The sequence below is a fragment of the Aquicoccus sp. genome (genome assembly GCF_041686535.1).
Taxonomy (GTDB): Bacteria; Pseudomonadota; Alphaproteobacteria; order Rhodobacterales; family Rhodobacteraceae; genus Aquicoccus.
In genome coordinates this window covers 1-56,157 of sequence record NZ_JAWLDS010000008.1, presented here as the reverse complement: position 1 = coordinate 56,157, position 56,157 = coordinate 1, and the positions used below count along the sequence as shown (strand labels likewise).

56 protein-coding genes and 1 tRNA gene are annotated in these 56,157 nt (G+C 63.4%); 29 read left to right on the top strand and 28 right to left on the bottom strand.

Annotated features, from left to right (window positions below):
* Positions 1–35: 35 nt before the first annotated feature.
* On the top strand, positions 36–917 hold the full coding sequence (locus ACESL9_RS03550; RefSeq protein ID WP_372612956.1) for a glucokinase: 882 nt from the start codon (positions 36–38) through the stop codon (positions 915–917).
* A gap of 3 nt (positions 918–920) precedes the next feature.
* Here the strand turns inward: ACESL9_RS03550 and ACESL9_RS03545 are convergent, their stop codons facing one another.
* From ACESL9_RS03545 to pdxH, 3 genes are all read right to left on the bottom strand, one after another.
* Positions 921–1,394 (bottom strand): DUF192 domain-containing protein, encoded by a 474-nt coding sequence (locus ACESL9_RS03545; RefSeq protein ID WP_372674516.1) that lies wholly within the window; start codon positions 1,392–1,394, stop codon positions 921–923.
* 13 nt (positions 1,395–1,407) lie between these two features.
* Positions 1,408–1,944, bottom strand: a complete 537-nt coding sequence (locus ACESL9_RS03540; RefSeq protein WP_372612958.1) for a cold-shock protein — start codon at positions 1,942–1,944, stop codon at positions 1,408–1,410.
* A gap of 121 nt (positions 1,945–2,065) precedes the next feature.
* Positions 2,066–2,671, bottom strand: a complete 606-nt coding sequence (gene pdxH / locus ACESL9_RS03535) for a pyridoxamine 5'-phosphate oxidase (RefSeq protein ID WP_372674511.1) — start codon at positions 2,669–2,671, stop codon at positions 2,066–2,068.
* Positions 2,672–2,810: 139 nt separating this feature from the next.
* On the opposite strand from pdxH, the gene fabI reads away from it, so the two are divergent.
* From fabI to ACESL9_RS03445, 18 genes are all read left to right on the top strand, one after another.
* Positions 2,811–3,632: an enoyl-ACP reductase FabI gene (gene fabI / locus ACESL9_RS03530; RefSeq protein WP_372612962.1), complete on the top strand. Its 822-nt coding sequence runs from the start codon at positions 2,811–2,813 to the stop codon at positions 3,630–3,632.
* A gap of 6 nt (positions 3,633–3,638) precedes the next feature.
* The gene (locus ACESL9_RS03525) at positions 3,639–4,247 is read left to right on the top strand and encodes a LysE family translocator (RefSeq protein ID WP_372612964.1); all 609 of its coding nucleotides are present in this window, start codon (positions 3,639–3,641) and stop codon (positions 4,245–4,247) included.
* Between the two features lie 12 nt (positions 4,248–4,259).
* Entirely contained in the window at positions 4,260–4,763 is a 504-nt protein-coding gene (gene gpt, locus ACESL9_RS03520) for a xanthine phosphoribosyltransferase (protein ID WP_372612966.1), read from the top strand.
* A 121-nt stretch (positions 4,764–4,884) separates the two neighbouring features.
* Positions 4,885–6,057 carry an aminotransferase gene (locus tag ACESL9_RS03515; protein WP_372612968.1) on the top strand — a complete coding sequence of 391 codons (1,173 nt, stop codon included), beginning with the start codon at positions 4,885–4,887 and terminating at the stop codon, positions 6,055–6,057.
* Positions 6,058–6,189: 132 nt separating this feature from the next.
* Complete coding sequence (locus ACESL9_RS03510) at positions 6,190–8,031, top strand: peptidyl-prolyl cis-trans isomerase (RefSeq protein WP_372612970.1); 1,842 nt, start codon at positions 6,190–6,192, stop codon at positions 8,029–8,031.
* An 8-nt stretch (positions 8,032–8,039) separates the two neighbouring features.
* Positions 8,040–9,551, top strand: coding sequence for an anthranilate synthase component I (trpE, locus tag ACESL9_RS03505; protein WP_372612972.1), 1,512 nt, complete (start codon positions 8,040–8,042; stop codon positions 9,549–9,551).
* Positions 9,552–9,630: 79 nt separating this feature from the next.
* Positions 9,631–10,227 (top strand): pseudouridine synthase, encoded by a 597-nt coding sequence (locus ACESL9_RS03500; protein ID WP_372612974.1) that lies wholly within the window; start codon positions 9,631–9,633, stop codon positions 10,225–10,227.
* Positions 10,228–10,625: 398 nt separating this feature from the next.
* The gene (locus ACESL9_RS03495; RefSeq protein ID WP_372674510.1) at positions 10,626–11,783 is read left to right on the top strand and encodes an acyl-CoA dehydrogenase family protein; all 1,158 of its coding nucleotides are present in this window, start codon (positions 10,626–10,628) and stop codon (positions 11,781–11,783) included.
* A gap of 12 nt (positions 11,784–11,795) precedes the next feature.
* Positions 11,796–12,854 (top strand): acyl-CoA dehydrogenase family protein, encoded by a 1,059-nt coding sequence (locus tag ACESL9_RS03490; protein WP_372612978.1) that lies wholly within the window; start codon positions 11,796–11,798, stop codon positions 12,852–12,854.
* A gap of 22 nt (positions 12,855–12,876) precedes the next feature.
* Complete coding sequence (locus tag ACESL9_RS03485; RefSeq protein ID WP_372612980.1) at positions 12,877–13,674, top strand: enoyl-CoA hydratase/isomerase family protein; 798 nt, start codon at positions 12,877–12,879, stop codon at positions 13,672–13,674.
* Positions 13,675–13,718: 44 nt separating this feature from the next.
* On the top strand, positions 13,719–14,984 hold the full coding sequence (locus ACESL9_RS03480; protein WP_372612982.1) for an ABC transporter substrate-binding protein: 1,266 nt from the start codon (positions 13,719–13,721) through the stop codon (positions 14,982–14,984).
* Between the two features lie 64 nt (positions 14,985–15,048).
* A complete protein-coding gene (locus tag ACESL9_RS03475) occupies positions 15,049–15,936 on the top strand; it encodes a branched-chain amino acid ABC transporter permease (RefSeq protein ID WP_372612984.1) in 888 nt (295 codons plus the stop codon).
* The gene (locus ACESL9_RS03470) at positions 15,933–16,961 is read left to right on the top strand and encodes a branched-chain amino acid ABC transporter permease (RefSeq protein WP_372612986.1); all 1,029 of its coding nucleotides are present in this window, start codon (positions 15,933–15,935) and stop codon (positions 16,959–16,961) included. The genes ACESL9_RS03475 and ACESL9_RS03470 overlap by 4 nt, the downstream gene beginning before the upstream one ends.
* Entirely contained in the window at positions 16,958–17,716 is a 759-nt protein-coding gene (locus tag ACESL9_RS03465; protein ID WP_372612987.1) for an ABC transporter ATP-binding protein, read from the top strand. The genes ACESL9_RS03470 and ACESL9_RS03465 overlap by 4 nt, the downstream gene beginning before the upstream one ends.
* On the top strand, positions 17,703–18,422 hold the full coding sequence (locus tag ACESL9_RS03460; RefSeq protein ID WP_372612989.1) for an ABC transporter ATP-binding protein: 720 nt from the start codon (positions 17,703–17,705) through the stop codon (positions 18,420–18,422). Before ACESL9_RS03465 ends, ACESL9_RS03460 begins: the two co-directional genes overlap by 14 nt.
* Positions 18,382–20,070 carry an AMP-binding protein gene (locus tag ACESL9_RS03455; RefSeq protein ID WP_372612991.1) on the top strand — a complete coding sequence of 563 codons (1,689 nt, stop codon included), beginning with the start codon at positions 18,382–18,384 and terminating at the stop codon, positions 20,068–20,070. The genes ACESL9_RS03460 and ACESL9_RS03455 overlap by 41 nt, the downstream gene beginning before the upstream one ends.
* 86 nt (positions 20,071–20,156) lie before the next feature.
* Positions 20,157–20,795 (top strand): TetR/AcrR family transcriptional regulator, encoded by a 639-nt coding sequence (locus tag ACESL9_RS03450; RefSeq protein WP_372612993.1) that lies wholly within the window; start codon positions 20,157–20,159, stop codon positions 20,793–20,795.
* Between the two features lie 10 nt (positions 20,796–20,805).
* Positions 20,806–22,449 (top strand): class I adenylate-forming enzyme family protein, encoded by a 1,644-nt coding sequence (locus tag ACESL9_RS03445; RefSeq protein WP_372674509.1) that lies wholly within the window; start codon positions 20,806–20,808, stop codon positions 22,447–22,449.
* Positions 22,450–22,574: 125 nt separating this feature from the next.
* Here the strand turns inward: ACESL9_RS03445 and ACESL9_RS03440 are convergent, their stop codons facing one another.
* From ACESL9_RS03440 to ACESL9_RS03430, 3 genes are all read right to left on the bottom strand, one after another.
* A complete protein-coding gene (locus tag ACESL9_RS03440) occupies positions 22,575–23,222 on the bottom strand; it encodes a class I SAM-dependent DNA methyltransferase (RefSeq protein ID WP_372674507.1) in 648 nt (215 codons plus the stop codon).
* A gap of 62 nt (positions 23,223–23,284) precedes the next feature.
* Positions 23,285–23,713, bottom strand: coding sequence for a hypothetical protein (locus tag ACESL9_RS03435; RefSeq protein WP_372674506.1), 429 nt, complete (start codon positions 23,711–23,713; stop codon positions 23,285–23,287).
* The gene (locus ACESL9_RS03430; protein ID WP_372613001.1) at positions 23,706–24,320 is read right to left on the bottom strand and encodes a TetR/AcrR family transcriptional regulator; all 615 of its coding nucleotides are present in this window, start codon (positions 24,318–24,320) and stop codon (positions 23,706–23,708) included. The genes ACESL9_RS03435 and ACESL9_RS03430 overlap by 8 nt, the downstream gene beginning before the upstream one ends.
* Before the next feature lie 177 nt (positions 24,321–24,497).
* Here ACESL9_RS03430 and ACESL9_RS03425 point away from each other — a divergent pair, with 177 nt between their 5' ends.
* Genes ACESL9_RS03425 through ACESL9_RS03415 form a run of 3 tightly spaced genes read left to right on the top strand, consistent with a single transcriptional unit; the run spans position 24,498 to position 29,021 of the window.
* Positions 24,498–24,644 carry a hypothetical protein gene (locus tag ACESL9_RS03425; RefSeq protein WP_372613003.1) on the top strand — a complete coding sequence of 49 codons (147 nt, stop codon included), beginning with the start codon at positions 24,498–24,500 and terminating at the stop codon, positions 24,642–24,644.
* 4 nt (positions 24,645–24,648) lie between these two features.
* The gene (locus ACESL9_RS03420; RefSeq protein WP_372613005.1) at positions 24,649–25,947 is read left to right on the top strand and encodes an efflux RND transporter periplasmic adaptor subunit; all 1,299 of its coding nucleotides are present in this window, start codon (positions 24,649–24,651) and stop codon (positions 25,945–25,947) included.
* Complete coding sequence (locus tag ACESL9_RS03415) at positions 25,944–29,021, top strand: efflux RND transporter permease subunit (protein ID WP_372674505.1); 3,078 nt, start codon at positions 25,944–25,946, stop codon at positions 29,019–29,021. Before ACESL9_RS03420 ends, ACESL9_RS03415 begins: the two co-directional genes overlap by 4 nt.
* A gap of 201 nt (positions 29,022–29,222) precedes the next feature.
* Here the strand turns inward: ACESL9_RS03415 and ACESL9_RS03410 are convergent.
* From ACESL9_RS03410 to ACESL9_RS03350, 13 genes are all read right to left on the bottom strand, one after another.
* Positions 29,223–29,299: transfer RNA gene (locus tag ACESL9_RS03410), tRNA-Arg, on the bottom strand.
* A 279-nt stretch (positions 29,300–29,578) separates the two neighbouring features.
* Positions 29,579–29,713: a hypothetical protein gene (locus ACESL9_RS03405; protein ID WP_372613009.1), complete on the bottom strand. Its 135-nt coding sequence runs from the start codon at positions 29,711–29,713 to the stop codon at positions 29,579–29,581.
* 134 nt (positions 29,714–29,847) lie between these two features.
* Positions 29,848–31,068, bottom strand: a complete 1,221-nt coding sequence (locus ACESL9_RS03400; protein ID WP_372674504.1) for a cysteine desulfurase — start codon at positions 31,066–31,068, stop codon at positions 29,848–29,850.
* 1 nt (position 31,069) lies between these two features.
* Positions 31,070–31,666 (bottom strand): Yip1 family protein, encoded by a 597-nt coding sequence (locus tag ACESL9_RS03395; RefSeq protein WP_372613013.1) that lies wholly within the window; start codon positions 31,664–31,666, stop codon positions 31,070–31,072.
* Positions 31,663–32,145: a YIP1 family protein gene (locus ACESL9_RS03390; RefSeq protein ID WP_372613015.1), complete on the bottom strand. Its 483-nt coding sequence runs from the start codon at positions 32,143–32,145 to the stop codon at positions 31,663–31,665. Before ACESL9_RS03390 ends, ACESL9_RS03395 begins: the two co-directional genes overlap by 4 nt.
* Complete coding sequence (locus ACESL9_RS03385; protein WP_372613017.1) at positions 32,145–33,458, bottom strand: SufB/SufD family protein; 1,314 nt, start codon at positions 33,456–33,458, stop codon at positions 32,145–32,147. The genes ACESL9_RS03390 and ACESL9_RS03385 overlap by 1 nt, the downstream gene beginning before the upstream one ends.
* Complete coding sequence (sufC, locus tag ACESL9_RS03380) at positions 33,455–34,213, bottom strand: Fe-S cluster assembly ATPase SufC (RefSeq protein ID WP_372613019.1); 759 nt, start codon at positions 34,211–34,213, stop codon at positions 33,455–33,457. The genes ACESL9_RS03385 and sufC overlap by 4 nt, the downstream gene beginning before the upstream one ends.
* 83 nt (positions 34,214–34,296) lie before the next feature.
* The gene (locus ACESL9_RS03375; protein WP_372613021.1) at positions 34,297–34,809 is read right to left on the bottom strand and encodes a hypothetical protein; all 513 of its coding nucleotides are present in this window, start codon (positions 34,807–34,809) and stop codon (positions 34,297–34,299) included.
* Positions 34,810–34,935: 126 nt separating this feature from the next.
* Positions 34,936–35,142 (bottom strand): hypothetical protein, encoded by a 207-nt coding sequence (locus tag ACESL9_RS03370; RefSeq protein WP_372613023.1) that lies wholly within the window; start codon positions 35,140–35,142, stop codon positions 34,936–34,938.
* A 34-nt stretch (positions 35,143–35,176) separates the two neighbouring features.
* Positions 35,177–35,353, bottom strand: a complete 177-nt coding sequence (locus ACESL9_RS03365; RefSeq protein ID WP_372613025.1) for a hypothetical protein — start codon at positions 35,351–35,353, stop codon at positions 35,177–35,179.
* Positions 35,354–35,370: 17 nt separating this feature from the next.
* The gene (sufB, locus tag ACESL9_RS03360) at positions 35,371–36,894 is read right to left on the bottom strand and encodes a Fe-S cluster assembly protein SufB (protein ID WP_372613027.1); all 1,524 of its coding nucleotides are present in this window, start codon (positions 36,892–36,894) and stop codon (positions 35,371–35,373) included.
* Positions 36,895–36,922: 28 nt separating this feature from the next.
* Positions 36,923–37,966 carry a cysteine desulfurase family protein gene (locus ACESL9_RS03355; RefSeq protein ID WP_372613029.1) on the bottom strand — a complete coding sequence of 348 codons (1,044 nt, stop codon included), beginning with the start codon at positions 37,964–37,966 and terminating at the stop codon, positions 36,923–36,925.
* Positions 37,963–38,451, bottom strand: a complete 489-nt coding sequence (locus tag ACESL9_RS03350) for an Rrf2 family transcriptional regulator (protein WP_372613031.1) — start codon at positions 38,449–38,451, stop codon at positions 37,963–37,965. The genes ACESL9_RS03355 and ACESL9_RS03350 overlap by 4 nt, the downstream gene beginning before the upstream one ends.
* Positions 38,452–38,646: 195 nt before the next feature.
* On the opposite strand from ACESL9_RS03350, the gene ACESL9_RS03345 reads away from it, so the two are divergent.
* Positions 38,647–39,300 carry an alpha/beta hydrolase gene (locus ACESL9_RS03345; protein WP_372613033.1) on the top strand — a complete coding sequence of 218 codons (654 nt, stop codon included), beginning with the start codon at positions 38,647–38,649 and terminating at the stop codon, positions 39,298–39,300.
* Positions 39,300–39,545, top strand: a complete 246-nt coding sequence (locus tag ACESL9_RS03340) for a hypothetical protein (protein ID WP_372613035.1) — start codon at positions 39,300–39,302, stop codon at positions 39,543–39,545. The genes ACESL9_RS03345 and ACESL9_RS03340 overlap by 1 nt, the downstream gene beginning before the upstream one ends.
* A gap of 85 nt (positions 39,546–39,630) precedes the next feature.
* On the opposite strand, the gene ACESL9_RS03335 is transcribed toward ACESL9_RS03340, so the two are convergent.
* The 3 genes from ACESL9_RS03335 to ACESL9_RS03325 are packed head-to-tail and all read right to left on the bottom strand — an operon-like array spanning position 39,631 to position 44,222.
* Positions 39,631–40,227 carry a GNAT family N-acetyltransferase gene (locus ACESL9_RS03335; RefSeq protein WP_372613037.1) on the bottom strand — a complete coding sequence of 199 codons (597 nt, stop codon included), beginning with the start codon at positions 40,225–40,227 and terminating at the stop codon, positions 39,631–39,633.
* Positions 40,224–43,691 carry a transcription-repair coupling factor gene (gene mfd / locus ACESL9_RS03330; RefSeq protein WP_372674503.1) on the bottom strand — a complete coding sequence of 1,156 codons (3,468 nt, stop codon included), beginning with the start codon at positions 43,689–43,691 and terminating at the stop codon, positions 40,224–40,226. The genes ACESL9_RS03335 and mfd overlap by 4 nt, the downstream gene beginning before the upstream one ends.
* Before the next feature lie 6 nt (positions 43,692–43,697).
* Positions 43,698–44,222, bottom strand: a complete 525-nt coding sequence (locus ACESL9_RS03325; protein WP_372613041.1) for a component of SufBCD complex — start codon at positions 44,220–44,222, stop codon at positions 43,698–43,700.
* Between the two features lie 187 nt (positions 44,223–44,409).
* Between ACESL9_RS03325 and hemB the strand changes: the two genes are divergently transcribed.
* The gene (hemB, locus tag ACESL9_RS03320; protein WP_372613043.1) at positions 44,410–45,405 is read left to right on the top strand and encodes a porphobilinogen synthase; all 996 of its coding nucleotides are present in this window, start codon (positions 44,410–44,412) and stop codon (positions 45,403–45,405) included.
* Positions 45,406–45,548: 143 nt separating this feature from the next.
* Positions 45,549–46,109 (top strand): YSC84-related protein, encoded by a 561-nt coding sequence (locus tag ACESL9_RS03315; protein ID WP_372613045.1) that lies wholly within the window; start codon positions 45,549–45,551, stop codon positions 46,107–46,109.
* A 263-nt stretch (positions 46,110–46,372) separates the two neighbouring features.
* On the opposite strand, the gene ACESL9_RS03310 is transcribed toward ACESL9_RS03315, so the two are convergent.
* A complete protein-coding gene (locus tag ACESL9_RS03310; protein ID WP_111361979.1) occupies positions 46,373–46,636 on the bottom strand; it encodes an usg protein in 264 nt (87 codons plus the stop codon).
* Between the two features lie 194 nt (positions 46,637–46,830).
* Between ACESL9_RS03310 and gyrA the strand changes: the two genes are divergently transcribed.
* Together gyrA and ACESL9_RS03300 are read left to right on the top strand one after the other, a co-directional pair.
* The gene (gyrA, locus tag ACESL9_RS03305; protein ID WP_372674502.1) at positions 46,831–49,581 is read left to right on the top strand and encodes a DNA gyrase subunit A; all 2,751 of its coding nucleotides are present in this window, start codon (positions 46,831–46,833) and stop codon (positions 49,579–49,581) included.
* A gap of 67 nt (positions 49,582–49,648) precedes the next feature.
* On the top strand, positions 49,649–49,999 hold the full coding sequence (locus tag ACESL9_RS03300) for a DUF6614 family protein (RefSeq protein ID WP_372613049.1): 351 nt from the start codon (positions 49,649–49,651) through the stop codon (positions 49,997–49,999).
* A gap of 26 nt (positions 50,000–50,025) precedes the next feature.
* Here the strand turns inward: ACESL9_RS03300 and ACESL9_RS03295 are convergent, their stop codons facing one another.
* The 3 genes from ACESL9_RS03295 to ACESL9_RS03285 are packed head-to-tail and all read right to left on the bottom strand — an operon-like array spanning position 50,026 to position 53,434.
* A complete protein-coding gene (locus ACESL9_RS03295) occupies positions 50,026–51,501 on the bottom strand; it encodes a carboxypeptidase M32 (protein WP_372613051.1) in 1,476 nt (491 codons plus the stop codon).
* 4 nt (positions 51,502–51,505) lie between these two features.
* A complete protein-coding gene (gene ctaA / locus ACESL9_RS03290) occupies positions 51,506–52,645 on the bottom strand; it encodes a heme A synthase (RefSeq protein ID WP_372613053.1) in 1,140 nt (379 codons plus the stop codon).
* Positions 52,646–52,696: 51 nt separating this feature from the next.
* Positions 52,697–53,434, bottom strand: coding sequence for an RNA methyltransferase (locus tag ACESL9_RS03285; protein WP_372613055.1), 738 nt, complete (start codon positions 53,432–53,434; stop codon positions 52,697–52,699).
* Positions 53,435–53,629: 195 nt separating this feature from the next.
* On the opposite strand from ACESL9_RS03285, the gene ACESL9_RS03280 reads away from it, so the two are divergent.
* Positions 53,630–54,256 carry a thiamine phosphate synthase gene (locus ACESL9_RS03280; RefSeq protein WP_372613057.1) on the top strand — a complete coding sequence of 209 codons (627 nt, stop codon included), beginning with the start codon at positions 53,630–53,632 and terminating at the stop codon, positions 54,254–54,256.
* A 168-nt stretch (positions 54,257–54,424) separates the two neighbouring features.
* Here ACESL9_RS03280 and ACESL9_RS03275 read toward each other — a convergent pair whose 3' ends face one another.
* Positions 54,425–55,198 (bottom strand): lysophospholipid acyltransferase family protein, encoded by a 774-nt coding sequence (locus ACESL9_RS03275; protein WP_372613059.1) that lies wholly within the window; start codon positions 55,196–55,198, stop codon positions 54,425–54,427.
* Positions 55,199–55,251: 53 nt separating this feature from the next.
* Positions 55,252–56,013, bottom strand: a complete 762-nt coding sequence (locus ACESL9_RS03270; RefSeq protein ID WP_372613061.1) for a GNAT family N-acetyltransferase — start codon at positions 56,011–56,013, stop codon at positions 55,252–55,254.
* Positions 56,014–56,157: the final 144 nt, after the last annotated feature.

The following is a 56,157-nucleotide window of genomic DNA, read 5'->3' as shown; positions in this document are numbered from 1 at the left end:
CTTTGCTTGCACCGTGGCTCGGGTAGACTTGGCCCATGACAACGCTTCTTGCGGATATCGGCGGCACCAAAAGCCGCCTTGCTTTGGCCCGCAACGGCCGGCTTGACGGCACGACCATCTGCAGTTTGGACAATGACCAAAGCTCCGGTCTCATCCCGATGCTGGCAGACTACGCTGCCGCGCAACCCGTACGACCCAGGTGCCTGATCCTTGCCGCCGCCGGGCCGGTGCGCGATGGCCATGTGCGCCTGACGAACCGCCCGGATTGGTCCTGCTCCGCCTCCGCGCTCAGCGCCGCCACGGGAATTGGGCAGATCACTCTGCTCAACGATCTCCAGGCGATGGGTCATGCTCTTGCCGTGCCCGAGATTGCCGGTGACCGGCTGCTTGACACCCGCCTCGTGCTGGCCATCGGCACCGGCCTGAACGTTGCGCTGGCTTATCCGTTATCGGGACATGTCTTCGTGCCTCCCGGTGAAAGCGGCTATCAATCCCTGCCCTTCACCAGCGAAAGCGACGCACCGATCCTGGCCGCGCTTGCCCGCGATTTCGGCTCCAACAGTGCCGAAGCACTTGTCTCCGGCCCCGGGTTGACCCGCGCGCATCGTCTGATGACCGGTGCGGATCGCAGCCCTGACGACATCATCACTTCCCACCCGGACACCCGTGACCTTGTCTTGCGCACACTCGGCGCGATGCTGGGCTCTCTTGCCTTGATGCACCTGCCCTATGGCGGGATCTATCTTGCCGGCAGCGTCGGCCGCGCATTGCATGCACAACTCGACAGTCCTCATTTTCGACACCATTTCGCGGCCCGCGGGGCCTATAGCGACATCATGGGTCACTTTGTCCTGCGCTGCATCGACGACGATCTTGCTCCGCTCCACGGTCTTGCGCATCTTTCACGAAAGACCTGACAGTCACTCACAAGGCCAGGCCGCCTCCGCGCCGAATGCGGGATGCCGCAATTCGCTGTCTGCAAAGATACCCAACCGCTTGGCCAGACCACCATTGATCTCAAGCACCGCCTTCACTTCGCCTCCGCCCCGGATCACCGTTTCATCATGCGGCTGCGCCTCGTGATGCACCTTCACCACGCGACCGGCCTCATCTAGAAAAATCATGTCGAGCGGGATAAGCGTGTTCTTCATCCAGAAACCGACAGGGGCCGGACGCGGATAAACGAAAAGCATCCCCTGGCTTTGTGGCAGGCTTTCGCGATGCATCAGGCCCCGGGCCCGCTCCTGCGCCGAAACCGCCAGTTCGACACCGAACCGTGCCTGCCCCCATGGCCCGCGCAGTGTAACCTCGTCGTCCGGGCACTCTGCCGCGGCCACCCCACTCCAGACATTCGCGGCAACAATCGCAAGGGTCCAGAGCATGTGGCGCAACATACGGCTCACCCGATCATTCCTCCTGCGCCTTCAAACCGGCTTCCCATGCGCAGACCTCGGTCGCCATGCGTCCGCGCTTGCCGTCAATCACGCGCAAGGCCAGCGCCTCGCCCGGCTGCAGATCGGCCAGCCCGGACCGGCGCAGAACCTCGATGTGCAGGAACACATCCTCGGATCTTCCGAAAACATTGGCAAAACCGAACCCCTTGGCCTTGTCGAACCACTTGACCCGCGCCGGTTCCAGCGGTGCACTTCGGATCACCTCCGGGTCGATCTGCTCGAAATCGGCCAGCGGCACCCCTTCAGTTCTCGCGGGCGGCTCGATATTGATGATCTCGACCGCCTGAACCCCGCGTTCTGTGTCCTGCACGCAGATTTCAACCAATGCCCCATCCGCGACGGAACTCTGCCCGTAGTTCCGAAGGACATTCGCATGCAGCAGAATGTCTGGCCCACCTTCATCTGCCACAACGAACCCGAACCCCTTGACGGGGTCAAACCACTTCACATGGCCGCTTACGTTGCGGGTGTTGTTTCCATCTTCAATCAACTTGCGAGTTCCGTCAGTTCTATCATCCCCACATCACACTGTGATGCGCAATGGTGGCCACGGTTGCAAGCATAAAAAGTTACCCGATTTCGAGGATTTGGCATTTCACGTAACGTGAAATTCACGGGCTCAACCTTTGAATCAACCAGTTTCCTGCCTCTTCGTCGCGGCTCCATTTGAACCTGTCATGCAGACGAAACGCTCCGTCTGCCCAGAATTCAATTTCCACAGGGTTGATCCGAAAACCACCCCAGAATGGGGGGCGTACAGGGTTCGTGCCATGTTTCGCGGTCACCCGGCCAACCTCGGCCATCAACGCCGCGCGCGACGAAAGCGGCTGCGACTGCTGCGATGCCCAGGCCCCCAGCCGACTCTTGAGCGAGCGGCTGGCATAATATTCATCCGCCTTGGAGCCGTCCTCGCGGGTGATCGTGCCGCGCACCCGGATCTGGCGGCGCAGGCTCTTCCAATGCATCACGAAGGCGGCGTTGCCCGCCTGCTCAAGCTCCTGTGCCTTCACGCTGCCGTAGTTTGTGTAAAAGACAAAGCCATCCGCCTCAATCTCCTTGAGCAGCACCATCCGCACATTGGGCAGACCATCCGCATCCACGGTAGCCAGCGCGATGGCGTTCGGATCGTTGACCTCGCTGTCCTCGGCCTCGGCCAACCAGCTGCGGGCAATGGCGAACGGATCGTCGCCTGCGAAAATTCCACTTCTGTCACTCATCTGCAGCCCTATTTGCGCGCCGTATCCCCGAGCACCCTTGCCCTTGATGCAACCTAGTTGTTCGCCTAAAGAATTCAATCATCTGCAAACGCCGGTTCAGGGTTCTCCGGATCCGGGCAAGGGATCACGAGGAAAACGCATGTCGAACAATCTGATGGTGGGCAAACGCGGCCTGATCATGGGGCTTGCCAATGACAAGTCCATCGCCTGGGGCATTGCCCGCGCCTGCGCGGATGCGGGCGCCGAAATGGCCTTTACCTACATGGGTGAGTCGTTTCGCAAGCGCGTGGCCCCACTGGCCGAGCAGATCGGGGTCGAGACGCTGGTCGACTGCGATGTGTCAAACCCGGAATCGATTGACAGTGCCTTCGCCGAGATCGAGGCGAAATGGGGCCGGCTCGATTTCATCGTGCACGCGATCGGCTTTTCCGACAAGAGCGAGTTGCGCGGCCGCTATGTCGATACCAGCCGTGACAATTTCCTGATGACCATGGATATCAGCTGTTACAGCTTCACCGCCGTGATGCAGCGCGCCGAAAAACTGATGACCGATGGCGGCAGCGCCCTCACGCTTACCTACTACGGCGCAGAACAGGTGATGCCGCATTACAACGTCATGGGTCTCGCCAAGGCGGCGCTGGAAGCGTCGGTCAAGTATATCGCCGAGGATCTTGGCAAGGACGGGATTCGCGTCAATGCCATTTCCGCCGGCCCGATCAAGACACTGGCCGCCTCCGGCATCGGCGATTTTCGTTACATCCTGAAATGGAACGAGTTGAACTCGCCGCTGCGCCGCAACGTGACCATCGACGACGTGGGCAAATCCGCGCTCTTCCTGCTCTCCGACCTGGGTTCGGGCGTCACCGGTGAAACCCTGCATGTGGATGCAGGCTATCACGTTGTCGGCATGAAGGCCGTGGACGCCCCAGATATCGACGCCACGAACGGGCGCAAGGACTGATCCGCAATGGAAGCCGCCCATCTGATCGCGTTCAACCTGACGCTGCTTGCGGCCATGGCCTCGCCCGGGCCGGCCATGCTCCTTGCAATCCGTGCCACGCTCATCGGTGGGCGCGCGCATGGTATTGCCACCGGACTCGGGCTGGGCACAATGGCCGCCGCATGGACCGGGCTCGCGCTGCTCGGGCTCGGTACGCTTTTCGCCCTTTTCCCCTGGGCCTACGTGGCGATGAAGATCGCGGGCGCACTTTATCTAATGTGGATCGCCTTCGGCATGTGGCGCGATGCCCGCATGCCACTCACCGCCGCGCCCGGCCCCCTGCCACGGCACCGCGCCTTTCTCACCGGCATTTCGGTCAACCTCGCCAATCCGAAATCGGTGATCTTCGCCGCCTCGGTCCTGATCGTGATCTTTCCGACCGGGCTCGGTGCGGCGGAAAAGGCGCTGATCGTGGCCAATCACCTCATCATCGAATGGACCGCCTACACGCTCCTTGTGCTGGCGCTCTCGACAAGGCCCGCCCGCGACGGGTATCTGCGCCTGAAACCGTTACTCGACCGCATCGCCGCTGCCGTTCTGGGCGCGCTCGGGTTGCGACTCCTGCTCGACCGCTGAAGGGACATCGCCATGACCGACCGCCTGCCCCATGAAAAAGGCTTCCACATCAGCTGGGACCAGATCCACCGCGATAGCCGCGCCCTGGCCTGGCGGCTGGACGGTTTCGGCCCCGACAACGGCAACTGGCGCGCCGTGGTTGCGATCACACGCGGCGGCATGGCCCCGGCCATGATCGTCGCGCGCGAACTGGACATCCGCACCATCGACACGATCAGCATCAAGAGCTATCACTACCAGCAACAGGGTGAAGCCGAGGTGCTCAAGGCTCCCGATGCCGACCTCATGGGTGATGGCAGCGGCATTCTCGTGATCGACGATCTCGTGGATTCCGGCAAGACCCTGGAACTGGTGCGCAAGATGTATCCAAACGCCCATTTCGCCACCGTCTATGCCAAGCCCAAGGGCCGCGAACAGGTCGACACCTTCATCACCGAAGTGTCACAGGACACTTGGATCTTCTTTCCCTGGGATATGGCGCTGCAATATGTCGAACCCTATCGCGGCGTCGATTGATCCACCTGGGACGCGCTGCGGGGAGGAGCGAAGGCAAGAAGAAAGACAGATCCCACGCCTTCATCTTGCCCGAAATACTTCCGCCCGAGGCGGCCGACATCTCCAACCAGAAAGACCCCAGATGACCCTTACCCGCACCCAAGCCACATTCCCGCCCCCGGTGATGGAGGCCCGCCGCTGGATCGAGGGGGTCGATTTCTCCACGCGTCCGCTCATCAACGTGAGCCAGGCCGCCCCCGTTGCTCCGCCGCCCGACCCCATGCTCGACGCCATGGCCGAGATCATCCGCACCGACGCGGGCGCGCATCTCTATGGCCCGGTGCTCGGCCTGCCCGACCTGCGCGCCGAGGTGGCCGATCAATGGAGCCGAGCCTATGGCGGCACGGTCACGCCCGATCACGTCGCGATCACCTCGGGCTGCAATCAGGCGTTCTGCGCCACGCTTCAGGCCCTGACCAGCGAAGGGGACGAGGTCATCCTGCCAACGCCGTGGTATTTCAATCACAAGATGTGGTGCGACATGACCGGGATCACGGCCCTGCCCTTGCAAACCGGGGCCGGGCTCATCCCCGACCCGGAGGCCGCGCGCGCGCTCATCACCCCGCGCAGCCGCGCCATCGTGCTGGTCACGCCGAACAATCCCGGCGGGGTGGAATACCCGCCCGACACTGTTCGTGCCTTTTTCGATCTGGCGCGCGAGACGGGACTGAAACTCATCCTGGATGAAACCTATCGCGACTTTCATTCGCAGCCCGGCGCACCGCACGATCTCTTCACCACGCCAGGATGGGACGACACGCTGATCCAGCTCTATTCCTTTTCCAAGGCCTACCGCCTGACCGGGCACCGCGTCGGTGCGATGACCGCGTCGCCTGCGATCCTCGCCGAGGCCGAGAAATTCCTCGATACCGTCACCATCTGCCCCAACCAGTTGGGCCAGCGCGCCGCGCTTTGGGGGATGCGCCATCTCGGCCAATGGCTTGCCGGCGAACGTGCCGAGATCCTCGACCGCCGCGCCGCAATCGAAGAGGCATTTCCGCCGCTTGCCGAAAAGGGCTGGCGCCTGCTCGGGGTTGGTGCTTATTTCGCCTATGTCGAACACCCGTTCGATATGCCATCGAATGAGCTGGCCCCCGATCTCGTGCGCCGTGCGGGCGTGCTCACCCTGCCCGGCACCATGTTCATGCCCGACACCGATCCGGTAGGCCAGCGCCAGTTGCGCATCGCCTTCGCCAATGTCGACCGCTCCGGCATCGCCACGCTCTTTGACCGGCTGTCCGACCTCGCAGCCTGACCGGCCCCGATCCTGCACCGAAACTTCGTTCGACCGGCAATCAACGTGCGCCTTGCCGACCCTTGCCCCCGACCGGCCAAAGCACTAGACAATCCCGAGTTTGCAAACACCTTCCTGTCCAAAGGGGCGCATATGGCACGCGGCACCACTTCCAAAACCCTCGTCTGGATTCTCATGGGCCTGCTCATTCTCGGCCTGGGTGGTTTCGGCGTCACCAATCTCTCGGGCAACATCCGCACCATCGGCTCGGTTGGTGGAGAAGACATCACCGTCGATGCTTTCACGCGTGCCGTTCAGGATGAAATCCGTGCCCGGGAGGCCGAAAGCGGCGCGCCAATCCCGTTTTCCAGGGCCCGCGAAATGGGGCTCGACCAGATCGCTCTCGCCCGCTTGATCGCGAGCACCGCGCTCGATAACGAAACGGCGGAACTGGGACTTTCCGTCGGCGATTCCAACCTGCGCGACCAGCTTTTGCAGATCGAGGGTTTCCAGGGGATTGACGGCAATTTCGACCGCGACGGATACCGCTTTTACCTCGACCGCACCGGCCAGTCTGAGACCGAATTCGAAGAGGGCCTGCGCAAGGAGATTGCCCGTGGTTTCCTGCAATCCGCGGTTCTCTCGGGTGTCACCGCCATGCCTGCCTATGCCGACACCGTCGTTGCCCATCTCGCCGAGCGGCGCAACTTCTCCTGGGCCCGCCTCTCCGAGGCCGAACTCGACACGCCCCTGTCCGAACCTACCGAGGACGAGCTCAGTTCGTTTCATTCCGAGAACCCCGAACAGTTCGAGCTTCCCGAGATGAAGCGCATCACCTATGCGTGGCTCTCACCCGACATGATCGTCGACCAGGTCGAGATCGACGAGGCCACGCTGCGCGAGCAATACGAAGACCGCGCCGACGAGTTCAATCGCCCCGAGCGCCGCTTGGTAGAACGGATCGTGTTCTCCGACGAAAGCACGGCCGAATCTGCCAAGATCGCGCTCGAGAATGAGGAGAAAAGCTTCGAGGACCTCGTCGCGGAGCGCGGCCTCGAACTTTCCGACGTCGATATGGGCGACGTCCTGCCCTCGGACTTGGGCGAGGCCGGACCCGCCGCCTTCAACGCTGAGCCCGGGACCACCGTGGGTCCCTTCCCCACCGATCTCGGCCCCGCGCTTTTTCGCGTGAACGCCGTACTTCCCGCCAGCAACATGCCCTTCGAGGAAGCCGCCGAACTGATCCGAGACGATCTTGCGATGGGCCGTGCCCGCCGACAGGTCGAAGACCGGATGGACCAGGTCGACGACCTGCTTGCGGCCGGGGCCTCGATCGAAGAGCTGGCCGACGAAACCGAGATGAGGCTCTTCACGCTCGACTGGACGCCCGACAGCTCTGGCAATGCGGCTGGATTCGAAGCCTTCCAGGAGGCCGCAGAGGCGATTTCAGAGGATGATTTCCCCCAACTGATCTCGCTCGACGATGGCGGAATTGCGGCCATGCGCCTCGACGAAATCGTGCCGCCCCGCCTGCCACCGCTTGACGAGGTGCGCGATGACGTGATCGCGGCATGGGAAGAGGCCGAACTTACCCGGCGCCTTACCGACAAGGCCGAGACACTTCTGGACCAGATCACGCCCGAGAGCGACATGGCCGCGCTGGGCCTTATCGTTACCGAAGAGGCGGAGATCACCCGCGGCGACTTCATCCCCGGCATGCCGCAGGATTTCCTGACCCGCGTCTTCGACATGGAGGAAGGCGAGGCTCGGGTCATCGAGCTTCCCGCCGGGGCCGCGCTGGTGCGGCTCGATGCCATCCTGCCGCCCGATGAGAACGACAACGATGTGCGCCGCCTGCGTGATGCGATCACCGAACAGGTCAGTGCCTCCCAGGCGCAGGATCTGTTTCAGTATTACATCAATGACATTCAGGCCCGCGCCGGGCTCGAACTCGACCAGGCGGCGATCGACGCCGTCCTGTCCAATTTCCAATAGGCGCAGCGATGGAGCTCATCCCCTCCTTCGAAACTTTCGCCGCCGCCCATGCGCGCGGCGAAAACCAATTGGTCTATACCCGGCTCGCCGCCGATCTCGACACGCCCGTATCCTTGATGCTCAAACTCACCGGGGCGGCGCGCGATGCCTTCATGCTCGAGTCGGTGACAGGCGGCGAAGTGCGCGGGCGCTACTCGATCATCGGCATGAAACCCGATCTCGTCTGGCAATGCCACGGTCACAAGAGCCGCCTCAACCGGCAGGCCCGTTTCGACCCCGACGGGTTCGAGGACCAGCCGGGCGGGCCGCTCGACAACCTGCGCGCATTGCTGGCCGAATCGCGGATTGACCTGCCCGACGACCTGCCCGCCGCCTCGGCCGGACTCTTCGGTTATCTCGGCTATGACATGATCCGGCTCGTCGAACACCTGCCCGATGTGCCAGCCGATACGCTCGGCCTGCCCGATGCCATGCTACTGCGCCCCTCGGTCATCTGCGTGCTCGACGGGGTCAAGGGGGATGTGACGGTCTGCGCCCCCGCGTGGGCCGAAGCCGGGCAATCCGCCCGCGCCGCCTATGCCCAGGCCGCCGAACGGGTGATGGACGCGGTCCGCGACCTCGACCGCGCCCTGCCACGGCAGGCCCGCGACCTGGGCGACGCGTCCGAAACGGGCGAACCGGTCTCGAACTTCACCAAGCCCGACTACCTCCAGGCCGTCGAAAAGGCCAAGGAATACATCCGCGCAGGCGACATCTTCCAGGTCGTGCCCAGCCAGCGTTGGGCCCAGCCCTTCACACTGCCGCCCTTCGCGCTCTACCGCAGCCTGCGACGCACCAATCCCTCGCCCTTCATGTTCTATTTCAACTTCGGCGGCTTCCAGGTAATCGGAGCCAGCCCCGAAATCCTCGTCCGCGTCTTCGGCAACGAGGTGACGATCCGCCCCATTGCGGGCACCCGCCCGCGCGGTGCGAGCCGCGAAGAGGATCTCGCCCTCGAAAAGGATCTTCTCGCCGATGAAAAGGAACGCGCAGAACACCTGATGCTGCTTGACCTGGGGCGCAACGACACAGGGCGCGTGTCAAAGATCGGCACCGTGCGTCCGACCGAGCAATTCATCATCGAACGCTATTCCCACGTGATGCACATCGTCTCGAACGTGGTGGGCGAACTCTCCGACGATCACGATGCGCTCTCGGCTCTGCTTGCCGGGCTGCCTGCCGGCACCGTCTCGGGCGCGCCCAAAGTGCGCGCCATGCAGATCATCGACGAGCTGGAACCCGAGAAACGCGGCGTCTATGGCGGCGGCGTGGGTTACTTCTCCTCGGGCGGCGACATGGATGTCTGCATCGCGCTGCGCACCGCAGTGGTCAAGGACGACACGCTCTATATCCAGGCCGGGGGCGGCGTCGTCCATGACAGCGATCCCGAGGCCGAGTATCAGGAAACGGTGCACAAATCGAACGCCATCCGCCGCGCCGCCGCGGATGCCGCGCGCTTTACCGGCAATGGCAACGCGTGACCCCGGCCGCGGCCCGGCGCGCAAACCGCGCCGCAAACCCGGTCCAGCCCCTTCATCTTGCCCGAAATACTCCGGGGGTGTGTGGGCTGACCCCCGCTCTTCCCCGCTCGAAACCGCCCCCCGCCTGATCCTCTTCAACAAACCCTATGGCGTGCTGACCCAGTTCACCGACCGATCCGATCCGCCACGCCCGACGCTTGGCGATTACATTTCCGAAAAGGGAGTTTACCCCGCCGGTCGGCTCGATCGCGACAGCGAAGGGCTTTTGCTGCTGACCGATGACGGCGCCTTGCAGGCCCGCATTTCCAACCCGCGCTTCAAGCTGCCCAAGACCTACCTCGCCCAGGTCGAAGGCATCCCCGACGCATCCGCGCTCGACTCCCTCTGTCGGGGTGTCACCCTCAAGGACGGCCTGACCCGCCCTGCCCGCGCGCGGCTGATCCCCGAACCGGAATGGCTCTGGCCCCGCACGCCACCCGTGCGCCAGCGCAAGACCGTTCCCGACAGCTGGATCGAACTCACCATCACCGAAGGCCGCAACCGCCAGGTTCGGCGCATGACCGCCGCGGCGGGTCATCCCACCTTGCGATTGATCAGGGTGGCCATCGGCGATTGGCGGCTGGGCACCCTCGCACCCGGAAAGTGGCGACCTGTCCAGGCGCAGGATCCCTGGTGATCCCCGCCCTGCCATGCCGAAAGCTCGTGACTCCACGAAACGCGAGGATGCGCGATATGCACGAATCCTGTCGGCAGCTCAGCGCGGACAATGTTTGAATAGCGGTATGCGTGGTTTTCAGTAGTCCGGCTATCGCTGCGCTTTGATCCGAACGTCGGTGTCCGGCGCCGTTTCACAAGATTTCCTCGTTCATACGAAGCCCGAAAAAAACAAGATATCAATGGATATGCGATGACTCGCCCTACACCGCTTGGCTTGCGCCACAGTTTTCGAATCCACGAATCCAGAAAGGTCGTTGACAGGTCTGCGCAAAACAGCATGATAAATGAATACTGAATCAGTAATCAGTTCGAAGTGAGGGAGGATCGGGTTTGGACGCAGGATGGTCTAGGGAGGACATGGCCTTCAGGCAGCAAGTGCGGGCGTTCACCAATGAGTGCTTGCCGGCCAATATTCGTGACAAGGTCATGTCGGGTCGCCCCTTGCAGCGTGACGACCACATGCATTGGCAGGATATCTTGGCGGCCAAGGGCTGGATCGCCGGTTTCTGGCCGAAACAGTTCGGAGGCTGCGACTGGTCACCTGCACAAAGCTATATCTTCCAGGAAGAGACCACCCGTGCCGGTGCGCCCTGGCTTTTGCCATTCGGCGTCAACTATGTCGGCCCGGTGATCTACACCTATGGCAGCGAAGAACAGAAGGCACGGCACTTGCCGGGTATCGTTTCGAACGAAGTATTCTGGTGCCAGGGCTATTCAGAGCCGGGCGCCGGGTCGGATCTGGCGAAATTGTCCACCCGCGCCGAGCGCGACGGCGACAGCTACGTGGTCAACGGGTCCAAGATCTGGACCTCGATGGCGCATTGGGCCGATTGGATCTTTGCGCTGGTGCGCACCGATCCCAAGGTCAAGCCACAGCGCGGGATTTCCTTCCTTCTGATCGACCTGAAGACTCCAGGCATATCCATCCGGCCGATCCGGTCGATCGAAGGGGCACATCACCTGAACCAGGTGTTTTTCGATAATGTCCGCGTCCCTGCGGAAAATCTTGTGGGTGAGGAAAACGCAGGCTGGACTTATGCCAAGTTCCTTCTCGGCCACGAGCGTGTCCTTTCTGCCGAGATTGGCAAGGCAAAGCGAATGCTGGACCGATTGCGTGCTGTCATGGCCGAGCGACACCTCGACGAGGATCCGCATTTCAGGACGCAGTTGAACAAGCTCGAAACCGATCTGCTGGCCTTGGAATGGACCACGCTGCGAATGCTGGACGCAGTGATGGACGGGTCCGCGCCCGGGTTCGAGGCCTCGATCCTCAAGCTCAGGGGATCAACCATCGTGCAATCCATAGCCGAATGCACGGTCGATGCGTTGGGTCCACAGGCCATTGCCTATGATATGGCGCGACTCGAAGCGGAGACGAACGATCCCGCGGCAGAGGCGTTGCGAAACATGGGGATCGTCTCCGAGTTTTTGTTCCAGCGTGCACCGACCATCTGGGGCGGGAGCAACGAGATTCAGCGAAATATCATTGCCAAGCACGCGCTTGGCCTGGGTTGAGGCAAGAGTCACGTGAAACTGAACCTGACCGACGAACAAACCATGCTTGCGCAGAGCGTTGCGCGGCTCGTGGCGGACAATTCCGATCGAACCCGACCCAATGGTGGCGCCGAAGCGCATCATGACCCCGACGACTGGCGCCAGATCGCCGAGTTGGGCTGGCTTTCGGCTGGCGTGAGCGAATCCGCCGGCGGATTTGGTGGGGCCCGCGAGATGGCGGTGGTCATCGAAGGCGCAGCATCCACGCCGTTGGCAGGGCGCCTGACGCCCGTTTTCGTGGCGCTCAACATGCTTGAAGAGAGCGGGGGGGCGCCGGACCTGCTGGCCGAAATCATGGCCGGACAAAAGTTGGCCTGTGGGCTGTTGCCAGAGATGGCAAGCGACCTTGAGGTCAGCCGAACGGGGTCCGATATTCGCCTGTCCGGGCGATTTCCGGCGGTTGCGATGGGCGATGCCGCGCAGGTGGTGGTGCTTGCGCTTGATGACATCACGGTTCTGATCGACGCAGATGCCGAGGGGATCGGCAAGCACGGTTTTCGCGCCATGGATGGCACCACCCAGGTTGACCTCGCACTCTCGGACATGGCCGTGCGCCCCGAGATGATCCTTGCTTCTGGTGATCCCGCGCGGACGGTGCAGGACAGGGCGCGCCTTTGTCATGCGGCAACGATGACGGCAGAATGCACCGGTCTATGCAAGTCGCTCTTCGACGCGACACTCACCTATGTCAAGCAGCGCGAGCAATTCGGACAGCCCATCGGCCGCTTCCAGGCACTGCAACATCGGCTGGCGGACATGTTCATCGCACTGGAGGAAATCCGCTCGCTCGCTCTTGCAACGGCCCGGGCGGCAGAGGAAGGCAACGCGCAGTCGCGCCCGCTTTCCCAGGCTGTGACGGGCAGTATAGACCGTGCCCTGCATATCGCGAAAGAGGCGATCCAGCTTCATGGCGGTGTCGGCATGACCGATGACCTGCCCTTGGGAGCAGGGCTCCGGCGGATCAAGATGTTGCAAGTCATGTTGGGCGGTGGCGAAACGCATCGGCAAACCCTGCTGAGCGCGAGTGGATGAACGAGACATTGGGAGGAGAGACATGGACAGGTTTGAAAAATACGAGACGATGACGTTCAAGCGCGACGGCCGGGTGCTGACCGTGACCTTGAACCTGCCGGAAACGCTGAACGCGGTGAATGCCAAGCTGCATTCGGAACTTTCCAGCGTGTTCGTCGATCTGAATGACGATCCGGACTCGGACGTGATCGTTCTGACAGGGGCGGGCCGCGCATTTTGCGCCGGGGGCGATGTGGACTGGATGCAGGACGCAATCGACGATCCCGCGCGCTTCGAGGTGACGGCGGTCGAGGCCAAGCGCATCATTTTCAGTCAGCTTGACATGGAAAAGCCTCTTATCTGCCGGATGAACGGTCATGCCATCGGCCTGGGCGCCACCATTGCACTGACCTGTGATGTCGTCGTTGCGGTGGACACGGCCAAGATCGGCGATCCGCATGTGTCGATCGGCCTTGTCGCAGGTGACGGTGGTGCGATCCTCTGGCCGCAGATGATCGGCTATTTGCGAGCCAAGGAATACCTGCTCACCGGCGATCCCATCCCGGCCGCCGAGGCGGCGCACATGGGCTTGATCAACCGCGCCGTGCCGGCCGACAAGCTTGACGAGGATGTCTACGCTCTCGCGCACCGTCTGGCATCTGGTGCACGCAAGGCAATCCGCTGGACAAAAGTGACGACCAATATCGGGCTCAAGCAACTGGCTCATTCCATCATGGATACCGGCGTTGCCTACGAGTCCATGTCGAACGTTTCGAAGGATCATCGCGAGGCGGTTGCCGCATTCCGCGAAAAGCGCAAACCCGTGTTCACGGGGGAATAGATCTGACCGCGAAGGTTGGATCACCATCTAGGGAGGAGACTGGAATGGCTAACAAGATGAACCGGCGTGCTTTGGTCAAGGGCATGGCAGTCGCGGGCATGGCAATGCCTTTTGTCAACCTGCGCAGCGCAGTGGCGCAATCGGGACCGATCAACATTGGTGTCGTGACCCCTTTGAGCGGCCCTGCGCAACTGATCGGCAATTTCGTGCGCGAAGGAGCGGAGATCGCGGTTGAACACGTCAATGCGAATGGCGGGATCAACGGACGCGAAGTTGCGCTGATGTTCCGAGATTCGAAGGCGAATCCCAACGACGCTTCCGTCGCCGCACGCGAACTGATCGGAGAGGGAGCCAACTTGCAGCTCGGCACCATCTCGAGTGCCGTGGCCTTGGCCATGGGGTCTCTCATGGAGAGCGAGGGTGGCGTTGTCATCACCTCGGGTGCGGGCACCGAAAAGCTCAATCACGAGAACTACAACTCGCATGTATTCCGCGTGGGCGACAGTCCGGTCAGCCGGAACGCAGGGTTGGTGCGGCATATCGCGACCAGCCGGCCCGAGTTGCGCAAATGGGGTGGCATCATCCCGGATCATGAATACGGGCGCACCACCTGGAAGATTTTCGAAGCGACCATGCGCAAGGTCATTCCGGAATTGACCGGAGAAGAGGCGGTGATTTCGGATCCGATCCTGGTCCCTTACGGGTCAGGCGACTATCGCAACTACATCGCGCAAGCGATGCGCCAGGATGTCGAAGGCATCTACACCTCGGTCTATGGGGGTGATGCGGTCACGCTCTATCAGCAAGCCAACCCATTCGGGCTCTTCGACAAGATCGACGTCCTGCTTGACTCTGCAAATGAGTTTCTCGTGGCGACCGCGATGAAGGAAGAAACGCCCGCGCACTGGTCAGGGTTCCATTGGTATTTCGAGGCCAACAAGGGCAATCCGCTTTCCGACAACCTGTATGAGCGTTACGTGGAAAGAACCGGAGACAAGTATCCGATGGGCTGGGCTGCCGAGGCCCATGCCGCGATACTGGCCTATGCGGGTGCTATCGAAAAGGCGGACAGCACCGAAAGCGGCGACGTCATCGCAGCGCTCAAGGGACTGAGCTTTGACAGCGCCACCGGGGTGCGCCACATTCGGGCCGAGGATAACCAAGCCATCAAGAATGCCGAACTGGCATTCATCGAGCCCTCGACCTCGGCACCCGACGGTTTTGAAGTGACTGACTATGTTTCGCTTGATGGTGAGAAGGTCATCGAGGCCGCGCGTCCCGGCCAGATGCTTGACACTGACGCCCTCTGAGCAGGGGATGCGAGAGTCCGGGCGGGGAATCTTTCCCCGCCCCTAGCCAACCGGAGCAAAATAGATGCTGTATGACATCGGCCTGACCGTGTTCAACGGGCTGGCCTGGGCCATGGCGACCTTTCTTGTCGCGGCCGGGCTGACCCTGATTTTCGGCATTCTGCACATACTTAACTTTGCTCATGGAGGGTTCTTCATGATCGGGGCATATGTGTCTTATTCGCTCATGACAGGCATGGGGGGATCCTTGCCGCTCTGGCTTTACCTCGTTGGTGCAATGCTGGCCGGTCTCGTCGTCGGACTTTTGGGTTGGGCGGTTGATGCACTGGTCTTTCGCCGTTTGCGCGACGTCGAGGACGCCTATTCGCTGATCGCCACTTATGCGTTGCTGCTGGTCTGCGGCGGAGCTGTCCAGTTGATCTGGGGATTGAACTACCTTGGTGTGATGCCGCCACCCGCGCTTAACTCGGTCGTGTTCGTGGGCAATGTATTCATGCCGACCTTTACCATCTTCATCATCTTGTGCGGGGTTTTGGCCTATATCGGGCTTGAGCTGTTCATTTCGCGCACCCAGCTGGGCCAGCTGATCCGCGTCGTCGCCGCCGATCCCTGGATGGCGCAGCTTCTTGGATTGAACGTCAAGCGGATCTACCTGATCACCGTGATCTTCAGTTTCGCGATGGCTGGTGTCGCCGGTGCGCTTTTGATGCCGAACCAGAGCCTTTCGCCGGAGCTGGGCGGGATCTTCCTTTTGCAGGCTTTTGGTGTGGTGATCGTCGGGGGCATGGGATCCATCCGAGGTGCGTTTCTGGGCGCTCTGTTGCTGGGGCTGATCGAAAGCTTTGGAACCTACTTCTTTCCGCAATACCCGGGAATTTTCTTCCTCTTGGCGCTTGCCATCATCCTCCTGGTCAAGCCGGAAGGCATCATGGGCAAGGAGCAGACCGCATGATCGATTATCGCGCAAGGTTTCGCACCAATCTCATGATCGCGGGATGCGGCCTCGCCGCCTTTGCCGTGGTGCCATTTGTAGCCAATAGCGGCTTGATGTTTCTCGCCGGCCTGGTTGCGATCAACATCGTTTTCGGTCTGTCCTGGAACCTGCTGTTCTCGGGCGCTGGGCTTCTCAGTTTTGGCCATGCGATGTTCTTCGGTGGCGGGGCCTATGCCATGGCAGTCGTTTCACTTCGCATGCCTGAAGTGCCCTTCGTCATAGGGCTGGCACTCGGCGCCGCCTGCGGTGGGCTCATCGCGCTGCTTTTCGGGATCATCGCCCTGAGGCGGGCGAGCGGTGTCTATTTCGCCGTTCTGACCCTCGCCTTTTCCGAGCTTGTCCACATCTTGATCACCAAAACCACCTTCTTGGGTCGCAATGACGGATTGGTCGGCATTCGCCGACCCGTTATCGACCTGGGTGTGTTCAGTATCGATCTGACAAGCGCGACCTCTTACTACTACTTCATCATTGTCGTGATGGCGCTGGTTGCAACGATGTTGTGGTGTTTTCAGAACTCGCCGGCAGGCCGTTTGATACAAGCCATTCGTCAAGACATGACCCGCACGGCATTTCTGGGTGTGCATGTCCAGGTCTGGCAACTGACAGCTTTCGTGCTTTCTGGCACCATCGCTGCCTTCTGCGGCGCAGTCATGGTGCCGTTTACCCAGATCGCGTCTCCTGAGATCGCATACTGGACCGTTTCGACGCAGCCCATTCTGTTCACGCTCCTGGGTGGGGCCGGATATTTTTGGGGTCCTGCTGTCGGGGCAATACTTTTCGGTGCAATCGACTTTGGAACGCGCACGATGCATGGCCTGTCCGAGATCACCGTCGGCATATTGCTATTGGCAGTCGTTCTCATGATCCCCGGTGGCCTTCTGGGACTGCTCAAGCGTCGACGAAAAAAGGCAAGGCGGATGGCAGAGGGGTCAAGTCCAGCCCAACATGAACAATCCGGAAAATCGGAGGCAGGCCAATGACACGGATCATGGAAGCCCGTGCGATCCATAAATCCTACGGGCTTGTCAAGGTGCTGGAAAACGTCGACTTCGATCTCGAAGATGGTGAGGCTCATGTGGTGATCGGGCCAAATGGCGCCGGCAAGACCACCCTCTTCCGCTGCCTGAGCGGTGAAACAAGGATCAATAGTGGCACGATCACATTGGCCGGGGAGGACGTAACTCAATTGGCCGGCTGGGAGCGGGTGCAGCGCGGAATCGGGCGTTCGTTCCAGGTGGCACGCATATTTCCGATGATGTCGGCATTCGAAAACCTGATCGTCGCGATCGAGACCCGCGAACGCAAGGACAAAGGGTTATGGTCGAGCTTCGGTCACATCGCACCACGCCGCGCAGTGATGGACGAGGCCGAGCGTCTGGTGCTTGAACTGGGACTTGAGGATACGCGCGACGAGTCTGCCGGCACCTTGTCGCATGGCGACAAGAAGCGGCTCGAACTTGCGATGAGCCTTGCACTGCGCCCTCAGATACTGATGCTCGATGAGCCGACGGCGGGCATGTCTCCGTCAGACAGGGCCGAGGCTGTTCGGCTGGTTGCGCAGGTGCGTGAGCGTTACGGGCTGACGCTCTTGCTGACCGAGCATGACATGGAGGTTGTTTTCGGTCTGGCGACGCGCCTCACGGTGCTGCACCACGGCGAAATAATCGCTTCGGGCGAGCCGCATGAGGTGCGCGCTGATGCACGTGTGAGGGAGGTCTATCTTGGCCAGCACTGAACCATTGTTGTCGGTCCGAGGATTGAATGCCTATTACGGCGGCAGCCATATCATCCAGGATGTAGAACTGGACGTGGCACCGGGCGAATGCGTCGCACTCTTGGGGCGTAATGGCGCAGGAAAATCCACGTTGATGAAGAGCCTGCTCGATGCTGGGCCGCGCGTTGTCGGCGAGGTTCGCTTTGACGGGGAGGATCTGGCGGATGTGCCCATTGATATGCGCACGAAACGTGGTCTGGTTCTCGTCCCTGAGGATCGTCGCATCTATCCCAACATCACTGTGGCTGAAAACATCGAGTTGGGCCGCCATGCGGCGCGCATCGGATCGGTTATCGCCAGCGACGAACTTTATGACCTCTTCCCCTTGCTGAAACCGCTCAAGCAGCGAGCAGGCTACCAACTCAGTGGCGGCCAACAGCAGATTGTCGCAGTGGCACGGGGATTGATGGGGGCACCACGCCTTCTCTTGCTGGATGAACCCGTAGAAGGTCTGGCACCGGTCGTTGTCGATGAAATGGCCGCGCATATCACGCGCATCCGCGAAACACGCGACTTGGCGTTGCTGATTGCCGAGCAGAACCTGAGTTTTGCACGCCGTGTGAGCGACAGGGTCATTCTGATCGATAGCGGCCGTATCGTTTTCGATGGGAACTGGGAGGATTTCGATGCCGATCCGCAACTCAAGGAGCGTTATCTTGCCGTCTGAAAGACTATCCCCAGCGCAGGGGTCCTGGCCGCTGCGGTTCGAGCCCGGTGAGCGCACCGCGCGCCGTGCGGCCGGCGAATGGCCGGGACTGACCCTGGCAGGCGTCGCGACAAGGATGGCACAAGACCATCCCGACGACATCGCCGTGATGGATGAATGCGGCGCTCTGGATTATGCGACATGCCTGAGGCGGGCGACGGACATGGCGCGCGGGCTATACGAGATCGGGCTTCACCCGGGCGACACCGTCAGCTTCCAGCTTCCCAACTGGACTGAAGCGGTGATCCTGAACGTGGCGTGCGCCTTGGGCGGATTTGTCATCAATCCCGTCATACCGATCTATCGGCAGGCGGAACTGACCTTCATCCTGGCTGATTGTCGCGCGCGGATTGCCTTTATTCCCGAGCGCTGGCGCGGAGTGGATTACGGCGCGATTTACGAGGAGCTTCGCGCGGACCTGCCGGGATTGAAGGCTGTCGCCACGGTGCGGGGTGCCGGGGAATTGACGTTTGAGGACATCGAGGCGCGCGGCAGGGATGCCCACCATGCGTTACAAGCTGCCGATCCCGATGACGCAAAGCTTATCATCTATACCTCGGGCACCACGGGCCAACCCAAAGGTGTGCTCTATTCGCACAATCAATCCCGTCGCCCGCTCAGCCAAAGCTTCGAGACATGGGGATTGAAAGCAGGCGATACCCTGTTGATGCCAAGTCCCGTGACACATGTGACCGGGTATTCCTACGGAATGGAAATGCCGTTTCAATTCGGGACACGGACCATTCTGATGGAACGCTGGGACGCGGCGGAGGCGCTGGCGATTTCGCGTCGCGAACAGGTCGATTTCATGATCGGTGCCACGCCCTTTCTTGCCGAGTTGGCAAGCGAGGCGGAAAAGTTCGGAGAGCGCCTGCCCAGCCTGCGAATCTATGCGTGTGGCGGTGCAGCCGTGCCACCTGCTCTGATCGACCGGGCCAACAGGTTGTTTGAAAACTGTCGTGCCTTCCGGGTGTTTGGAAGCTCGGAATGCCCCATGGTGACCCAAGGGTGCCTGGATGATCCCGACCGAGCGGCCCGCAGCGACGGTCGAGTCAACGACTGGGAGGTCAAAATCGTCGACGACGAAGATCAACCCCTTCCGCCAGGCATCGAAGGTGAGATTCTTGCACGGGGTCCATCGCTGTTTCGCGGCTATACCGATCCGGAGGCAACGAAGGAAGCTTTTGATTCACAAGGTTATTTTCGTACTGGTGATCTTGGGATCCTCACGGCCGATGGTGTCTTGACCGTGACGGGACGCAAGAAGGATATCATCATACGCGGCGGCGAGAACCTGAGTGCCAAGGAGATCGAGGATGCGCTGCACACGCATCCGGCCATCAAGGAAGCGGCCGTCGTTTCGATGCCGCATGATCGTCTGGGCGAGGGTGTATGCGCTTACGTGATCCCTGCAACCTCGGCGCCGATGCCGAGTGTCGCGCAATTGGTCGATTTCCTGAAGCAATATGGATTGGCACGCCAGAAATGCCCGGACCGGATCGAAGCAGTGAACGATCTGCCCCGCACCGCCTCGGGCAAGGTGCAAAAACACATCTTGCGGAACATGATCCGCGAGAAGTTGCGCGGCGAGGCCGGGAACCCGAGTTAAAACGGCACAACTCCTGGCCTCGCCTTGTCCACGAATTGTTTCGTCGGATAGTGTGACAGGGATTCTGAAAACGAATGAAGGTTCACATGGCGAAACGGGAAAAAAAGGCGGCGACACGCAATGCCATTCTTGACGCGGCGGCGGTCGTCGTCGGGCGACATGGCTATGGCAAGGCGTCGATCGGTCGAATTGCCGAAGAGGCGGGCGTGGCACATGGCCTTATCTATCTCTATTTCCAAAACCAGCAGGACCTGTTTGACCAGTTGCTGCCACATGTCGGTGAAGCCATGTTACGCTTCATCGCCGATGCGACCATGGACGCCAAGACTCTTGCGGAACGTGAGAGAAAGGGCCTCGACGCAAACTTCGAGTACCTTCAGCACAACCCGGCACTGCACCGGATCTTGAATGAGGCGGCGTTTTTCGCTCCCAAGGCCCACCAGCAGTATCTGCGCCGCATGGCCGGCGGATACACACGATCGCTTCAGCGCGGATGGGATGCAAACGAGATAAGTGGATTTGACGAAAGCGAGCTTGAGGTCATCGCCTACATGATGATCGGCGCGCGCGAATACCTGCTCGAGCGCTATGCCGTCAGTGGACATGAGATCACCGACCTGCCGCCTGACGTCAAGAAGACCTACCTGAGAATGGTCGCGCGAAGCCTGGGTCTGGATAGCAGCATGATGCTCCCGGCAGCCAAAGAATCGGCCTCGACCTCCTGAGATTCACGCCATGCACAGCCCGTTATCAGAAACTTCTCGGTCCGGAACGGATTCGCCTCCCGGATCGGACGGGCTGGACTGGGAAGAGAACGTTCCATCCTTGCTCGCGCGACAGGCGCGGGACAGGGGAACGGCCCTTGCATTGTCGGCGATGTCACAGGGGCTGGGCCGGCATCGGTTGACTTATTCGGAACTGCACGGGGCGGCCGGAGCCGCCGCCGCATGGCTGCGGCAAAGCGGGCTCAAGGCCGGCGACCGCCTCGGAATCTATCTGACAAATGACTGGGCGCTGGAGTGTTTTGTCGCGGCCCTCGGGGCGCTGACGCTCGGTGCGGTCGCGGTGCCGTTGAACACGCGCAGTGCGGCACCTGAGCTCGGGCACGCCATTGCCCTGACAACCCCACGCCTTGTGCTTTGCGACGCATCGGGTCACGAACGCCTGATCGAGGGCTGTCAGGTGGCGTGCCGGGCCGAGCCGGATTTCGACGACGCAATGCCGATCATCCTTGACCCGGCCCCGCTTGCCAACCCGACAGCTCAGGAGGCGACTCCCATAATCGAACAGCAACCGTCGGTCGATGCGCTGGGTTGCCTGCTGTTCACTTCGGGCACAACGGCGCGGGCCAAAGCGGTCATGCACACCCACCGCACGATGATCGCGACTGGCCGCTGCACCGGGGCAGCGTTGGGCCTGCGTTCCGATGACATATACCAGGGCGCATTTCCCTTTTTCACGAGTTCGGCCCTGAACCTGGCGGGCATGTCCTGCTGGGTCGCGGGGGCTGGCCTTGTCATTGAGGGACAGATCGGCAACGAGGCCAGACTCGATCTTGTCCGCGATGAGGGGACGACCCTTTACCATGGTGTGCCCTCGATCCTGAATTTCATGACCCAGGCTCATGATCCTGCGCGCCACGATCTGACGGGGCTGCGCATGGTCGCAAATGGCGGCGCGAGCATGCCCGTGGAGTTGACGGAACGCATTGCGCATCTATGGCCCTGGGTGCAGCAGGTGCAGATTTACGGCATGACCGAAAGCGGCCCGGCGGGGACCGTCCTGCCGCCCGAGCGTATGCAGCAAAAGGCGGGCTCTGTCGGACGCGCGATGGAGGGCATGACCATCGAGATTCTCGATGATGACGCACAGCCCCTTGCAACGGGGGAATTGGGCGAGATAGCGCTTTCCGGTGCGCCCGTGGCCGTCGGTTACTTCAGAAACCCCGATGCGACCGAGAACAGCTTTCACGGGCGGCGCATCCGAACAGGCGATGTCGGTCGTTTGGATCCCGATGGCTACTTGTGGTTTGGTGATCGCAAGAAGGACCTGATAAATCGTGGTGGTCTCAAGATTGCCTCTGTTGCAGTGGAAACCGTGCTATATCGCCATCCTGATGTGCTCGAGGCGGCGGTCGTCGCGGTCCCGCACCCGGATCTGGGAGAGGATGTCGCGGCTGTTGTGACGTTACGCCCGGGCGCGACGCCCGAGGGTATTTCCGTCGGGTTGAAGGAGCTGTGCCGGAATGCGTTGGCCGATTACGAGGTGCCACGCAACATTTTCATTTGCGAAAACCTGCCTCGCAATCCGATGGGCAAGATATTGAAGGGTGAGCTGCGCCGGAACCTCCAGAAATGCCTGAATCGAGATGGCACGTAGAGCTGGCGCCCCGATCATGCACCGGCAATGGGATGTCTGGCGTCAACAGACCGAACCGTGTCGCCAAAGCCGACAGGCACGCGAAGCGCGGTCCGCAGAGGTTGCCAGCATGGGGTCTGTTGCGGTCATTTCGTGCGACAGAGCGTGTGGATCACCCCGATTTCATCCGCGAACTCGGCGTTTCCCGGCAGGTAGGGCATCGGCGCGCTGACTTGCAGCCGCTGCCAGAGGCCGTCGTCCTCCAACCGGTCGATCATGTCGGCAAAGCTGCGCTCTTTCCACAGATCCGTGCGCTGGGTGAAGGCGACAACGCCGCCGGGTCGCACGGCCCGACACATCTCGCGCAGCAACGGTTCGGCGTCGGCAATGTAGGTCAACACCCCGACCGAGACGGCGATGTCCTGGACGTCGTCGTCCACCGGCAATGGCGTCACCTGAAGATCATGCCTCACAAGCCGCTCATACATTCCGTGGCCCTCGGCCTGTTTCAGCGACGCCGCGGAGATGTCGACCCCGGTCAGGATCACCTCGGCCCGCCGCCGCAACGCCCGACCGAGCAGCCCCGTGCCACAGCCGACATCGAGCACCCGCACGCCGTCCCCGAGATAGGGCGCGAGCAGATCCGCCGCATCCTCGGGGGCGCGGTATTGCCATGTCTCCAGCGTGGCGTCATAGCCGTCCGCCCAGTCGTCATAATATGCCTCGACGGCCCGGGCGTCGGTAGAGCCCTGCCGCAGCGATTCAAGCCTGCCTTTCCCGGAGTCCTTGTTCATCATTGCCTTTCCCTTCCTGCCCCTGCGGCGCACCCGCGCACAGGGTTGATCTGAAGGCGAACCTAACCGGGCGGGACCGGTGAAGGCAAGTCGCTGCCCCGGCTTCGATCCTGGTCGCGTCCAAGAGGGGATTGCCGCGCTGCAAGGGCGATACTCCCCCAGACCGCACTGCGCAGCGCCATGGCAAAGACCGTGCGGGCGTCGTAGGCCCCGCCCCGTCCGACATGCAGGCCAAAGGCTGCGAACACCAGGAGCGTCGCCATGAAGATTGCAAGCGAGAGGGCAAAGGCCCACCCCTGTCCCAGCCAGAGGCCGATGCCCGCGACGACATAGGCCATCCCGGCGACCGTGTTGAACCACAGCACGAACGGCACGACAGCCCCCATGTCGAGCGAGCCTAGAAGCGTCGTGCCGCCGGATGCGACGGTCAGGACGCCGAACGCGATGGCAACACCGCCCTCGATGCTGGGAACCAGGTGCGACCTAGTCATGTGAAATGCCCTGCTCTCCATGCATCAACGCCAACTGGACGTCCAGCAGCCGCAGACCCTCGTCGACGAGCGCGAAGCCGCGCGCGCCCAGAGTCCAGCGGATCGCGACGCCCTGCACCAGCGATGTCAGCAGGACCGCGACATCCTCCGCACTCGACTCGCGACGCAAGCTGCCGGCCGCCTGAAGTTCGCCGATCGCTGCGACAAGGCGTGACTGGAAACAGCCCAGAAGCCCGCGAAACACGTCGCGCAATGCCGGATTATCCACCTGCAGCTCGCGCGAGAAGAGGATTGATGGCACGGCCGGCGTTTCCGAGATCGCAGTCAGTTGCGCAGCGATCAGCGCCCTGAGACGTGCCTCCGGCGCGACGGCCTCGGCCTCCGCACTGGCCCAGGCCTCGCGCAGGCGCTCCGCGATGCCCTCTGCGACGGCCAGCCAGAGCGCGCCCTTGGTCGGAAAATGCCGGAAGATCGCAGGTTGGCTTATGCCGATGGCGCGCGCAACATCCGCGGTGCTGAGGCGATCGGGGCCGATCTCGTCGGCCAGCCGCAGCACCTCGCCAACGATTTGCGCCTTTCGATCCGCTGCTCTTTGCCGCGTCGCCATGATGTATCCCCTTGTAAGTTATCGCTCACTAACATAACATCTCGACAACCGCAATCGCGACTCGCGACCGACGCAAAGGATACATGATGCTCGGCAGACCTGTTTACACCGGCCATTGCGATCTGCTGGTCACACCGCGCTGGCCCGTTCTCGCACACGTCGCGCAGCAATGCCTCGATGTCGGCGGCCTGGAACCGCATCGCCGATGGGCTGGAGACCGGAGTCGAGCCGCTTCTACTGGTCCATGTGGCGCGCGTCGCGCTCTATCACCCGTTTGTCCCGCTCGGTGGCATGCCGACGCGGATGCGCCAGACACAGGGGTGATATGATGCGCCTGTCCCCCCTCCTCGCCCTGCCGCCAATCGCTCTGGGAATTGCTGTGGCGGTCTGGATGATCGCCTCGGCCCCCGGCCCCGCGCAGGACGAGAGCGGCGTACCTGCCCTGCCCGTCCGCGTGGAGACCGTCGCGGCCGAAGATCTCCGCCCCACCGCCGTTGCCTGGGGCAACCTGCGCGCCGCCGACACGTGGGTCGCCGTGAGCGAAGTGCAAGGCGAAGTGATCTGGCGCCACCCCGATCTGGAGCCGGGCCGGCTGATCGCTGCTGGAACCGAGGTTCTACGCATCGACCCGGCAGATTACGAACTGTCGCTGGCCCAGTCGCGGGCGGACCTTGCGGCCCTGTCCGCAGAACGCGACCAACTCGAGGCGGAGGCAGACAACACAAGGCGTATCCTTGCGATCGAGCAGGACCGGCTTCGGCTGGCCGAGGCGGACCTGGAGCGGACGCGCACGCTCGTCAGGCAGGGGAACGTGCCACAATCCCGCGCCGACGAGGCCGAGCGTGCCACGCTTCTTGCCCGCCGCACGGTGGCGGAACTGGAGAACACGTTGGCGCTGATCAAGCCGCGCGAGGCGCGCATCACGGCCCAGGTTGCACGGAGCGAAGCCGCCATTGCGGGTGCACGGCGGTCGCTTGCACGGACCACGCTCTCTACGCCCTTCGACCTTCGCGTGACCGAAGTGAGCGCCGAACGGTTCCAGACCATCGCTCCCGGTCAGGTCATCATCCGTGGTGACGGCATCGATGCCGCCGAGGTCGTGGCGCATCTGCCGATCGACAGCTTTCGCCGCCTTGTCGGCACCATCCCCTCGGGCATGACGCTGGCCGACCTGATGCGCGATGGTCCGTTCTCCCGGATCGACGTGACCCTGAGCCCGCTGTCGGACCCGAAACAGACATGGACCGCGCGCGTCAGCCGGATCGAGGGCGGGCTCGATGCCCGCGCCCGCACCGTTCCCGTCGTCGTGGAGGTCGAAGATCCGTATGAGGGCGCGGACCCGCCCCGGCGCTTGCCACTTGTCCCGAACATGCAGGTCGGACTGACCTTTGAAGGCACGACACTGAAGGATGTGATCTCGATCCCGGAAGCTGCGCTGCATGCCGGCATGATCCGGGTCGTTGGCGCCGATGATTTGCTGGACCTGCGGCCCGTCACCCCGGCCTTTGCCCAGGACGGGCGCGTCGTCATCACCGAGGGGCTGTCGCCGGGCGATCGCGTGGTGCTCGACGACATCGCCCCGGCGATCCCCGGCATGCCGCTGAACCCTGTCGAGGCATCGGAATGATCCGCTGGTTCACCGGCCACCCGACCGCGGGCAACCTGCTATTGCTGCTGTTATTGGCTGGCGGGATATTCTCCGCGCCTGGCCTGTTGCGCGAGACATTTCCCGATTTCCGCGCGGTCGAGGCCGAAATCACCGTGCCTTATCGCGGGGCTGCTGCAGAAGACGTGGAAGGCGCGATCTGTGCGCCGCTCTGGGATGGGGTGCAGGGTGTCGAGGGGCTGGAGACCTTCAACTGTACCGCGCAAAGCGGCCGTGCACTCGCCGTCGCAACCATGGCGCCGGGCAATGACGCGCTGCGCTTCGTCAATTCGCTGCGCACCGAGGTCGCGGGTGTGGACAGCTTTCCCGACCGTGCCGATCCGGCCATCGTGCGCGAACTGCACCGCTCCGACCCGGTCACATCCATTGCCATATCGGGCGACATGCCATTGGGCGAACTCGACCTTTACGCCGACGCCCTCTCCGACCGCCTTTCGGCGCTGCCGGGCGTGGCGAACGTCATCCGCAGCGGGTTGGGCACCCGGACGCTGTCGATCACGGCAGACAGCGCCGAACTTGACAGCCACGGCCTGACCCCGTCCACCCTGGCCGCTGCGATCTCCGCCCAGAACATCGACCTGCCCGTCGGCACGCTCGAGGGGGAAGGCGCCGATCTCACACTGCGCTTCACCGCCGAGCGGGATACCGCCACCACGCTCGCCGCAATTCCGATAATGGTCCGGTCGAATGGCGCGACCCTGACCCTCGGCGACGTGGCCGATATCGAGCAACGCTTCGAGCCGTCCCATGACCGCGCCTTCGTCGACGATACGCCGGCGATCCTGATCGACGTGGCCAAGGCACTGGATGCCGACGCGTTGCGCGTGCTTGACGCTGTCGCTGCGCTTGTGACCGAAGAAACCGAGCGTTTGCCCGAAGCGATCACGGTGGAAGTGGTGCAGGACGTCACCTCGATCATCCGCGACAGGCTCTTTATGCTGGTCCAGAACGGTGCGATCGGCCTCGTGCTGGTCGTCGCCGTGATGAGCCTCTTCTTCCGCCCAGGCTTCGCGATCTGGGCTGCGATGGGCCTGCCCGTGGCCTTTGCCGGCGCCTTTGTCTGGATGGCGCTGACGGGGCTCAGCCTGAACATGATGACACTCGTCGCACTCCTGATGGCGATCGGGATCGTGATGGACGATTCCATCGTGATCGCGGACTCCATCGCAGTGCATGCCGCAAAAGGGGCTTCGGTGGACACCGTGACCGCGGGTGTCGTCGCCGTGGCGCCCGGCGTCCTCTCGTCCTTTCTGACAACGCTCGCGGTCTTCCTGCCGCTGGCCTTCCTCGCCGGAGAACTGGGCGCCGTGCTCGAAGTTCTGCCGGTCGTCCTGCTCTCCGCGCTTGCCGCCTCGCTGATCGAGGCCTTCTTCATCCTGCCCCACCACCTGAAAGGCGGGATGAAGGAAACCGCGCCCTCGCGCTTTCGCCGCCGCTTCGACGCGGGCTTTGACACACTACGCGAAGGGATGGGCGGTCTGGCCGATGCCGCGATCCGCTGGCGCTGGCTGGTCGCGGGGCTGGCCATCGGTGCCTTGATCCTGACCGTCGGCGCCTTGGGCGGCGGCGTGGTCAAGCGCGAGGCGATGCCCGAGATCGACGGCGACGTGCTGGAAGCGCGGCTGCTCCTGCCCGCGGGGACACCGCTGGCGCGCACGACCGAGGCGGTCGCGCAGGTCGAAGAGGCGCTTGACCGCGTGAACGCCCGCCTCACGCCTAAGCAACCCGAGGCGCAACCGCTGGTGATCCGCCGCATCACCCGCATGGGCCGCAACCGGTCGGCAGGCGAAACCGGCGCCCATGTCGCCACCGTCGCGGTCGATCTTCTGGGTGCCGAGACCCGGACCAGCACGCTCGATGATATCGTCTCGCTCTGGCGCGAGGAAATCGGGCCCCTGCCCGGCGTCACCTCGCTGATCCTGACGGAGCCGGGTATCGGGCCGCAGGGCATTGCCGTGGAGCTGCGCCTGACCCATCCTGACCTCGCCGCTTTGGAAGAGGCGGGCCGCGTCACGCTCGCAGAACTGGAAACCTATGCCGGCGTGCGCAACGCGATTCTCGACCTGCGCCCCGGCGCACCCGAACTGCGGCTGAGCCTGTCGAAGGGGGCCGAGGCTCTCGGTCTGACCGCCACGGATGTCGCAAGCCAATTGCGCGCGGCCTTTCTTGGCACACAGCTTGCCGAGATCAGGCGCGGCGACCTGGCCTGGGACCTGGAGGTCCGGCTGTCCGACACAGACCGGGTCGCCCGTGCCGACCTGAGCGCCTTCGAGATCGCCTTGCCCGGCGACGACACCGCCCCGCTTTCCAGTATCGCAGAGATCACCGAGGCGCGCGGCTGGGGCAGCATCACAAGGCGCGATGGGCTGCGCACGCTGACCGTCTCGGCAGATGTCGATGGGCGGATCGGCAATGCCGACGCCATCACCGCCCGAATGACAGAAGGCTTCCTCCCCGACCTGGCCATCGCCAGTCCGGGCCTCGGCTTCGAGATTGGCGGGCAGGCCGCGAACTCGGCAGAGACGGTCGCGTCGATCCTGCGCGGCTTCCTGATCGGGCTGGTCGGCATCTATCTGATCCTCAGTTTCCAGTTTCGCAGTTATGTCGAACCCTTCATCGTGATGATCACCATCCCGTTGGCCTTTCTGGGCGTCATCTGGGGGCACGTCCTGATGGGCTACAACATCTCGATGCCGTCCTTGGTCGGCGCCGCGTCACTCGCCGGAATCGTCGTGAACAATGCGATACTGCTGGTTGGGGTCATCAATTCCCGCCGCGCCGACGGGTCGTCGGCCAGCAAAGCCGCCGGAGAGGCCGTGCGCGCCCGCTTCCGCCCGATCTTCGTGTCCGTCTCGACCACCATCATGGGCATGGGCCCCCTGCTACTGGAAGCCTCGACCCAGGCCCAGACACTGAAACCGCTGGTTATCTCGGTTGTTTTCGGCCTGCTCGCCGCCACGGTGCTGATCCTTGTCGTGCTGCCGGCGTTCTACGCGGCCCTGGAGGATATCCGGCGAGGGGGTCGCCATTCTTAGCCACAGCGCCGCTATCACAGCGTTTTGCCGCGCCCGTCCGAAAGAACGGCGGCGCTGTCGCGCGTCATGATGTTCGAAAGTGCGCTCAGACCAATTCCCGGAACGCCAACGTGGGGGACCTGGAGTATCCGCCGCGATCAGGCAACTCGCGCCCTGGCATTCGACGCTTCCTGGAAACGGAAACTGGTTGGACACTGATGTTGGCGGACCCAAGAGGATTCGAACCTCTGGCCTCTGCCTTCGGAGGGCAGCGCTCTATCCAGCTGAGCTATGGGTCCAACTGGTGCTTCTATAGCTTCGACGCACCCGGGTCGCAATCCGGAATCTCGGATTCGTGCTGAAGATTCCAGACAGTACAAGGAGATTTGCCCGGATCACTACCGCCGCGGTCGGATTGCGGGAAGGATACGCGATGACGGCCTCGCTTCAGCCCAGTGGTCAATCGACGGGCGCGCCAAATGGCAACATTACAAGCCGACCCGCTCGGTGTGTGAGCGTAGCGTGCCGGGCGCCCGGATCAGGGTCGAAGACCACGCCGGCCGCCCGACACATGTCGATCAATCCTCGACGACGTTGCCGTACTTGTCATAGACCGGCTCTTCCACCACGACCGGAGCAGGTTCTTCCTGCTGGGCGCAAGCGGCAAGAAAACCGACGGTGACAAGAGCGGCTGCAAATTTTGTAAACTTCATGGTTTCATCCTCTTCTGAGCAGATAATCACAGGTTAACCGGCAGCTTTACGCTTGTCACGCGATTCGGCGACCATGAACAACGACGTGCGCGCATCCGGGCGTCTCACGCTTCTTTCACAAGCGCCGAACCGCGTTATCCCAGCAGATCATGCGCCAGTTCCAGCGCCTCGACCAGCCGGTCAACCTCTTGTCTGGTGTTGTAAAGCCCGAACGAGGCCCGGCATGTCGCACTCACCCCGAGGTGGTCCATCAAGGGGTCTGCGCAATGACGGCCCGCGCGCACCGCGACGCCCTTCTTGTCGAGAATGGTCGAGATGTCATGCGCATGGGCCGCACCTTCCATGTTGAAGGAAAAGATCGCCGCCTTGCCCGGCGCGGTCCCCTGAAGCCCCAGCCAATTGAGACCCTTGAGCCGTTCACCCGCATAGGCAGCCAGGTCCGCCTCGTGCGCGGCCACGTTCTCCATCCCGAGCGCCATCAGGTATTCGAGCGCCACGCCCATCCCGATCTGCTGGACGATACCGGGCGTGCCGGCCTCGAACTTCATCGGCGGATCATTATAGATCACCTCGTCCCGGCTGACTTCCTTGATCATGTCGCCGCCGCCGATAAAGGGGCGCATCTCCTCCATGCGCTCGCGCCGGATATAGATCGCCCCCGACCCGGACGGCCCATAGAGCTTGTGCCCGGTCACGGGATAGAAATCGCACCCGATCTCGTCGAGATCGACCGGCAGATGCACCGCGCCCTGGCTGCCATCGACGAGCACCGGCACGCCTTTTTCCCGGGCTGCGTCACAGATCGCCTTCACATCAACAACGGTTCCTAAAACATTGGAAACATGGGTAATCGCGACAAGTTTCGTTTTCGGCCCGATCGCGTCGATCATCTTTTGCGGGTCCAGCGCCCCGGTCGCGTCCACGTCCACCCATTTCAGCACCACGCCTTGGCGCTCACGCAGGAAATGCCAGGGCACGATATTGGCGTGATGCTCCATCACCGACAGCACGACCTCGTCGCCCGCCTCCATCCGCGGCGCCGCCCATCCATAGGCGACAAGGTTGATCCCCTCGGTGGTGCCGCTGGTGAACACGATCTCGCGTTCGTCCCGCACGCCCAGGAAACGCGCGACGATGCCCCGCACGCCCTCGTATTTCTCGGTCGCAAGGTTGGAAAGATAGTGCAGCCCCCTGTGAACATTCGAGTATTCATGTGAATAGGCTTGTGTCACCGCGTCGATCACGCATCGCGGCTTTTGCGCACTGGCGCCATTATCGAGATAGGTGAGCGGCTTGCCGTTCACCTCGCGCGAGAGGATCGGAAAATCGGCCCGGACCCGTTCGACGTCAAACATTTCAAATGCCCCCTTCGGCCGTTGCCCCGATCAGGAGCAGAAAGAACATGAGACCTATCAACAACAGGAAGAAGCTGAGGATCATCACACCGACGGCGCGCATCGGGCTGCCAAAGCCATGCGCATTGTCAATAAATGCCACCAGGATGAACAGCATCCAGACGCTTGCCACGAGCCCGGCGAGTTGTGAGACCCCCGGCAGAACGAGCGCCAGAATGGTCAGCGAGACCTGAAGCCCCACCTGCACCAGCTCGATCCAGGTCATCACGGCGAGCATGTCACCCAGGTCCGCCCGGCCACCCAGCACCCGACCCGCCCAAAGCAGCACGAAGACCGAGATCACCAGCCCACCCACGACAAAGATCGCCAACAGCCCCGGCGACAGGAATGCCGGCGGCAATGCCTCGGCGGCCTCGGGCGAGGGCGGAAACAGCTGCATGTTGACCGAAACGACGAGTGCGTTGAGCACCGCCGCAAGGATGACCGCCATCCAAAGCACTTCGTTCGCCACAGAACGTCGAATCGCAAGGACCGTCGCCGCAGCCTTGTTCGGGGCCAGAAATGTCTTTCTGACAAGGTCTTGAAAGTCGATCTTCATGTTCCCCTCCAGCCCGCGGCCATACCTGATACCCAAAACCACAAAAACACCGCGAACCACAAGGCCCCAACAAGCGTGAGGCCCGGCCCAGGGCCGACAAATCCGGCCACCAGGCCGTTGAGCAGAAAGAGCGGGGTGGAGGCCAGCAGCGACCAGAAAAGCGCCAGGCGTGCGTCATAGGGCGAAGCCCGCGACCCGAGCGCCCGCGCCACCAGCCAGGCAACAAGGCCCAGCCCGTAGAACAGCAGCGGCGCGATGAAGAGCCAGCCCATCAAGGCCCCGCCCAGCAGTTCAGCAAGGCTCTGATCCGCCAGATGCGCCTCGCGCGCAAGCCGCGGCCACTGGGCGACGAACACGATGACACAGGCCCCCATCAGCACGGCGAGCGCGCGATCCTCGCGCGGCCCGGCGGACAGGTGCCGGCGCACCACCCGTCGCGGGTCGCGATAGGTGGCCGCTATATCGCCCAGAACAGACATCAGCCGCGCCTGCGCGCCAGCCACCCTTCCAGCCGCCCGGTGATCTCTTCGGCCAGTCGCTCATCCTCGATCTCTTCCACCGCCTCGGCCAGGAAGGCCAGTGTCATCAGGTCGGTCGCGGGCCCCTCCTCGATCCCGCGCGAACGCAGGTAGAAAAGCCCCTCCTCGTCGATCGCCCCCGAAGTCGAGCCGTGCGAACAGGCCACGTCATCGGCATAGATTTCCAGCTCGGGTTTGGCCAGGAACTGGCTGTCATCGTCGAGCAGCAAGGATTGCGATTTCTGATAGCCATCGGTCTTCTGCGCGCCCGGCTGGACGAGGATCTTGCCCTGGAACACGCCGGTCGCACCGTTGCGCAGCACCTTCTTGAACACCTGGCGGCTTTCGCAGGCGACCGCGTCATGGGTGATGAACACCGTGTCGTCATGCAGGAAATCGCCGTCGCCGAGGCAGGCGCCCGCGACATGCGCCACGGCATCGTCCCCGGTGAACTCGACCACGCATTCATTGCGCGTGAGCATGCCATTCACCGTGAGGGTAAAGCTCTTGAACACCGATTCGGCGCCGAGCCGTGCAAATATATGCGTTGCCGCCCGGCGCTGATGGTCGCGGCCCTGCGCGCGCACATGGTGGAACGCCGCGCCATCGGCCACATCGACCTCAAGCACCTTGTTGAACCGCGCCGCCGCCGGTCCGTTTTCCAGAAGGGTCAGGTCGGCGCCTTTCTCAAGCCGCACAACATGATGCAACATCGCGTCGGAAGCCTCTGATTCATGGCGATAAATCAGGCTCACGGGCTTTTGCGCCCGATCCGTCACCCGGATCAGGACGCCATCATCGGCAAAGCCGGTATTGAAGGCTGCCAAGGGGCGTTCCACCGGGCTTTGCCCGCGCGCCTCGAGCACGCCAAAGATCTCGCGCGCCCAGTGGATGTCGGCCTTTGCCGCATCCGCCAGCCGCTCGATCTCGACCCCGGCAAGGTCGAGCGGATCGGACTCCGCCGCGCTGAACACGCCGTCGACGAACACGATCTTGAGACGGTCGATCCCACCAAAGACCGGCGCCTCGTCATGCGCAAGGACGTCGGCCACCGGCGCCTCTTGCTGGATCAGCGTGTCGGGCCGCGTGAACTTCCAGTATTCGTCACGCCGGGCCGGGAGTCCCATCTCGCGCAGGCGGGCCAGCGCCGACTGACGCGCTTCGGTCGCCCACACGCCGCCTTGAGGCAGGGAAAGACCCTGCAACCGCTCTTCGGTCGCGGCCAGCTTGGCCTGTTTCAGTTGCGCCCGTTTCGATTGGATCGGAGCATTCATGCCGGCACCTCTGCCATGATACCGGCATAACCGTCGCGCTCGACCTCCTGGGCAAGCTCGGGGCCACCGCTTTTCACGATCCGACCGTCGGCCATGATATGCACCACGTCGGGGACGATATGATCGAGCAGGCGTTGATAGTGGGTGATGACAAGGAACCCGCGCCCGGCATCGCGCAGCGCGTTCACCCCGTCCGAGACGAGCTTCATCGCATCCACGTCAAGCCCGCTGTCGGTCTCGTCGAGAATGCACATCTTCGGCTCGAGCATCGCCATCTGCAAGATCTCGTTGCGCTTCTTCTCCCCGCCCGAAAAGCCCACATTCACCGGCCGCTTGAGCATCTCGGCGTCGATCTTGAGCTCCTTTGCCTTGGCGCGGATCAGCTTGAGGAAATCGGTCGCGTTCATCTCCTCCTTGCCGCGCGCCTTGCGCTGCGCGTTCACGGCGGTGCGCAGGAAGGTCATGTTGCCCACGCCGGGAATTTCGACCGGGTACTGGAACGCCAGGAAAAGCCCCAGCGCCGCGCGCTCCTCGGGTTCGAGATCGAGTAGGTCCTCACCGTCGAGCGTCGCGCTCCCATCGGTCACGACATAACCCTCGCGGCCCGACAGGACATAGGACAGCGTCGATTTGCCCGAGCCGTTGGGCCCCATGATCGCATGGACGCTGCCCGGCTCGACCGTCAGGTCGACGCCCTTCAGGATCTCCTTGTCCTCTTCTTCAAGTTTGACCTTCAAACCCTTGATTTCCAACATGTCGCCTTCCTTTCCTTGTCACATGCCAAAACCGCCGCCCAAGGGCAGCGGTCCGGTGCATCCGGTTGTTTCAAATGAAGATTTCAGCCCAGCTTGAAGCGTGCGCCCCGAAACTCGAGCGTATTGGGTTCCGTCGTTTCGCGAATCTCGCTGACCCATTGCGGCGAGAAGACCTTGGCCCATTCGCCGGGGGCCATGTGCACCAGGTTGTGCATCGCCGTCATGGCCAGCGCGATGCCGATGACCGAGGCCAGCAGATGACGCTTGCGCATGAGGTTGAACACGATCGCCAGCAGCAACACCATCCCCACGGCCAGACCCACCTGGGCGGCCATCTCGTAATCCGGCTGCGCGAATTCTTCGGGCAGGCCGCCATAACGAAAGATCGCCAGCCGCGCCACGATCAGCGAAAGCGCCCCCAGAATCAGGGCGAACGGTACTGTGAGGAACCCGGTCGTCTTGCGCCGTGATACCCGGTGTTCGGTTTCGGGTTTCAAGCCATCGGCGGCGTTGAACACCTGCGCGCGCCCGGCGCCCCTCTTCTCGATGCGCTTCAACCGATCCTGGAAATCGGAATGTCCCCGTGCGACCGCCATGGTTAACCGCCATGCTTTGTTTCACCCACAAGGCGATAAGTGGCTGCCAATTGAGGCACCCCCGTGGCAAGACCGTGCAATTCTGCGGCCAATCGCACCGGGCAACGGGATATGCGTGCCTTGAACTCATCTCGCGGGCACCAGTCGCAGGATCAGGCCGGCCAGAAGCCGGCCGGCCACAACGCCCAGCACGACCGCGACAACGGGGTTGAGCTGATCGGCCCGATTGACCTGGACCCAGACCATGCCCAGAAACCCGCCCAGCACCGGCAGCGCATAGGGCAGCCAGGTCAGAACCCTGTCCCGCATGTTCATGTCGCCCTGCTCTGCCAAGACGCACTCCCCTTTCCTTTATCCATCTCGCGGATCATCGGGATTTCACCATTTTCTGATAGGCCGTGAGCAACCAGAAGATGACAGAGGCCACAATCACCTTGACCCCGGTCTCGACGGCCGAAAACTCGCGCTGCCACCAATAATCACCCAGAAGTGACAGAACGAAAAAAAGCACCGCGAAAATCAACGCCCCGCGCCGGGACGCCACGAGTGCCTCCCCATACGTCACCCCACAGAACCCTCCAGCGAGATCGCGACCAGTTGCTGCGCCTCCATGGCGAACTCCATCGGCAGCGCCTGGAGAACCTCGCGGGCAAAGCCGTTGACGATGAGCGCGACAGCCTCTTCCTCGTCCATGCCGCGCTGGCGGCAATAGAACATCTGGTCGTCATCCACCTTCGATGTGGTGGCCTCGTGCTCGACCCGGGACGAGTTGTTCTTGACCTCGATATAGGGCACCGTGTGCGCCCCGCACTTGTCGCCGATCAAGAGGCTGTCGCACTGCGTGTAGTTGCGGCTGTTCGTTGCCTTGGGGTGCATGCTCACCAACCCGCGATAGGTGTTCTGCGCCACGCCGGCACTGATCCCCTTCGAAACGATGCGCGAGCGCGTGTTCTTGCCCAGGTGCACCATCTTGGTGCCGGTGTCGGCCTGCTGGTGGTTGTTGGTGATGGCGATCGAGTAGAACTCGCCCTGGCTGTCATCACCGCGCAGGATGCAAGAGGGGTATTTCCACGTCACCGCGCTGCCGGTCTCGACCTGTGTCCACATGCATTTCGACCGGTCGCCCCGGCAATCGGCGCGCTTGGTGACGAAATTGTAGATCCCGCCCTTGCCGTTCTCGTCGCCGGGATACCAGTTCTGCACCGTGGAATATTTCACCTCGGCGTCCTCCTCGACGATGATCTCGACCACGGCGGCATGCAGCTGGCTTTCGTCGCGCTGTGGCGCAGTGCAGCCTTCGAGATACGAGACGAACGATCCCTTGTCGGCAATGATCAGCGTGCGCTCGAACTGGCCGGTATTCTCCGCATTGATGCGGAAATAGGTCGAAAGCTCCATCGGGCAGCGCACGCCCGGCGGCACGTAGACGAACGAGCCGTCCGAGAACACCGCGCTATTGAGCGTGGCATAGAAATTGTCCGAAACCGGCACCACCGAACCAAGGTATTTCTTGACCAGCTCGGGATGCTCGCGGATCGCCTCGGAGATCGAGCAGAAAATGACGCCCGCCTTCTTCAGCTCCGCCTGGAACGTGGTGCCCACGCTCACCGAATCGAAGACCGCATCGACCGCGACCTTGCGACCTTCGGCGGGTGCCTCCTCGGCGCCCTCGACCCCGGCCAGGATCATCTGTTCCTTGAGCGGGATGCCCAGCTTCTCATAGGTGGCGAGCAGCTTGGGATCGACCTCGTCAAGCGATTTGGGCTTCACCTGCATGCTCTTGGGGCGGGCATAGTAATACTGGTTCTGGAAATCGATCTCGGGGTAATCGACCATCGCCCAGTTGGGTTCTTCCTTCTGGAGCCAGCGCTCATAGGCGGCCAGCCGCCATTCGGTCATCCACTCCGGCTCCTCGTTCTTTTCCGAGATCAACCGCACGATGTCGGCGGTCAGCCCCAAGGGGGCATAATCCATCTCGATATCGGTTTCCCAACCGTACTTGTATTTCTCGCCCAGGCTGCGGACGGCCTCGACGGTCTCCTCTTCGACACCTTCCTTGACCTGCGGTTCTTCCAGAGTGGCCATCAGTATTCTCCTTCCGTCCTGTTCGCTCTCACGCCGCCCTGGCGCGGAATTTCCTGTAGGCTGCGCCCCATGCATCGGCGAAACGCAACACCTCGTCCTTCGTCACCTCCGGGGCCAGCGACACCCGGATCGCCGATCCGGCCAAAGTCGCATCGAGCCCCATCGCACCCAGCACCCGGCTTTCGCGAACCTTGCCGCTCGAACAGGCCGATCCCGCCGAAATCGCGAACCCGGCCAGGTCCATCTGCATCACCTGCGTTTCGCCTTTCCAGCCCGGAACGGCAAAACAACTGGTGTTGGGCAACCGCATGGCGTCTTTCCCGACAAAAATAGTCTCATTTGCGGCGGCGGCAATAGATGACTCTAGAATATTTCTAATTTCAGAAACTTTTTCCCACCGGCCCGCGGCCACATCGCGCGCCGCTGCCTCTGCGGCGGCGGCAAAGCCCGCGATCCCGATCAGGTTCTCGGTCCCTGCCCGGCGGCCCATCTCCTGCCCGCCGCCGCGCAGGACCGGGTCAAGGTCGATCCCGCGCCGCATCACCAGCGCACCGATACCCTTCGGCCCGCCCAGCTTGTGCCCCGAGACGATCCCGGCCATTGCGCCGCAGCCCTGGAACTCCAGCGGCAGCTTGCCGAAGGCCTGCGTCAGGTCCGACACGGCCAAACCCTCGGGCAACACCTGCACCACCCCGGTCTCGGAATTGGCCAGTTGCAGCGTGGATCGCGCCGGATCGTTCACCGCGACCCGCCCGGCGCCATCCACGGGCAGGCTGTCATCGACCCAGGCCGCCACCGCGTCATGCTCGATCGCCGCGCCATGTAGCCCCCGCCCCAGCAAGGCCAGCGCCGCGGCCTCGGTCGCGCTCGAGGTGAACACGATCTCGGCCCCCTCGGCCCCCATCGCCCGGGCCAGTTGCGCCCGCGCCCGTTCCATCAAAGCCTTGGCCGCGCGCCCCTCGGCATGCACGCTCGACGGGTTGCCCACCACGTCCATCGCGCCGATCATCGCCTTGCGCGCCTCGGGGCGTAGCGGCGTCGTTGCATTATGATCGAGATAGACCCGCATCACGCCTCGGTCCGGGCCTCGGCTTCGCCACCATCGTCCACCACAGCAAACAGCCCCGGCACCGCCGGGCACGGCGCCAGGTCATTGTTGATCACGTCCGAAAGCCTGGTCTGGTGCAGGAAGACATAGACATGCGCCGACAGCCCCTCCCACAACCGGTTGGTCACCGACTGCGCCCTGGAGCCCGACAGGCCCCCCGAGGCGCCAGCGCCCTTGTGCATCGCGTCCACCGTCTCATCGACCGCGGTCAGGACATCGACCACCCGGATCTCGGTTGCCGGCCGTCCCAGCCGGTAGCCGCCTCCCGGCCCGCGCACCGACTCGACCAGACCGGCACGGCGCAGCTTGACGAAAAGCTGTTCCAGGTAGGGCAGCGAGATATCCTGTCGCCGGGACACGTCCGACAGGGTCGACAGGGCCCCGCCCGGTTGCAGCGCGATATCCGCCAGCGCAACCATGGCATACCGCCCCTTGGTGCTGAGTTTCATGGGCCATCTCCCCTGCCAAGCCAGACGTATATGCGCGAATTCATTGACCTCGGGCAGGCTTCGCACTATCTCGCAATCTGATCAAGCGGCTTGCAGCCTCTCGTGCGGCGCCACTTGAATTAGAATTGTTCTAATCCGTCCGAGCACTTTCGTCAAGTTTGCTGCGGACCGCTGCGAAGGAAGTAAAGAACCCATATGCCCGAGGTCATCTTTCCCGGACCCGAAGGCCGCCTCGAAGGCCGCTATCATCCCCAACCCGAACGCGACGCCCCGATTGCCATCATCCTGCACCCGCATCCGCAATTCGGCGGCACGATGAACAACAAGGTCGTCTACAACCTCCACTATACCTTCCACCGGCTCGGCTTCACCGTGCTGCGCTTCAACTTCCGCGGCGTCGGGCGCAGCCAGGGCGAATACGACCAGGGTGTGGGCGAACTCAGCGACGCGGCCTCGGCCCTCGACTATCTCCAGTCGATGAACCAGAACTCCAAGCATTGCTGGGTCGCGGGGTTCTCCTTCGGCGCCTGGATCGGCATGCAACTGCTGATGCGCCGCCCCGAGATCACCGGCTTCGTCTCGGTCTCGCCTCCCGCCAACATGTATGATTTCTCCTTCCTTGCCCCCTGCCCCTCCTCTGGTCTCGTGATCAACGGCACCGGCGACCGCGTGGCGCCGCCCGCCGACACCACCGCGCTGGTGGCCAAGCTGCACGAACAGAAGGGCATCACCGTCACCCATACCGAGGTCGAGGGCGCGGGCCATTTCTTCGAGAACGACCACATGGAGACACTGACCGAAGCCGTCAGCGATTACGTCAAGCGTCGCCTCACCGAAAGCACCCGCTGATGGCTTCGACGATCGAGAAAATCGCCTCGGACCTGGCCGAGAGCACCGTGACCATCATGGAAAAGACCGGCGAGGACCGCCTCCATTTCGAGGTCGCCGAAGTGCTCGGCGCCTCGTCCCAGACCCTCGAAGAGGCTTACCTCACCGAGGTGCGCGTGCGTCTCGCCGGCAAGGCGGCCAGGACCTTTCTCAAGGAAAAGGTGGCGAAACTCGCCGCCGAGATGAAATCCGATCCCAACCCCTGAACCGCCCCAAGAACCGGGCGCAGCCGCCCTTCATCTTGCCCGAAATACTCTCGCCGAAGGCGTCACCGCTGCCGGGCGGGCCCGATCATCGCAGGATGGGCACATGCGGCGCAGCGTCTTCCGGCAGATGCCCGGTCAGGCGCGGATCGCGCATCACCTCGACCTCGCGCCGCACCGGCACGAAACCAGACCGGCGATAGAAACCCATCGCCTGCGGACTGTCGAGCGTGCAGGTATGCAGATGCACCCGGCCCACCCCCGCACGCCACGCCAACTCCAGCGCCCGGTTCATCAACCACCGCCCGGCGCCCTGCCCGATCGCCGCGCGCGCAAGACCGAAAAAGGCGATCTCGCACTCCCCCGCGCCCCGGAAATCCAGCTCCAGCAGCCCCAGTTCCTCGCCCGCGCGCCGGGCCACGTAGACCTCGACGGCCGGGTCGTGCAGCACCGTCAAGAGCGACGCCTCGTCGATCACCAGCCGCGAGAACCACATCCAGTCCTCGGCGCCGACCTTGCGAAACAGCGCCCGGTACCATTCCGCATCGGGCCGCGCGATCCGGACCAGCTCCAGCCCCACATCGCGCTCGGGCCGCGCCGGCACCGGCGCGCGCATCTCCAGATGGGTCACCACCGTCGCCACATGCCCCGCCGGCACCGCGTGGAACCCCGCCTCAAGCGTCATGTTGCGTTCCTTTTCGCCTCGGCCGTCACCTTCGCCGCGAGGTCGCGCGCAATGGCAAAGGCGCCCTTTATCTTGTCGCTGTCGCGCTTCCAGTCGCGGCGCACCACGATCTTGTTGTCCTTGACCCTGGCCAACCCGCGCTGATCCTGAATGAACTCGACCAATCCTTGCGGGCTGGCAAAATTATCGTTGTGAAACTGGATCGTCGCCCCCTTCGGCCCGCCATCGAGCCTGGCAATCCCCGCGCGCTTGCACATCTCCTTGATCCGCACCACCAGCAAGAGCGTGTTGACCTCTTTCGGCAGTTTTCCGAACCGGTCGATCAACTCGGCGGCAAACCCTTCAAGCTCCACCTTGTCATGCAACCCGCTCAACCGGCGGTAAAGCCCCAGCCGCACATCCAGATCGGGCACGTAATCCTCGGGGATCAACACCGAAACCCCGAGGTTGATCTGCGGCGCCCATTGCTCGTCCGTCTCGGTCAACCCTTCGATCTCGCCCGCGCGGATCTTGGCGATCGCCTCTTCCAGCATCGACTGGTAAAGCTCGTATCCCACGTCGCGCATCTGGCCCGACTGTTCCTCGCCCAGCAGGTTCCCCGCGCCCCGGATATCAAGGTCCTGGCTCGCCAGCGTGAACCCCGCCCCCAGCGTGTCGAGACTGCCCAGCACCCGCAGCCGCTTTTCCGCCGCCGGGGTCAGCGGCACGCGCGGCCTGGTGGTGAGGTAGGCATAGGCCCGCTGCTTCGAGCGCCCGACCCGGCCCCGGATCTGGTAAAGCTGCGCCAGCCCGAACATGTCGGCGCGATGCACGATCATCGTGTTGGCGGTCGGGATGTCGAGCCCCGACTCCACGATCGACGTGGCCAGAAGCACGTCGTACTTGCCATCGTAGAACGCGTTCATCCTGTCGTCGAGCTCGCCCGCCGCCATCTGCCCATGCGCCACGGCGAACGTGACCTCGGGCACCTGCTCGCGCAGGAACTCCTCGATCTCGGGCAGGTCGGAAATGCGCGGCGCGACATAGAAACTCTGCCCGCCCCGGTAATGCTCGCGCAAGAGCGCCTCGCGGATCGTCACCGCGTCGAACTCGCTCACATAGGTGCGAATGGCCAGCCGGTCCACCGGCGGCGTGCCGATGATCGACAGGTCCCGCACCCCCGACAGCGAGAGTTGCAGCGTGCGCGGAATCGGTGTCGCGGTCAGGGTCAGAACATGCACATCCGACTTGAGGCTCTTGAGCCGCTCCTTGTGAGCGACGCCGAAATGCTGTTCCTCGTCCACGATCAGCAGCCCGAGATTGGCGAAGCGGATGTTCTTGGCCAAAAGCGCATGGGTGCCGACCACGATATCCACCGTGCCCTTCGACAGCCCCTCGCGGGTAAGGTTGGCATCGCGCGCCGAAACAAAACGCGACAAGGGCCTGACATTGATGGGAAATCCCCGGAACCGCTCGGCGAAACTCTGGAAATGCTGGCGCGCAAGGAGGGTCGTGGGCGCGATCACCGCGACCTGCACGCCCGACATGGCGGCGACAAAGGCCGCGCGCATCGCCACCTCGGTCTTGCCGAAGCCCACGTCGCCACAGACCAGCCGGTCCATCGGCCGCCCCGCCGTGAGGTCCTCCAGCACATCACCGATCGCGCGCAACTGATCGTCGGTCTCCTCGTATGGGAACCGCGCAGCAAACTCCTCCCAGGCATGGTGCTGCGGCTCCAGCACCGGGGCCTTGCGCAATTCGCGCTCCGCCGCCACCCGGATGAGCCGGTCCGCCATCTCGCGGATACGCTCCTTGAGCCGCGCCTTCTTGGCCTGCCACGCGCCCCCGCCCAGACGGTCGAGCAACCCCTCTTCATGGCCGTATCTCGACAGCAGTTCGATATTCTCGACAGGCAGGTAAAGCTTTGCGCTTTCGGCATATTCCAGCACGAGGCACTCATGCGCGGCCCCCGCCGCAGTGATCACCTCAAGCCCCCGGTAACGCCCGATCCCGTGATCGACATGCACCACCAGGTCGCCGGGCGAGAGCGCCTGCGCCTCGGTCAGGAAATTCTCGGCCCGCCGGGTCTTGCGACTCGTGCGGATGAGCCGGTCACCCAGCACGTCCTGCTCGGCGATCACCGTCAGCCGCCGCTGGTCTTCCAGCGGCGCCTCGAACCCCTGTTCCAGCGGCCAGACGGCAAGGTGCAACCCGTGCTTGCCGATCCCGCGCGCATCGCGCAGCGTGACCGCCCCGATCAACCCCTCGTCGTGCAAAAGCCCCTCGATGCGTTCGCGCGCACCCTCGGAATAGGAGGCGATCACCACCGGACCCTCGGTCATCTTCGCGTCAACATGATCTTTCAGAATGCTGAAAAGGTTCACGTTTTCCAATTTCCGTTCGGGCGCGAAACTGCGCCCGATCCGCCCGCCCGCATCGACCACCCCGGGCCCTGTGGCCTGTGGCAGCGCGTGGAACTGCACCACCCGGTGCCCCGCAACCGCCTCCTCCCAGGTCGCGTCATCGAGGTAAAGCTGATCGGCGGGCACGGGTTTGTAGACGCTGTCGCTCCGCGACCTGTCGGCCATGGCAAGGCGACGGGTCTCGTATTGGTCGGCCACGCTCTCCCACCGGGCCACGCGCTGCGCACCGACCCCGTCATCGAGCGTCACCGCCGCGCCGGGCAGGTAGTCGAACAGCGTCTCCAGCCGCTCGTGAAAGAACGGCAGCCAATGCTCCATCCCCGCCTGCTTGCGCCCCGCGCTCACCGCCTCGTAGAGCGGGTCGTCACTGCCGCCCGCGCCGAACTCGATCCGGTAATTCTGCCGGAACCTCCTGATTGCCGCCTCGTCGAGGATCACCTCGCTCACCGGGGCCAGTTCCACCCCGTCGAGCTTTTCCACCGTCCGCTGCGTCGCCGGGTCAAAGCGCCGCGCCCCGTCGAGTACGTCGCCAAAAAGGTCGAGCCGCACCGGCCCCGTCTCGCCGGGGCTGTAGATGTCGATGATCCCGCCGCGAATGGCATAATCCCCGGGCTCCATCACCGTGGGCGCCTGCGAGAACCCCATCCGCACGAGGAAATCGCGCAGCGCCCCCTCGTTGATGCGCTCGCCTACCCGCGCGCTGAACGCCGCCTCGCGCAGCACCTCGCGCGCCGGCACCCGCTGCGTCGCGGCGTTGAGCGTGGTCAGAAGCACGAACCGCCCCGGCATCGCCCCGTGCACCAGCCCCGCCAGCGTCGCCATCCGCGTGGCCGAGATGTCGGCATTGGGCGACACCCGGTCATAGGGCAGGCAATCCCAGCCCGGAAACCGCAGAACCGGCATCTCGGGCGCGAAAAACCGCAGGCTGGCCGCCATCGACGCCATCCGCTTGTCGTCGCGCGCGACATGCACCACCGGCCCCGACCCGGCCTCGTTCAGCACCAGCCGCGCGTCGAATCCCTCGGGCGCACCGCCCATCGTGATATGCGTGGAAGTGTTCATGTCCATTCAGCCGAACGGCCCGACCGCCAGGTTCTGGAACATGCCCCAAAGCGCCGTCACGAAAATCGACACCATGCCGATCGCCTGCACGATGATCCGGTGCCGGTGCATCCGCCGATAGAGCGCATCTCCGCTTTCGTCGCGGTCCCGGATCAGCCGCGCGGTATTGAAGCTCAACGCCCCGACAATCGACATCGGAAAGCCCAGAAGGAACAACGCCTGCCCGAACTCGAACCCGTAGACGAAGCCCAGCAGCCCGAGAAGCGTCAGAAAGAAACAGGCAAACCCCATCAGCCAAAGTCCCGACACCCGCGCGATATACATGAGCCGCCCGGTATAGATCCGCACCAGGGCCTCGAGATCCGACTCGTATTGCCCGCCCTCACGCCGCGCCCGCAGCACCATGTCCCACGGCACGCCGAGCACCCAATGCGACGCGGTCGACCACATCACCGCCAGAGCGATCCAGAACCACAGGTTCGAAAAGCTCCGCATGTCGATCAACTCGAAAATCGTCTGATACCAGTCCAAGGCCCAGTTCCTGCTTGCACGGCCCGCCGGTCACGGCCCTGAAATCACGGATCACCTTCTAGACTTGCCGCGCGGCAATTCCTACCCTTGAAGATGCGGGGGCTTCCATGCCATTGGAATTGCGCCAGCGCAAGGCGAACCCCCAAGGATCGTCGCGATGCGCAAGCATGAAAAAGGAATATCGCGCATGAGACCGGTTCAGGCCCCCTTTCCCCTCACCCGCCACCGGCGTACCCGGGCCTCCTCGGCCATTCGCGCGCTGGTGCAGGAAAACGCGCTCACCGTGAACGATCTCATCTGGCCGGTATTCGTTTGCGACGGCGATGGCGTCGAAGACCCGGTTGTCTCCATGCCCGGCGTGGTGCGGCGCAGCGTCGACCGCGTGGCCGAGGCCGCACGCGAGGCGCAGGACCTTGGCATCCCCGCGATCTGCCTTTTTCCCTATACCGATCCGGCCCTGAAAACCGCCACCTGCGAAGAGGCCTGGAACCCCGAGAACCTCTCCAATCGCGCCACCCGCGCCATCAAGCAGACCGCCCCCGATATCACGGTCATGTCCGACGTGGCGCTCGACCCTTACAATGCGCTGGGCCATGACGGGTTTTTCGTGGATGGCGAGATCGTCAATGACGAAACCGTCGCGGCGCTGGTGAAACAGGCGCTCTCACAGGCCGAGGCCGGGGTCGACATCATCGGCCCCTCCGACATGATGGACGGGCGCATCGGCGCGATCCGCGACGCGCTCGAAGATCGCGGATACAAGAACACGATGATTCTGAGCTATGCCGCGAAATACGCCTCCGCCTTTTACGGGCCCTTCCGCGACGCGGTGGGCGCCACGGGCGCGTTGAAGGGCGACAAGAAAAGCTACCAGATGAACCCGGCCAATTCCGACGAGGCGTTGCGCCTTGTCGAACGTGACCTGCGCGAGGGCGCCGACATGGTGATGGTCAAGCCGGGGCTGCCCTATCTCGACATCTGCCGCCGCGTGAAGGACAGCTTCGGCGCCCCCACCTTCGCCTACCAGGTCTCGGGCGAATACGCGATGATCCAGGCGGCGGCGCAGAACGGCTGGATCGACGGCGACCGGGCGATGGTGGAATCGCTGATGTGTTTCAAGCGCGCGGGCTGCGACGGTATCCTCACCTATTTCGCCCCCACGGTGGCGCGCGCACTGGCCTGATCGCCAAACCGGCCCGGGTACGTCTTCCCGCCCATTCCCGCCTTGGCTAGTGACAGACCGGCGCAATCGACCTATACTTGTGCCACGACCGGGCCAAACCCGGCTCTCGGGCAACCAAGGCAACATTTCGAGGCAGTGAACCCATGACTCCGATGACACGGCGCGGCTTTGCGCTTTCCATGATCGCCTCTGCCGGGGCACTTTCGGCCTGCGGCAACGGCATCGGCTCCAGCGGCGGGGCCAAGATCGACGCGCGCGTCGACACCACGCTCGAGTTTCTCTATGACACCTATCCCGCGACGCGCGACCTGGCCGAGAAATCGCACGGCATGCTGGTCATGCCGCTTGTGACCGAGGCCGGTTTCGGCTTCGGGGGCGGCTACGGGCGCGGCGCGCTGCGCGTGGACGACGTTTCGGTTGATTACTATTCCGCGACCAAGGGCAGTTTCGGGCTCCAGATCGGGGCACAGCAACATGCCCACGTGCTCTTCTTCATGACCGAGGACGCGCTGTCGAAATTCCGCCGCTCGCCCGGCTGGGCCGGGGGCGCCGACGTGGAATACGTGTTCAACGATATGGGCGAGAACCTGCGCGCCGAGACCACGACATCGACCGCGCCGGTCGTGGCGGTGATCTTCGGGCAGGCGGGCTTGCATATCGGCGCCACGCTCAAGGGCGTGAAATACACCCGCATCATCCCCTGATCCGCGCACCGCTGAAGCGGGTTGTCGCCAAGACGGCAAAGCCCGACGGCGGGGGGCTGCCCGGGTGGCTTTGCTAGTGTTACGGGCAAGGGCAGTTCCCTAGTCACTGGATCAACCCGCCGCGCTGCGTTAACGCTTTGCCCTGCTTAACGCTTTCGTTTTGCCCGGCAGCCGTAAATCATACGCCGAGCAGCCGGATGTCACCCCCGGTTTTTCGCCGAAAAATCGACGTTACCCCACCGCACGGTGCCATCGCTGCCCGGTCAGTGCACGGTGAACTCGCCGACGACATTGCGCCACTCCCCCGGCGCCACCAGCTTGCGGTGGTTGAAGCGCACCGAATGCAGCGGCCCGTCGATCTCGCGCTGCCAGAACTCAATGAAATCAAAGAGTTTCGGGTGATCCGGGGCAAGGTCATACTCCTGCCAGATGAAGCTGTTGAGCACATGGACATGATCCGGCATGCGATAGAAAAACTCCGCCGTGGTCAGCCCGTATCCCTTGAGAAGCATTTCGGTCTCGGTCATCGCGGTCCTTCCTTTTGTTGTGCTGGGGGTAAAGCATGCCATGTAAAAATTACTTTTCAACAAAAACAATATGTTAGCATCCTCGCATCCCTGCTGCCAACGGCTGCCGGGATCGCCCATTGCACCCCATATGCGGGCTCTGGTATAAGCCTGACAACAAGATATGGGCCACAAGCAAAAGACGGGCAAAGAACGTGAACGATACGCCGGAACCCCCTGAAAATACGGAAGAAAGCGCGCCCTCGCGCCCGCCCTACGACGGCCCAACCGTATCGATCACCGAGGAGATGAGAAGCTCCTATCTCGATTACGCGATGAGCGTGATCGTGAGCCGCGCCATTCCCGACCTGCGCGACGGCCTCAAGCCGGTCCACCGCCGCATCCTCTATGCCATGCACGAGGCCGGCAACACCCATGACAAACCCTATCGCAAATCCGCCCGCGCGATCGGCGACGTGATGGGCAAGTACCACCCGCACGGGGATTCCGCGATCTATGACGCGCTGGTGCGCATGGCACAGGATTTCTCCATGTCCCTGCCACTGCTCGACGGTCAGGGCAACTTCGGCTCTATGGACGGCGACAACGCCGCCGCCATGCGTTACACCGAGGTGCGCATGGACAAGCCCGCAAGCTACCTGCTCGCCGATATCGACAAGGAAACCGTTGATTTCCAGGACAATTACGACGGAAAAGACCGCGAACCCACGGTCCTGCCCGCGCGATTTCCCAACATGCTGGTCAATGGTGCGGGTGGCATTGCCGTGGGCATGGCCACCAACATTCCGCCCCACAACCTTGGCGAGGTGATCGACGCCTGCCTTGCTCTTATTGACGACCCGGACCTCAGTTCCGAACAGCTCATTTCCTACATCCCGGCCCCGGATTTTCCCACCGGCGGCATCCTTCTGGGCCGCTCCGGCGCACGCAAGGCCTATCTCGAAGGCCGCGGCAGCGTGATCATCCGCGCCAAGACCCGGATCGAGGAGCTGCGCAAGGATCGCTATGCCATCGTCATCGACCAGATCCCCTACCAGGTGAACAAGGCGTCGATGATCGAGAAGATCGCCGAGCAGGTGCGCGAGAAGAAGATCGAGGGCATCGCCCATGTGCAGGACGAGTCCGACCGCTCCGGCGTGCGCGTGGTGATCGAACTCAAGCGCGACGCCACCGCCGAGGTTGTGCTCAACCAGCTGTTTCGCTTCACCCCGATGCAGACCTCGTTCGGTTGCAACATGCTGGCCCTCAACGGCGGCCGTCCCGAGACCCTCACGCTCAGGAACTTCCTGAGCTATTTCATCGACTTCCGCGAGGATGTTGTCGCACGACGCACGGCCCATGAACTGCGCAAGGCGCGCGAGCGCAGCCATGTGCTCTGTGGTCTCGCCGTGGCGGTGTCGAATGTCGACGAGGTGGTGGCGACGATCCGATCCTCCGCCGACGCCGCCGAGGCAAGGCGCAAGCTGATGGAACGGCGCTGGCCCGCCGCCGACATCGCCGCTTACATCCGCCTCATAGACGATCCGACACACACGATGAACGAGGACGGCACCTATAACCTGTCCGAGACACAGGCCCGCGCCATCCTCGACCTCAGGCTCCAGCGCCTGACCCAACTGGGCGTCAAGGAGGTCACCGACGAACTTGAACTCCTGGCCGGCAAGATCAAGGAATACCTCGAAATTCTGGGCTCGCGCGAACGCATCATGGAGATCATCGCGGACGAGCTGCGCGAGGTGAAGGAACTGTTCGCCGTGCCGCGCCGCACCGAGATCGTCGACTGGTCGGGCGACATGGAAGACGAAGACCTGATCGAGCGCGAGGACATGGTCGTCACCGTCACCCAGGGCGGCTATATCAAGCGCACCGCGCTGGCCGATTTCCGCGCCCAGAAGCGTGGCGGCAAGGGGCTCTCGGGCGGCGGGCTCAAGGAAGATGACGTGGTCACCACGCTTTTCGTGGCCAACACCCACACCCAGCTTCTGTTCTTCACCACCGACGGCATGGTCTACAAGCTCAAGACATGGCGCCTGCCGCTCGGCGGGCGCACGTCCAAGGGCAAGGCGATCGTCAACATCCTGCCCATTCCGCAAGGTGTGTCCGTGGCTGCCATCATGCCGGTCGATCGCCCCGAGGAGGAATGGAACGATCTCCAGATCGTCTTTGCCACCTCGGCGGGCGATGTGCGCCGCAACCGCCTGTCGGACTTCACCAACGTGATGCGCAACGGCAAGATCGCGATGAAACTGCCTGAAGATGGGTCTGTAAGCCTCGTCAATGCAAGGATTTGTTCCGAGGATGACGACGTGATGCTGGTCACCGACGCGGGTCGCGCCATCCGCTTTCCCACCACCGAGGTGCGCGTCTTTGCCGGGCGAAGCTCGACCGGCGTGCGCGGCATCCGGCTTCAGGGCAAGGACCGGGTTGTGTCGATGTCGGTTATCCGGCATTTCGAGGCAACCACGGATGAGCGCACCGCCTATCTCAAAATGCGTCGCGCTGTCGCAGGTTTGGCCGACGATGTTGATGCAATGGATGAAGACACCGCCACGGCCAACGCCACTATCAGCCCGGAACGCTATGCCGAAATGTCGGCCGCCGAGAACCTGATCCTGACCATTACGTCTGGCGGCTTGGGCAAGCTTTCGTCGTCGCATGACTACCCGGTGCGCGGGCGCGGTGGCATGGGCGTGCAGGCAATCGACAAGGCAATGCGTGGCGGCACGATCGTCGCCTCCTTCCCGGTCGAGCTTGACGACCAGATCATGCTCGCCACCTCCAGGGGCCAGTCGATCCGCGTGCCGGTCGAGGGCATTTCCTTCCGTTCGCGCAGCGCCGGCGGGGTGAAGGTGTTCAATACCGGCAAGGGCGAAGAGGTGGTCAGCGTCGCATGGATCGCCGACAAGGGCGACGAGGCCGACGAAACGGATAACAGCGAAAGCTGAGATCTTCACCTGATTGTAACCATCGCCTGCGATACCCCTCGCGACCATTTCTCGAGGGGATGACGCGATGAACCTCTATACCTGCTCCATCGACCTTGCCAACGAGGCCAAGGCGCTGGCCTTTGCCCATGCCGTGTCCGAGTGGATGGGGTTCCTGCAATCCGAGGGCGTCATCGGCCACTGGCGCCTCTTCCGGCGCAAGCTCAACCTCGCCTCGGACTCGCATCGCGATTTCATCCTGCATATCGAGGTGGCAGATCTTGCCCAACTCGACCGCGCCTTTCGCCTCTCGGGCAGTCTTGATGACCATGTCGCCACGCTCTACCGCGCGGTCAACAACCTGATCGCGGAGGAGGAATTCGGCCTCTACCGCCCCTTCCCCGATCCCGAGCGGGCCGAGCGGATGGCGCTGTTGTAAGGTGGGCAATCTGCCCACCACCCCGTTCACACCCCGTAGATCGCGCCGAACTTGGCCTCCACATAATCCAGCAGCGGCGACTCGCTCACCGTCGCCCCGGTGGCCTTCTCGATCACCTCGCGCGGGCGATGGAGCCCCCCATGGCGCTGCACCTTGTCACGCAGCCAGTCCGTGGCCGGGGCCAGGTCACCCCGCGCCAGGTGCAAGTCGAGATCCGGCAGCGCGGCGCGCAGCGCCTCATGCAGGCATCCGGCATAGACATTGCCAAGGCTGTAGGTCGGGAAATACCCGAACAATCCCACCGACCAGTGCACATCCTGCAAACAACCGTTCGAGGGCCGGTCGACGGCAAAGCCGAAATCCGCCTCGAACCGCGCATTCCATGCCTCTTCAAGGTCCGCCACCGCCAGGTCGCCGGCGATCATCTGCCGCTCAAGATCAAAGCGCAGCATCACGTGCAGGTTATACTGCACCTCGTCCGCCTCGGTGCGGATGAACCCGTTATGCAGCCGGTTGACCGCCCGGTAGAATGCGTCCTCGTCGGCGATCCCGAAATCGCCGAACGAATCGCGCATCTCGCCATAAAGCCAGCCGGTAAAGGCACGGCTACGGCCCAGTTGATTCTCGTAGATCCGGCTCTGGCTTTCATGGACCCCCATCGACACGCCCTGCCCCAGCGGCGTGAACCCGTAGGCCTGGTCGACATTCTGCTCATAGCAGGCATGTCCGGTCTCGTGGATGGTCGAGTATAGACAGTTGAACGGATCGCCCGGGTTGGTCCGGGTGGTGATCCGCACATCGTTGAACGACCCGGACGAGAACGGATGCACCGCCTTGTCGATCCTCCCCCGCGTCATGTCATAGCCAAAGATACGGGCGAGCTTGCGCGCGAGCTTCATCTGCGCCTGCTCGCCGAAGTCGCCGGTCAGCCCCTTGGGGGGCGCCTCAGCCAGCGCCGCCTCGCGCAGCGCCACCAGCCGCGGGCGCAGCGCCTCGAACATGGCCTGCAACTCCGCCGCCTTCGCCTCCGGCTCGTAATCATCGAGAAGCGCGTCATAGACATCGCCCCCCGCCGCCAGCGCCGCGCCCTCCTCGCGCTTGAGGGTCACGATCTCTTCCAGCACCGGCAGGAACGCCGCCACATCCTCGCTGCCACGCGCCTCGGCCCATTGTCCCTGCGCCCGGCTCGTGAGCCGCGCCAGCGCCGTGGCCAGCGCCTCGGGCACCCGGCTCACCCGCTCGAACGCGCGCCGGATGTGACGCAGATTGGCCCGCGCCTCGGCGTCGAGCGCGCCCTCGTCCACCGCTGCCAGCCATTCACCGATACGCGGATCGCTGCGCCGTGCATGCAGCACCGCCTGCAAGGCGGCGCTCTCCTCGGCCCTCTGCTCGGCGGCCCCGCGCGGCATCACCGTCTCCTGGTCCCAGCCCAGTCGCCCGGCCACCTGCGCCAGCGCCTCGGTCTGGCGCTGATGCGCCATCAGCGCGTCATATGCACTCATCATCCTATCCCCTGATTGAAACAGCCATCGGATACTGCGCCGCGAACCGCGCCCGCAGGATCAGGACCCAGACCACCACCGCGCCGAACTGGTGCAGGATCGCCAATTGCCACGGCACGATGGTCACCACCGTCACGATGCCCAACACGACCTGTGCCAGCACTGCCAGCGCGGCCACCGAGAACGCCGCCCGCGTTGCCGGATTCGCACTCTGCCGCCCGCGCAACCACGCCATCACCGTGAAACCCAGCAGGAGATACCCCACCACCCGGTGAATGAACTGTACCAGCCCCGCATTCTCAAAGAGGTTGCGCCAAACCGGGCTGAGGTCGAACGCATCCGGCGGCACCACCTGCCCGCCCATCAACGGCCAGTCGGTGAAACTGCGCCCCGCGTCGATCCCGGCCACCAGCGCCCCCAGAAGGATCTGCAGGAACGCGAAATGCATCCACCCCGTGCCCAGCGAAAAGAGCCGCCCTTCGCGCCCCCGCCGCGCCTGCATCAGGTCGCGTTCCTCGCGCGCCAGGAGCATGACGTACCACGCGATGAAGCCCAGGATGACAAAGGCCAGCCCCAGATGCGTCGCCAGCCGGTAACTCGCCACCGCCGTCATCGTGCCGGTCAGACCACTGGCCACCATCCACCAGCCCACGGCCCCCTGAACGCCACCCAGGGCCCCGATCAGGACAAGCCGCCCGCCCCAGCCGGGCGGAATCCGCCGCGTCGCCCAGAACGCCACCAATCCCACGGCCCAGACAAGCCCGATCACCCGGCCCAGTTGCCGATGACCCCATTCCCACCAGTAGATGACCTTGAAATCGTCCAGCCCCATCCAGCTGTGCTGCAACTCGAACTGCGGGATCGCCTTGTACTTCTCGAATTCTTCCTGCCAATCGGCCTCGTTCATCGGTGGCAGCGCCCCGGTCACCGGGCGCCACTCGGTGATGCTCAGCCCGCTATCGGTGAGCCGCGTGAGCCCGCCCACCGCGATCATGATCACCACCAGCGCGAAGAGCAGCATCAGCCACGCACGCACGGCCCCCCGTGCCCCGCGCCGCCGCGCGTCGATCATGCCGCCCGCCGGCTCGGCTGCCCGCTTTGCATCCGCCCCGACATCCTCGAATATCGACCGTTTCTCCGCCATCGCCTGCCTCCGCCAAAACCGCGCTCAACCTAAGCCGCCGCGCACGCAGCTTCAACGGCTCTTCCAGCGCACCATTTGCCGCATGATCCCGTGCAGCATCTGCACATCCGCCCGGCTCAGCCGCATCCGGCTCCACAGGTTGCGCAGGTTGATTTTCATGCCCTCGGCCTTGGTCTCGGGAAAAAAGAACCCCGCCTCCTCCAGCCGCTCCTCGTAATGGGCCGCCAGCGCCTCGACCTCGCGCCCGCTGGCCCAATCTCCGCGCGGCGAGTCGTCCAGTTGCACCACGTCACCCCCCGCGCGCATCCATTCATACCCCGTCAGCAGGACGCATTGCGCAAGGTTGAGCGAGGGAAAATCCGGATTCACCGGCACCGATATGATCGCATTGGCCCGCGCCACGTCCTCGTTCTCAAGTCCCGCGCGCTCGGGGCCAAAGAGCACCGCCACCCGCTCGCCCGCCACGATCCGCGCCCGCGCCTCTGCCATCGCTCGCTCCGGGCTCAGCACCGGCTTGGTCAACTCGCGCGACCGCGCCGTGGTGGCATAGACATGGGTGCAATCGGCCAGCGCGCCGGGCAGATCATCGTAAAGCCCCGCCTCGTCCAGCAGCCGCCCCGCGCCGCTGGCCATCGCCACCGCCCGTTCACTGGGCCAGCCATCGCGCGGCGCCACCACGCGCATCCGGTCGAGGCCGAAATTCCACATCGCCCGCGCCGCGGCTCCGATATTCTCGCCCATCTGCGGACGCACCAGGACAAAGGCGGGTTGCGGGGTTTCGCGCGGCATCGGCAATCCTTCGGTTGACCGGGCTTCGGATAAACCACGGCCATCCGCGATGAAACCCCCGGCTCTCTTTCTTGGCAAAAATACTCAATCCACGGCCTCGTCACGCACCACGCCCGGGGGCCGCCCGCCAAACGCTTGCACCCGCGCGATTTCCCGCGCTATAGCACCCAGAACCCGACTCTCAGGAGACGCACCATGGCCGAGCCCGATCAGCCGCAGATCTATCTCGTCTCCCCCCCCGAGATCGAGCTTTCGCGCTTCCCCGACACGCTCGCCCGCGTCCTCGACGCGCAGGAGATCGCCTGCCTGCGCCTCGCGCTCTCTTCGCATGACGAGGACACGCTCTGCCGCGCCGCCGACGCGGTGCGCGAGGTGACGATTGCCCGCGACGTGGCGCTTGTGATCGAACGTCACATTCTTCTGGTCGAACGGCTGGGGCTTGACGGGGTGCATCTCACCGATGGCGCGCGCTCGGTGCGCAAGGCGCGCAAGGCGCTGGGCAATGATGCCATCGTCGGGGCCCATTGCGCCGCCTCGCGCCATGACGGCATGACCGCGGGCGAGATGGGCGCCGACTACGTGAGTTTCGGCCCGGTCGGCGACACGCCGCTGGGTGACGGGACCGTCGCCGGGCGCGACATCTTCGAATGGTGGTCCGAGATGATCGAGGTTCCGGTCGTCGCCGAGGGCGCGCTCGATACCGATCTCGTGGCCAGCCTCGCCCCCGTCACCGACTTTTTCGCCATCGGCGACGAGATCTGGCTGGCCGACGATCCCGTGGCCGCCCTCTCAGCCCTCCTCGCGCCGTTGCACGGCGGCTGAAGGCGCGCGTTGCGTTAACCATTGCGCGCGTCCCTGGAGCCGCGTGTCAGGGGGTGCACGCATGGCAGCCGGGCAGCAGCCGAAGATCACCCCCCGGCCCGTGCCGCGGCACGGACATTAACCATTCCCATCCGGAATACATGCACCAACCGCCCGACCCTGCCCTGTTCAGGCGCCAAACTGGCTGTGGTGAAGGCCCGACCGCACCGCCACCTCGCAAGCCTTGGCCAGCGCCTTGCGATTCGGAAAATCATTCACGTTCAAGGGGTTGTGGTAGATCACCGTCACTGCTCCGGGCCGTGACACCGACATCACCCGGGCCAGGTGCGGGCCGAAGGCCATCTCGCCCCACCACCCATAGAACCGCGGATCCTGACCGCGCGGAGCGCGATAGATCAGCGTCACCGGTTGGACATGAAGCGCATGGGCCTCACCAAGGCTGAAGAACGCCTCGAAAAGCGTTGATTTGAAGGGCAAAACTTGCATTCCGTCGGTCGATGTGCCCTCGGGGAAGAACAGCAATCGGTGTCCGGCGAGCAAGCGGTCCTCGAACAGCGCCTGTTGCGTCTTCGCCTGCCGCGAATCACGGTTGATGAACACCGTCCCCACCGCCCGCGCCAACCACCCGATCGCCGGCCAGCGCGCCACCTCGGCCTTGGAGACGAAATAGACCCGCTTGCGGGCATTCAATACGAAAATATCCAGCCACGACGAATGGTTGGGCACCACGGCGCCCCGCTCGCGCATCGGTTTTCCCACCGCCTGGTAGCGGATGCCAAGCAGGTTGAGGGCCATCGCAGACACCGCCTGAACGATCCAGGGGGTCCATGGACGGTGCATCCCGTACAAGGGGCGTTCGATCAGCCGCAGCAGCAACAACAGGCCGAGCCCGCCAAAGATCAGGCCCGAGAGAAGCCCCCCCCGGATCAGGACGAGGATCATGCCCGCCGGACCGATCCTTGCCTGCGGCGGCTCCCGTGAGGGATCCCATGGCGTCACGGCGCCGCCTCCCGCCCGTAATAGAGCCGCGCGCGCTGCATGTTCATCCGGCTGGTATCCATGATCAGGCAGACATCCGTGGTGTTGAACACGTGATCGACGAAGGCCCCTTCGCCCACGACGCCGCCCAGCCGCAGGTAGGCCTTGATCAGCGCCGGCACCTGCACGATGGCTGCGCGTCGGTCGATCGCCGCCTCCGGAAGCAGGTCCATCGGCTGGAAAACCCGCGCGCGCGCGCGCAGTTCTTCGGGGGCCAGGTGATTGTGATGCAGAAGGGAAAGGGGCTGCGCCAGGGCTTCGACATCGGTCCCGTGAAAGCTGGCCACGCCAAACATGATCTCGATGTCATGGGCGTCCACATAAGCCCCCAACCCGCGCCAGAGATGGTGCATCGCCGCGCCACCGCGATACTCGTTCAAGAGGCAGGACCGGCCCAGTTCGAGCAGCCGCCGCCCGCTGGCCTTGAGTGGCGCGAGGTCATATTCCGATTCGGAATAGAAGGATCCCGCGTCCTCGGCCTGCCCGTGCCGCATCAGGCGATAGACTCCAACCACCTGATCTGGGCCTTTCGACCGGTCGATCAACAACATATGGTCGCAAAACGGGTCGAACCGGTCTCGTTCGAGCCCAAACTCATGGTCGACCAGTCCGCCCCCCCCACCCAGCTCCTCCACGAACACCCGATACCGCACCCCCTGCGCCGCCCGCAGATCCGCATCCCCCCGCGCCAGTCTCACCTCGAAATCCGGTTCAGCCATTCACACGATCCCCCCATACCCTGCGGCGCGGTTCTAGGCATCCCATCGCCACTTCGCAAGAAGGGTTAATCCTTGTTAACCTTTCGATAACCTTCATCCGTCATCAAATACCGGAACCAACGCCACATGCGCACCTTCGATCAC

Excerpts from the sequence above, each read along its gene's own strand:
- ACESL9_RS03445 (WP_372674509.1), top strand. The coding sequence starts at position 20,806 with ATGCACAGCCCGTTATCAGAAACTTCTCGGTCCGGAACGGATTCGCCT.
- ACESL9_RS03465 (WP_372612987.1), top strand. The coding sequence starts at position 16,958 with ATGACACGGATCATGGAAGCCCGTGCGATCCATAAATCCTACGGGCTT.
- ACESL9_RS03405 (WP_372613009.1), bottom strand. The coding sequence starts at position 29,713 with ATGAAGTTTACAAAATTTGCAGCCGCTCTTGTCACCGTCGGTTTTCTT.
- trpE (WP_372612972.1), top strand. The coding sequence starts at position 8,040 with ATGGAGCTCATCCCCTCCTTCGAAACTTTCGCCGCCGCCCATGCGCGC.
- ACESL9_RS03415 (WP_372674505.1), top strand. The coding sequence starts at position 25,944 with ATGATCCGCTGGTTCACCGGCCACCCGACCGCGGGCAACCTGCTATTG.
- ACESL9_RS03510 (WP_372612970.1), top strand. The coding sequence starts at position 6,190 with ATGGCACGCGGCACCACTTCCAAAACCCTCGTCTGGATTCTCATGGGC.
- ACESL9_RS03295 (WP_372613051.1), bottom strand. The coding sequence starts at position 51,501 with ATGAGTGCATATGACGCGCTGATGGCGCATCAGCGCCAGACCGAGGCG.
- ACESL9_RS03345 (WP_372613033.1), top strand. The coding sequence starts at position 38,647 with ATGCCCGAGGTCATCTTTCCCGGACCCGAAGGCCGCCTCGAAGGCCGC.
- ACESL9_RS03550 (WP_372612956.1), top strand. The coding sequence starts at position 36 with ATGACAACGCTTCTTGCGGATATCGGCGGCACCAAAAGCCGCCTTGCT.
- hemB (WP_372613043.1), top strand. The coding sequence starts at position 44,410 with ATGAGACCGGTTCAGGCCCCCTTTCCCCTCACCCGCCACCGGCGTACC.
- ACESL9_RS03525 (WP_372612964.1), top strand. The coding sequence starts at position 3,639 with ATGGAAGCCGCCCATCTGATCGCGTTCAACCTGACGCTGCTTGCGGCC.
- ACESL9_RS03480 (WP_372612982.1), top strand. The coding sequence starts at position 13,719 with ATGGCTAACAAGATGAACCGGCGTGCTTTGGTCAAGGGCATGGCAGTC.
- sufB (WP_372613027.1), bottom strand. The coding sequence starts at position 36,894 with ATGGCCACTCTGGAAGAACCGCAGGTCAAGGAAGGTGTCGAAGAGGAG.
- ACESL9_RS03375 (WP_372613021.1), bottom strand. The coding sequence starts at position 34,809 with ATGGCGGTCGCACGGGGACATTCCGATTTCCAGGATCGGTTGAAGCGC.
- ACESL9_RS03400 (WP_372674504.1), bottom strand. The coding sequence starts at position 31,068 with ATGTTTGACGTCGAACGGGTCCGGGCCGATTTTCCGATCCTCTCGCGC.
- ACESL9_RS03435 (WP_372674506.1), bottom strand. The coding sequence starts at position 23,713 with ATGACTAGGTCGCACCTGGTTCCCAGCATCGAGGGCGGTGTTGCCATC.
- ACESL9_RS03300 (WP_372613049.1), top strand. The coding sequence starts at position 49,649 with ATGAACCTCTATACCTGCTCCATCGACCTTGCCAACGAGGCCAAGGCG.
- ACESL9_RS03275 (WP_372613059.1), bottom strand. The coding sequence starts at position 55,198 with ATGATCCTCGTCCTGATCCGGGGGGGGCTTCTCTCGGGCCTGATCTTT.
- ACESL9_RS03475 (WP_372612984.1), top strand. The coding sequence starts at position 15,049 with ATGCTGTATGACATCGGCCTGACCGTGTTCAACGGGCTGGCCTGGGCC.
- ACESL9_RS03340 (WP_372613035.1), top strand. The coding sequence starts at position 39,300 with ATGGCTTCGACGATCGAGAAAATCGCCTCGGACCTGGCCGAGAGCACC.
- ACESL9_RS03315 (WP_372613045.1), top strand. The coding sequence starts at position 45,549 with ATGACTCCGATGACACGGCGCGGCTTTGCGCTTTCCATGATCGCCTCT.
- ACESL9_RS03440 (WP_372674507.1), bottom strand. The coding sequence starts at position 23,222 with ATGAACAAGGACTCCGGGAAAGGCAGGCTTGAATCGCTGCGGCAGGGC.
- ACESL9_RS03385 (WP_372613017.1), bottom strand. The coding sequence starts at position 33,458 with ATGAATGCTCCGATCCAATCGAAACGGGCGCAACTGAAACAGGCCAAG.
- ACESL9_RS03310 (WP_111361979.1), bottom strand. The coding sequence starts at position 46,636 with ATGACCGAGACCGAAATGCTTCTCAAGGGATACGGGCTGACCACGGCG.
- ACESL9_RS03270 (WP_372613061.1), bottom strand. The coding sequence starts at position 56,013 with ATGGCTGAACCGGATTTCGAGGTGAGACTGGCGCGGGGGGATGCGGAT.
- ACESL9_RS03350 (WP_372613031.1), bottom strand. The coding sequence starts at position 38,451 with ATGAAACTCAGCACCAAGGGGCGGTATGCCATGGTTGCGCTGGCGGAT.
- ACESL9_RS03395 (WP_372613013.1), bottom strand. The coding sequence starts at position 31,666 with ATGAAGATCGACTTTCAAGACCTTGTCAGAAAGACATTTCTGGCCCCG.
- gpt (WP_372612966.1), top strand. The coding sequence starts at position 4,260 with ATGACCGACCGCCTGCCCCATGAAAAAGGCTTCCACATCAGCTGGGAC.
- ACESL9_RS03485 (WP_372612980.1), top strand. The coding sequence starts at position 12,877 with ATGGACAGGTTTGAAAAATACGAGACGATGACGTTCAAGCGCGACGGC.
- ACESL9_RS03420 (WP_372613005.1), top strand. The coding sequence starts at position 24,649 with ATGCGCCTGTCCCCCCTCCTCGCCCTGCCGCCAATCGCTCTGGGAATT.
- ACESL9_RS03470 (WP_372612986.1), top strand. The coding sequence starts at position 15,933 with ATGATCGATTATCGCGCAAGGTTTCGCACCAATCTCATGATCGCGGGA.
- ACESL9_RS03335 (WP_372613037.1), bottom strand. The coding sequence starts at position 40,227 with ATGACGCTTGAGGCGGGGTTCCACGCGGTGCCGGCGGGGCATGTGGCG.
- fabI (WP_372612962.1), top strand. The coding sequence starts at position 2,811 with ATGTCGAACAATCTGATGGTGGGCAAACGCGGCCTGATCATGGGGCTT.
- ACESL9_RS03450 (WP_372612993.1), top strand. The coding sequence starts at position 20,157 with ATGGCGAAACGGGAAAAAAAGGCGGCGACACGCAATGCCATTCTTGAC.
- mfd (WP_372674503.1), bottom strand. The coding sequence starts at position 43,691 with ATGAACACTTCCACGCATATCACGATGGGCGGTGCGCCCGAGGGATTC.
- ACESL9_RS03430 (WP_372613001.1), bottom strand. The coding sequence starts at position 24,320 with ATGGCGACGCGGCAAAGAGCAGCGGATCGAAAGGCGCAAATCGTTGGC.
- ACESL9_RS03545 (WP_372674516.1), bottom strand. The coding sequence starts at position 1,394 with ATGTTGCGCCACATGCTCTGGACCCTTGCGATTGTTGCCGCGAATGTC.
- ACESL9_RS03455 (WP_372612991.1), top strand. The coding sequence starts at position 18,382 with ATGCCGATCCGCAACTCAAGGAGCGTTATCTTGCCGTCTGAAAGACTA.
- pdxH (WP_372674511.1), bottom strand. The coding sequence starts at position 2,671 with ATGAGTGACAGAAGTGGAATTTTCGCAGGCGACGATCCGTTCGCCATT.
- ACESL9_RS03285 (WP_372613055.1), bottom strand. The coding sequence starts at position 53,434 with ATGCCGCGCGAAACCCCGCAACCCGCCTTTGTCCTGGTGCGTCCGCAG.
- ACESL9_RS03425 (WP_372613003.1), top strand. The coding sequence starts at position 24,498 with ATGTCGGCGGCCTGGAACCGCATCGCCGATGGGCTGGAGACCGGAGTC.
- ACESL9_RS03495 (WP_372674510.1), top strand. The coding sequence starts at position 10,626 with ATGGCCTTCAGGCAGCAAGTGCGGGCGTTCACCAATGAGTGCTTGCCG.
- sufC (WP_372613019.1), bottom strand. The coding sequence starts at position 34,213 with ATGTTGGAAATCAAGGGTTTGAAGGTCAAACTTGAAGAAGAGGACAAG.
- ACESL9_RS03280 (WP_372613057.1), top strand. The coding sequence starts at position 53,630 with ATGGCCGAGCCCGATCAGCCGCAGATCTATCTCGTCTCCCCCCCCGAG.
- ACESL9_RS03390 (WP_372613015.1), bottom strand. The coding sequence starts at position 32,145 with ATGTCTGTTCTGGGCGATATAGCGGCCACCTATCGCGACCCGCGACGG.
- ACESL9_RS03515 (WP_372612968.1), top strand. The coding sequence starts at position 4,885 with ATGACCCTTACCCGCACCCAAGCCACATTCCCGCCCCCGGTGATGGAG.
- ctaA (WP_372613053.1), bottom strand. The coding sequence starts at position 52,645 with ATGGCGGAGAAACGGTCGATATTCGAGGATGTCGGGGCGGATGCAAAG.